This is a genomic window from Banduia mediterranea, from assembly GCF_031846245.1.
GTDB lineage: Bacteria > Pseudomonadota > Gammaproteobacteria > Nevskiales > Nevskiaceae > Banduia > Banduia mediterranea.
Window position 1 is genome coordinate 1 of sequence record NZ_JAVRIC010000022.1, and the last position, 56,414, is coordinate 56,414.

Genomic DNA, 56,414 nt, shown 5'->3' on the forward strand with positions numbered 1-56,414 from the left:
GGGGTCCAGGAGGTTCATGGGGGACACAGTAGAACCCGGCCTCGAACGGCGCCACTCGCAGCACTCAGCGCGGCGACAGAGTGGTCGCTGCACACTGCAAAGAATGAGGCGTTTCCTGCTGTTGTCGATACTGCTCATCGCGCTGTGCGCGCTCGCCTGGCAGCGTGGTGCGCTGCACGTGGACGATCGCAATCTGCCGTGGACGCCGCTGCAAGCGGAGCAGGCGCCGAACTGGCTGACTGGCTACAAGCTCGCGCGCTTCGAGGACGACACACCGGCCTGTCTGCGGTTTCTCGAAGACAGTCGCCTGAACTTCAGCCCGCTTGAGGACCGGACCACCGGCGCGGGCTGCGGATTTCAGGATGCCGTGCGCATCGAATCGGGCGCGCTGGACTATTCGGGCACCTTCAGCCTGAGCTGCCCGATGGCGGCATCGCTGGCCGTGTTTCAGCGCCATGATCTGCAGGACGCAGCACGATCCATGCTCGGCTCGACCGTGACGCGCATCGACCATTACGGCTCCTACGCCTGCCGCAATCTGTACGGCCGTGACCGCGGCCGCCGCAGCGAACACGCCACCGCCAATGCTTTCGACTTCGCCGGCGTGCGCCTGGCTGACGGGCGACACATCAGCGTGGCCGCGAATTGGAGTGCGGACACCGCGGAAGGACGTTTCCTGCACGAGATCCACGATCGCGCCTGCCGCTATTTCCCGACCGTGCTCGGCCCCGACTACAACGCGGCGCACTCCGGCCACTTTCATCTGGACCGGCGGGGCCGCTTTCCGGTTTGCCACTGAAGCTTGTGAATCACCGATCGCCATATAGTTCGTCAACACAAGGAGCGTCGATGCCCCGAATGAAATGCCCTACGCTACGCCGGTCGATAAAATCCCCGCTCAAATTGTTTATATAGGTCTGGTTCATGAAGTTCGTCCTGGCACACCACAAGCCGATTGCTCAGGGACTCAACCGATGCGTCTACGCGCATCCCCATGATCCGGGCCAACTCATCAAGGTGCTGCGCCCCGACCGGGCGCAGTGGTACGATGAAAAGCGCTTCCGCTGGTACCAGCGACGACGACGCTACCGTGGTTGCAGTGGCTTTCTACAAGAGATTCGCGAGCATCTGGCCGTCTATGCAGCCGAGCGCGGAATATCGCCGCATCTGGAAAATATCGTCGGCATGACGGACACCGACCTCGGATTCGGACTCATCGTCGAAGCGCTGCGCGGCCGTAACGGCGGCTATGCCCCCCCCTTGTCCAAGGTGGTACGGTCCGGTGATTTCGATGCAAGCGCCCAGGCGGCGCTGGATCAATTCCTTGCGTGGCTTTTGCAAAGCCCCATCGTGGTAACGGATCTGACCTGGGGTAACCTGCTCTACGCCGTAGGCGACAACCACACTCAAAGGTTCGTGCTCATCGATGGCTTCGGCGAATCCGTGGCGCTTCCCTTACGAACATTTTCCGACTCGATCAACCGTCGGAGCAAAATCAAACGCATCGAGCAATTACACTCGAAAATCGATCAGGCCTTCTGCGCTAATGGCGTATCGGGCCAGGGGGCATGAACACTGATTCCAGGCAAGCGCTTGAGCGTCTCTACTCCCCGCGTGGCGGGCCTGTGCGAACCGTTCCCTTGGGTCGCACGAGAAAAATGACTTCATGTGGCTTGGGTACGGCACCGCGAATATCACCAACCGCCCATCGCACCAGCCTGGATTTCAGGTCTCGCTTGCGCCGCATTTCGTCCTGATAGTCAATCATATAGACAAGATCGAAGCGCTCGGCGATCAGGCGGGCCCAGGCGGGTCCAGACATGACATTCACATGTGCATTGCGGCCGTCCGGCAGTATTTGGTTCGCCAAGCGTGTCGACACCAGAATGAAGCCATGGCTCCTCGTCAGCCGAACCAGTTCATCGAGCACAGAGCCGAGGAACTCCGGTTCAATGTGTTCAAGGACGTCACAGCAAAAAAGCAGGTCCGCCGGCTCCGGACGGTGCGCGAGTTCCGAAAATGCCGGGTCATAACCACGCACATCCAGCTCCGGCAGCGAGGCCTTGAGCGCCTGCTTTCCGCAACCATAGTCAAGAACATCGCGAAGACCGTGTTCACGCACCAGGTGACGCACAATACCGGCCCAGCGGTGTGCCCCCTTGCCATAACGGGCATTGGATTGATGAACCGCTTCGTATTGCTTGCGATAGTCCTCACTGATCAGTTTGTCGTCAGACACGTTTTCCTCCAGGCCCCATGAGCCGTGACTAGGCCGTCGATTGGAAACGGATACCAAGTGCTTCGAACGCATCAGCGTGATAAGGCCGATCGCCCGAATACAGGCCGATGACATCGCAATCGGGGTTGAACATCGATGCCGTCAATAGCGGCGTTGAACGGCCATCGCCGATCACGACCTCAGGTGTGCGCCCCCACAGCAGATACAACAGCTCCACAGCCAGGTAGCGCGGAATCTCGACCCCATGGTCCAATAATCCGACCGGGTCACGGCTCGGCTCTCGCGGATGATACTTCACCGCAGTGCGCACGGCGGGCATGACGCTTATGAACTGAAGAAGACTGCTTGCCCACCGGCCATCCACATCAAGCGGTGGCAGAATCAATAGATTCGGGCAGCTCGGTATCGACGATTCCTCTCCCCCCACGCGGCGCCGTACGACCTCATGCGAGAAATGCCTGAGAACCGGGCTTCTCAACAAATCGACATCCAGCGCTTCCACTCGTCCTTCCAGTTCTGGCCTAACGGATTCGGGACGCAGGGCCAGGACACGCTGCGTCAGCATATGCGTGCCGAGCACCTGTATCGGTTGCCAGCTGCGCGACATGAGCATTCGCTTGCGCCACGAAACCCAGCGACTTGCCGGTGGCCCAACCCAATCCGTATAGAAAGCCGATCCATCTTCGATGCAGGTTCGCTCGCCGCCGTATCTGGCTACAACAGCCAATGCGATCTGCGCCACCTCATTACGGTCATTAAAAACAAACAGCGCTTCCGGCCTCTCTTCATCCAGCATGCGTGCCACTTCCGCACGAACTGCGCGGCGAGTCGGCCCGCGATCTCCCCAACCAGCCCGGCCACACACTCGCAATCGGGGGAGCAAGGACTGCGCCTCAGTCAGCGCCTCCAAATATTCATTCGAATTCTCGAACCGCCCGAAGAGAAAAATGGTGGCGGCTTGCGATTCGGCCTCAATATGGGCGAGTGCCAGAAGAATATGATAAGGCGTCGTCACCAAGTAAAATGCATGCGCATTGCCCATAGACCAGAGAGATAGTCGAAAATTAGCTCTTTAAATATAACCTGAGATCTCGAAGAAAGTCACTCTGCGATAATGCGGACGAATCTGTCGACCAAACGCGCTGTGGGCTCCTCAAGTTCCCCTACGGGCCGACGCCCAAGGCCCCGGCATTGTTCGATCGTGACGACAATGATTTGACCATACGGCGGGTTGATTCGGCTGCCCGCAAGCTCGTGTCACTACGCATTGAGAATGCTTTACTTGGCACTTTGCTCGTACACCATCCGGCGCTGGCACAATACACGCGCAGCTCATGATCTGGGGCATTTCGAACGCGATCCTGGGAGGCTGAACTAAACCAATACAGAAAGAATGCAACATGTGTGGAATTGCTGGTTTCGCCTTGCAACACCGGCACGACGACGGTCTATCGGTACTCGATGCGATGGCCGACAGCCTTCGACATCGCGGCCCCGAAGATGTGGGCCATTATCGCCACGAAGGTGTTGGCATCGCTCATACGCGCCTCGCAATCGTTGGAATCGACTCAGGGCACCAGCCGATCATCACGGCCGATCAACGCTACGTCGTGGTCTGCAACGGTGAGATCTACAATTTTCTGGAATTGCGGAACGAACTCGAAAGCCAGGACTGCACATTCACGACCGAAAGTGACTCCGAAGTCATCGTGCATGCCTTTTCGTGTTGGGGAACCCAAGCATTCGCTCGGCTCCACGGCATGTTCGCGTTTGCCCTGTACGACCGCGAAAAGCGTGAACTCTGGCTCGTTCGCGATCGCGTCGGCATCAAACCCCTGTATTTCCTGAGGGAATCAGGCCGGATTCTGTTCGGTTCCGAAATGAAAGCCATCGTCACAGCACTGTCGCGAACCGCCAGCGTGGACGGTGCCGCCCTAGGACTCTTCTTTCAGAATCAGTACTCAAGCGGACGACAAACCTTGTTGAAAGACGTCGCCCGGGTGCCTCCTGGCGTAGCGCTATGTATTGACGTCAACCTCGATTGCCGCCCCGTTCGATACTGGGCACTTGCGCCAATGGATCTGGGGGTTCGCACCCAGGAAGATGCCGAGGCGGCTTGGGAGCCATTGTTCAACCAGGTCGTTCACGAACATTGTCATTCTGATGTCCCCTTCGGAACGTTTTTGTCCGGAGGTCTCGACTCGGCAATCATCACCGCGATGCTCATGCGCGAGCACAGACAGCCAATCAACTCTTATAGCATCGGCTTCAGTGATGCTGTGGAGCGCAACGAGGTCGACGCAGCGCAGCGCATGGCAACACGGTTCGGGACGATCCATCAAACGGTCATGTTGCGCACTGACCAACTACTTGGGAAGCTGGTCCGCGCGGTCTGGTGCTCCGATGACCTGATCGCAGACTACGCATGCCTGCCGACCATGGTCTTGGCCGAAACCGCCGGTCAGGCGCTGAAGGTCATATTTACGGGCGAAGGTGGCGACGAAGTGTTCGGGGGCTACGGGCGATTCCGGCCTCATGCCTTGAAGCAGGCACTCAAATCGATTGCCCATCCGCGAGGCGGCGGCTATCGAACCAGCGGACAGTTCAATTCGAAGCTGCTGCCGCATATCTTCAAACCAGAGCTTCAATCCCATATCAGGGCTTTTCGTGAACCGGTCATTTCTGCCTGGAATGACTGTGCAGACGAATGGAGCCCGCTGCAAAAGCGTCAACATGTCGACATCGCCACCAGCCTGACGGACAATCTTCTGGTCAAAGTGGACCGGTCGCTCATGGCCAGCAGCATTGAAGGCCGGGTGCCCTTTCTGGACCATCGCGTCATCGAATTCGGGCTTGGGCTTCCCGATGCGCTCAAGATAGAACAGCGAACAGGAAAGATCTTTCTAAGACGATGGGCCGATAAATTCGTGCCGCACGCTCACGCCTGGCAACCCAAGTTGGGGTTTCATGTTTCCTTGAAAAAGCTGATGAATGACAACTTCCTCCTAAATCTGGAAGAGCTTCTGCCGAAAAGTCAGGCGATTCGACAGTGGTGCAACCCCGATGCCGTACAAGCGCTGGTTCGGCAACACCGTCATGACCGTCGCTATGGCTTCGAAACCTTCACCCTGCTGCAGTTCGCAATTTGGCACCACTTGTTCATCGAGGCTCCCGGCAGAGTTCCCGGCAGCACCGAATCCCCTCTTGAATGGCTATGAACCCGAGGACGCCGACCGATCAGGCAAATCGCCGCTTCAGCAAGGCGTAAAATTCAAGGTATTGCTTTATCGACGCGTCCGGATGATGGCGCTTGAGGAACAATTCCCGCCCGCAACCCGCCAGATGTTCTCGGAGCAGTTTATTGCCGAGGATGCGGGAAATGCATTGGCGCAAGCCTTCCCGGTCGCCGATATCGCAGAGCAAGCCATTATTGCCGTCCTGGATAAGCTCCAGCCCGCCATCGGTGCGCGTTGAAACCACGGGCAACCCGCAGCTCCAAGCCTCCATCATGACGTTGCCAAACGCCTCCTCATGAGACGGACATACGAAAACATCCATCAGAGGCAGTGCCGCAACGGGCTGGTCCACCCAGCCTGTCAGATGCGCGCGATCACCAAACGGCTTCGTCTGTTTTCGTAGCGCTTCGAACATGGGGCCATCCCCCATCAGAAGCAGATGTGTCGGGCGCCCCCCGATGCTTTCCTCAAGCTGTCCGAATGCGTCAATGAGGTCGTCGAATCCCTTTTTGGGTATGCAGCGCCCCATCGCGCCTATCACAAAAGCATCTTCAGGAATGCCCAACTCCGCACGCTTGACAGGGGGGACTGCGCCCATCGTTGAAGCGGGTAGAAAATTACGTATGCATATCACGCGATCCGACGGAAAGCCGGCCTGAACCATCCAATCGCGAAGTGCGGAAGTATTAACTACCCAACCATGCGCATGACGGAAGTATCGTGGCCGATAGTAGCCTCCAATCCGAGCGACGTGGACCATCCCACGGGGCACACGCGTCAACCAAGTCGCACGCGACATCCAGCTCTGAACCACGTCGACATGGCATTCTCGGGCCAGGGCACGCATCTTCAACGCGGACCTTATGTCGAAATAGTTGGACAGATCCAAAGCGTGTGCGCCCACATTCGGGGGCAACCTTGAGGCGAGTTCCGAACCGGGGCGAATGATCGCTTCGGTACGGTGTCCGCTTGCGACGAAGGCCGCGCACAAACGCAAGAAAAATGTCTCAGCCCCCCCCATCTGTCTACTGCCAATAACTTGCAGTGTGGCGACCAAACTTGTTTTCCTTATTCCAGAGGACTCGGTTATGTCGGTCCCGTTCCTATGAGCGCGACTGCGCTTACTGAGCAATCATCATCTGTAATTGTTCGCGACGTCCAACCGCAGCCTGCAGCTTGTAAAGGTAACGGAAGCGCATGGTCCGAGAGGCCCCCCAGGCCGTCACACGACAACGTAACGAGTAGAACGCGATCTTGAGCGGCAGGTTCAACCGCAGCCGCCTGCGCATTTGCTTGACCGTCAGCCGCTTGCGCATCGTCCGCCGATATTCATCGCCGCGGCCGGCGTTGTACCCACGAAGCAACAACTTTTCCATCGTGAGGTTCTCGTGCAACAACACGTGCCTGAGTCTCGCCTTTGGCAAATAGATCACACGCAGACCACGTGTTTTCAGTCGGGACACCAACTCGGTCTCCCCCCCCATTGCGTAGGTGCCGGACGTGGGACCTAAGTCTTCGCGGAAACGATCGCGCTTGAGCACAGAGGTTCGCAGCGCAAAGTTCGGCCCGAACGGCGTTCCCGGGAACTCGCCCTCACCCGTGCGTGGCTCGAACGCCGCGAAGCACTGTCCACGGAATGGAAAGTCCGGGTGCGTAATCCAGCTTTCCGTAGCCGGAGGAAAACCCGGCACGATGCACCCGGCGAAGATCGAGTCCTCGGACCAGCGCTGCGTACCTTGATACCATTCCTGCAACCAGTCGGCTTGAACGACCACGTCATCATCGGATAATACCGTGATGCGTCCGCGCAAGCTGGGAATCACTGTATTGCGCGCGCGGTTCTGTCCAGGCTCCAATACCTGCGACCAGCGCAGCGGAAGACGGGACTCGTACTCGCGCAGCACATCGAGCGTAGCGTCCTCGCTTCCGTTATCGACGACCACGAGTTCCCAGGCAATTCCGTCCTGAATCACCGCGCACATCGAATCCAAGGTATTACGCAAGGAATCCGCACGGGACCGTGTGGCAATGAGTACCGAAATGTCGATGCTTGCGGGCACCGAATCAACCGTGTTCGATACTGCCGTTAACTCATCGATGATCCCGGTTTGAGCGGCCACGGCCTTGTCTAGCGGTTGCTTCACCATTTCGCCGTTATTCAGAGAATCTTCGAATCCTAGCAGCCTGTCGGACTTGGGGGGCGTCGCGAGGGTTTGGTCCTGTGAGATGAAAATTTCGGGAGACCGAGGCGAATATCGGGAATTACTCAACGAGGGCGCCCGGAATTTTCAGCCGCAGGGCCGAAGTCGCAGTCGCAGTCGCAGTCGCAGTCGATCATCCTGAGTCCGACAGGCCGCCAGTGACGGACACTTGTCCGCTCAATGAACCGTTGGCGCCTCGTCAAACAATCTACGCAATCCGGCGTCAAGCCTGCACTCCAAGAGTGTCTCACCGGCACTGTACTTGATTCATCAGCGGCCGCGTGATGAGCATGCCAAACCGTCAAAACGCCGAATCGTCGCTCCGTACGGCCCGCATCCGAATCGATGGATTAGCGCGGATCTTCTTCTGGGTCCCGGAATCGCTCTGGCTCAGCGCCCACAGCGCTACGTACTTGTGCAGCGCGTATTGCGCGAGCGCCAGCGAGATCAGCAGGCCACGACGCCCGTCGAGTATTGACAGCCGCAACAGGTACTGTTGCGCGAAATCGGTGAAGAAGCGGGCACCCGCATAGATCAAGCCGCCGCGCTTGCCACGCGCGTATTTCTGCCGCGCCAGCAGACAGGCGTAATGCAGGTGTTTTTCCTGCATGTGTGCGTAGGACCGCCAGCTGTCGTGCTCCAGCTCGCCGCGCAGCAAGCCGACGCGGCACTCCGGCAACATGATCGCCTCGTGCACCAGATCGTCGCGGAAACGTGCGCCACGCCGCAGAAACAGCCGCGATTGCGGCGAGGTGAACCGACCGTAGCGCAGGGGTTTTCCAAACAACAGGGTTCGCCATGGCATCTTCAACAAGGTACGGTCGAAGTTCGGCGCGCACAGGACACGATCCACCTCCGCCCGCAGTTCCGGCGTTACGCGTTCATCCGCATCGATATAAAGAACCCAGTCGCCAGTGGCCTTGTCGAGCGCGCGGTTGCGCTGCGGACCGAAACCCGGCCAGTCGGTTTGCCAGACCTTGTCGGTATAACGCCGGACGATGTCCAAGGTTCCATCCGTGCTGCCGCTGTCGAGCACGACGATTTCGTCGACCCAACCAGCAATCGATTCGAGGCAGGCCTCGATCCGGTCGGCTTCGTTACGGCAGATGATCGTTGCGGTTATGGAAGGCCGCTGGTGTCTGGGATTGTTCATGTTCGGATGTCTGGTTGACCGCTAAACTGCATCGCATTCCACGCCTTCACGGGTCCGTGCCCGAAGAGAGACGGCACGAAAAAAAGACCCTGGCTATCCAGGCCAAGCACGCCTGGATTGTCGTCTCGCCGACATACCGCCCGCGATGGCTCTGAGGGCCTATGTTCGTAAGCAGACTTGACTGCAGGATTAACCGTCACAGAATTGCAAGGAAGAATCAGTGCGCAATTGGCATCGTCATAATCGGGTCCATGTCTCTCCGCGGCTGGCCGAGATCACACATTACGATCCGAGGCTGGAATGCGATCCGGCGGATGTGGGCATGCGCCGCGACAACGTGGATGTCATCTGGTCCGCCACCGAAACCCTGTACCGAACCGGACTGCACCCCGGCATTTCCCTGGTGATCCGGTGCCGCGGCCGAGTCGTGCTGCGGCGCGCCATCGGCCATGCCCACGACAATGCACCGGACCGCCAGGGGAGCGTGCGCCGCTGGATGCCGACAATGCTCTGGCCTCCGGCCCCAGCTTCTCGCGTCTGGAGAACGCGATGACCCGCTAGGATATTGATCGTCTTGCGCAGGTTTTCATCGATGCCTTCGTCGCCAGCTACGCCACGCCGCCGGCCGCGATCGTGCTGGACATGGATCACTCGGAGGATCGCACTCACGGGCAACCGGGCGCTGACACCCAAGGCCACACCGCTACTGGAGCAGACCCGTGCCCTGCACGCGCAACGCTGCGCCGATGCGCGCCGCTTCGCTCAGGCCGAGCCAGCCGCGACGCGTCTGTACGCGGATGTCGACTACCAGGCCGGCTCCTGGTCGCGCGCGGGGTCAGGACGAGAACTTCATCAAGGCGATCAAAAACGACCTCGGCAGTGATCGCACGTCCGACCACGGGTTCCTCGCCGACGCGCAATCCGGGGAAACAGCACTCTGCGCGTGCTCGAAGCACCCAAGACCCGCGATCATGCCCGCCGGCAGCACTTCGCTGGATCGGACTGGCGCAGAAATCGGCTCGGTCGAGCGCCGGTCAGCTGGCGGAGGGTGCCGAGCGGGGCGTGGGGGGGGGGTTATGGAAGCAATTGGCACGGCAGGCCATGCTGTGCCACATTGAAGTTCAATTGGCACAGTGGTGGGCAACATGGCAACAAATCCCTCAAACAACGAAGTCCAGCTCGGCGCGCAAGGGCGCCTGGTGATTCCCGCTGCCCTGCGCAAGGCCCTGCACCTGAATCCGGGTGATCGGCTGGTGGCCCGGCAAGAGGGCGAAGCGCTGGTACTGGAGCGGCGCGAGGCGATCGAGAAACGGCTTCAGGATCGGTTTCGCCACATTCCCAAGGAGGTCAGTCTGGTGGACGAGCTGATCGCGGAGCGTCGCGCCGAGGCGGCCAAGGAGACGGCGGAGGGGTGAGCCTGATTCTCGATGCATCGAGTCTGCTGGCGTTCTTGCACGATGAGCCCGGGGCCGACCGGGTCTGGTCGGTTCTGTCGGGCGCCATGGTTTGCGCGGTGAACTGGTCGGAAGTCGTGCAGAAATCGCTGCGCCGTCGGGCCGACATCTCCGGCATGCGGCAGGAATTCGTGGAGGCGGGCGTCGTCTTCGTGCCCCTCACGGCGGAGCAGGCCGAAATCGCCGCCCTGTTATGGGACAAGACGCGCCACTACGGCCTGTCTTTTGCCGATCGCGCCTGTCTGGCGCTGGCCACGGAACGCCAACTGCCGATCCTGACCGCGGATCGGGCCTGGTCCGGGTTGAGTCTGAATCTGGATATCCAGCTCATCCGCTGAGCGGCACCCATGCCCAAAAACACCCCCGAAGCCGCCTTTGAAACCGCCATCGAGGCGGTCCTGCTGGGCGCTGGCTATGCGCGGGTCGAGGTACAGGGCTTCGACCGCGAGCGGGCGATCTCCCCGGCGAGGCGCTGGCCTTCATCCAGGCCACCCAGGCCAGGGTGTGGGAAAAACTGGAAGCGCTGCACGGCGAGCAGACCGGCGCGCGGGTACTGGAATCCCTGTGCAAGATGAACGACGGGGTGAAGGAAAAGGAATTGCCGTGACACACAGGGGTGGTGGCGTCCGCACTACCAGGCGTCCGCGTCAATCTTGGCGCTGGGTCGCCCCGCTGACGGCGTCGATGCCGATGCCGGTTTCGAGCGCCACGGCGCGCTCCACCGCAAGCTCCGAGATCGACAGCATCAGCTCGATTTCCCGGATCATCGCCGCGCGATACGCCGCCACACCGGAACGCGCCGGTGGAGTCGTCGCCAGCGCACCATTCTGGGTCCGTGCGATCTGATTCTGGCCTTCTGCAACCACGGCGCCGTGTTCCTTGCGCCAGTCCTCGAACAGCACGCCCCAGATCTTCAGTTCCTCGTTGATCGCTTCGTCGCGCTTGGCGAGCAGTGGCTGATTCGCCGCGATTTCGGAAGGGTCCCGACATGGCGCTTCGCAGGCTTGCATGGCCTTGCTGATGTTGGCCTGTTTCATGCCGTAGGCGGCCTGCACCCAGCGCGTCCGCTTGGCGAGTGCCGCCTTGGGTTCGTTCTTGCCGCTGATCGATTCCAGGTAGCTGTCGTAAGCCCGCAGCGCACGCTTCACCTCCGGCGCGCTGGCGCCGTCGGGGTCCACGGGCGTTGCGGCGACGGGTGCGGTTCCGCCGTTGAGCGCCGCGATCTCGGCCTTTTCGGCCGCCAGCTGTTGTTTGAACGCCAGATAGGCCGGATTGATGTAGTCACCGCCCCGTTTCCAGGCCAGGGCATCGCCCACACTGGTCGGCGGCGGCGGCACACTGTTCATCAGTTCGACCAGCGAAGCCGCTAGCGCCGGGAAGCTGGAAAGACCCAGAACGGTCGCAAAGACAACAGAAATAGAACGCATGGCTGGACTCGAATCAGATAGGAAACCAAGACCTGCCTCGACGTCATCGGTGCATTCGCAGACGAGAACGCACAAGCACGCCTGCCGGAACCCGGCCCGCGCCTTTACGGGGGATTGCTGTGGTTTGCGCGCTGCGCTTCGCGCCCGGAGTTGCACCACACCATCGTCGGCGGGCCACCAGGTCGATACTTCGGGATTTAGTTACGCAAGAAAGAGACCCGCGGATGCGCACGGTGCACCGCTGCGCAGCAGGCCGCCCATGACGCCGGCGATACGAAAACGCGGCTGTTCCTGGTCTTCGCCGGCCTGCGCCACATCGACGATGATCGGCGCGTAGGCCGGATTCTCGGCGTGCAGCGAGACCACGGAGCCTTCGCGGCGATAGCGCTTGAGTGTGATGTTCTCGAAACCGGTCATCGGATCGAGCAGGCAGGCGGCGACGATATCGCCGCTGTTCGCGCGATCCTGGCGATGGATGCCGACCAGATCACCGTCCTGAATTCCGGCATCGATCATCGAATCCCCGCTGACGCGATGCAGAAAGTCGGCGCGCGGCTGGAACAGTGTCGGCTCAATGTTGAGCCAGTTCTCGGCATGTTCCGGTGCCGCCAGCGGCGCGCCGGCGGCGATGCGCCCCAGCAAGGGCAGGCCGGCGGGTTTCGGCGCGAACTGGCGCAACAACCGGATGCCACGCGCATCGTTGACAGCGATCTCGATCTCGCCCTTGCGCACCAGCGCCTGAAGATGATCGCGTGCCGCCGTCTGCGAAAAACCGAAGCGTGCCGCGATGTCGCGCTGGGACGGCGGATAGCCCTCCTCGCTCAGCGATTTCTGAATATAGGCGAGAATTTCGGATTGACGTGCGGTGAGTCCAGCCATGTCGCTTGCATCCTGCCGAAAGGTGGAATACTGTTCAGTTGAACAGTGCTTATCAGGCGAACAGTATGCGCGACCTCAGCATCAGCAGCAAGGCTCCAGCCGGACAGAATCTGCCGACACGCCGCAAGGCCGGTGGCCGCTCCAGCGGCATGGCGGTGGACATGCGCTATCGCCATGCGATGAAACGCCGCCGCGACAACGTGGCTGCCGAAGCACTGTGGCTGGAATGGCTGGTCCCGGCGACGGTGACCAGCCTGATCATCAGCCTCACGGCGTATCACCACAGCGCCCTGCTCGGCTTCGTCGGCTCGTTTTTCTGAACGCTTGAGGCTTTGCAGCGGCAGCCGGAAGCGGCCGCCGCAACAAGCGACGGACTCAGGTACCGCCGAGAAAGTCCATCTTGCCGAGTTCCACTCCGTTGTGCCGCAGGATGTTGTAGCTGGTGACAACGTGAAAATACAGATTCGGGACCGCGAAGCCCTGCAGGTATTGCAGGCCGGTGAAGCGCAGCTCACGCATACGCGTTTTCACCACCACCTGACGTTCTTCGCTGCCGTCGACTTGGTCCGGCGAGAATCCGGCCAGATATTCGAGGGTCTTGTCGAGACGCTCGATCAGCTGCGCCATCGTGGTTTCCGTGTCATCCCAGCTCGGCACGTCGCGCCCGGCCAGCCGCGCCATGCTGCCCTTGGCCGCGTCTGAGGCGATCTGAACCTGGCGGCGCAACGGAAACATGTCCGGCGCCAATCGCGATTCAACCAAGACATCGACTTCGTAACCGCGGGCCTTCGCGTGCGCATCCGCCTTGACCAGCATGTTGCGCAGATTGCCGATCATGCGTGTGAACACCGGCGCGGACGCCTCGTACATCGATATCGCCATACTGGGTTCTCCTCCGAACGACGTGTTGTCGGCGGCGATTCTAGTAGTCCGCCTAGTTGATAGCTACGGGTATCGCCAAGAACAGTGTTCTCCCTCTCCCTCCGGGAGAAGGGGGCACTCATCGGTTCGGCTCACCCTTCATATCTATCTCCGCTGCCTTCTCATGGGAGGTCTACTAGGGCAATCGTGCCTGCAACAGGCGGAGCATGATCGCTGCCTGGAATCGGCCACTGCACTAGAATTGGCGGATGAACCTCACCACTATCGCTGGCGCCCTGATCGGCTTCGCCATCGGACGCTTCCCCGGACTAGTCCTGGGCGCTCTCATCGGATACTTCCTCAGCCGCATGACCCTGGGCACGGTGGTTCGTGCTGCGGTCGGGAAACTGCAGCAGCAGTTCCTCGAATCCACCTTCGCCGTGATGGGCGCCGTGTGCAAGGCGGACGGCCAGATCACCGAAGACGAAATTCGCGTTGCCGAAACCCTGTTCGAGCGGCTGCGCCTGGACAGCGTCGCACGCCAGACGGCACGCACCGCCTTCAATCGCGGCAAGACCGCGGGTTTCGATCTGGACGCGGAGGTTCAGACCTTCCGCAAAGCCTGCCGCGGCCAGCATGCACTGCTGCAGATGTTCCTGCAGGTACAGATTTCGGCCGTGGTCGCCGACGGCGAGATGCATCCCGCCGAGCACGAAATGGTGATGCGCATCGCGCGCGGCCTGGGTCTGTCGGAAGCCGAGGTGCGGCAAGTCGAAGCGATGCTGCTGGGTGGTGGGCGGGCCAGCGAGGCCTCGTCTCCGCAGCGCCTGGAGAACGCCTACCGTGTGCTCGGGGTGTCGCCGTCCGCGCCCGATGCCGAGATCAAAAAAGCGTATCGGCGCCTGATGAGTCAGAACCATCCGGACAAACTGGCCGCCAAGGGTTTGCCGGAAAGCATGCGTCAGATGGCCGAAGAGAAGACCCGGGAAATCACCGGCGCCTACGAAATCGTGGAACGGGCTCGAGCCAAGTCCTGATGTCCAGACGAATCCGGGCGCTCGCGCCCGGATTCGTCAACAAGCCAGCCGACTTACTCCACGACGATCGTGCCGCTCATGCTTTCTCCATGAATCGCGCACTGGTAGGGATAGGTTCCGGGCTGGCTGAAGCTGCGCTTATAGCTCGCATGGTGACCGAGTCTGGGGCTGGACTGATCACTGAACTTCACGAGGTGATTGGAACCGTCCTCATTGGTCCAGGTGACGGTGGTCCCGGATGGCACGCTCAGGGTTTCCGGCTCGAAGAACATCTTCAACTGCGAGCCGCTGATTTCTCCTTTGATCTTGACCTCCGCCTGTGCCAGCGCGCTGGCCGGGGACAGCGCCGCTGCGGCCAGTCCGAGACTGATCAGGGCCGGGATCCAGACGGGTTTTCTGGTGTGGGACTGCATGCACGAACTCCTTTTGGGAACGGATGGCCGAACCCGTTCGGGTTCGGATTTTCGTTGCCGCGCTGCGGTGTTCGGCTTTTGGACTGGCGAGCCGGAGTCGGACCCAAGCCGCTGCCTGCGGCACGCTCCGATCCCGACTCACGGGCGCCCCCGCCCCATCCGGATTTCTGTGACATCGCGACCTGGGAAAACACGCAAGGTTCCAGCCAGTTCTCAGGCGTGCTGAGGGGAGCCTGCGCCGCAGACTTACTCGAAGACGAAGCTGTCCACCGGCATGCGCGTCAGCACGCGGCTGGGCTTGGTCATCGCGGTGGCATGCGATTGCGCGCGTGGCAACAGGATGTCGAAGTAGAACCGCGCCATGCCGATCTTGGCCTTGTAGAACTCGGGCTGTTCGCGGCCGCTGCCGTCGGTCAGCTTGTCATAGGCCACCTGCGCCTGCAGGGCCCAGAAATAGCCCATCGTGACGTAGCCCGAATACATCAGGAAGTGGTGGCTGGCGCTGCTGACGATGTCGCGCTCCTTGCGGGCGATCAGCATGATGCGCATGGTCAGCACATTCCACTGCGCCGCCAGTCGCGCCAGCGTGGTGGAGTAGCCGCGCATCTTCGGGTTGCGCAGGCGCTCCAGCGCGAACCGCGCCATCGTCCCTGTGAACTCGCGCACCACCTTGCCGCGTGAACTCACCAGCACCTTGCGTCCGAGCAGGTCCAGCGCCTGGATGCCGGTGGTGCCTTCATACAGCGTGGCGATGCGCGCATCGCGCGCGATCTGCTCCATGCCATGCTCGGTGATGTAGCCGTGGCCGCCGAAGACCTGCAGGCCGTGATTGGCGGCCTCCAGACCCAGTTCGGTGAGAAAACCTTTGAGGATCGGCGTGAAGAAGCCGAGCTTGTCGTCCCAAAGCTCGAATTTCTTCTGATCCTCTTCGAGGATGCCGTTGACCATGTGGTCGGCGTACTGCGCGGCGAAGTAGATCATCGCGCGCCCGCCTTCGGCGATGGCCTTCTGGGTGAGCAGCATGCGGCGGACGTCGGCGTGATGAATGATCGCGTCCGCGACCGCCTCGGGTTCCTTCTTGCCCGACAGCGCGCGCATCGAGCGGCGCTCCCTGGCGTAGCGCAGCGCGCCCTGGAACGACAATTCGGCGTGCGCGACGCCCTGAATCGCGGTACCGATACGCGCGGTGTTCATGAACGTGAACATCGCCTCGAGACCCTTGTTCGGTTCACCGATCATGTGTCCGATCGAATCCTCGAAGTTGATGACGGCGGTGGCCGAGGCCTTGATCCCCATCTTGTGCTCGATCGCGCTGCAGACCACATGGTTCGGCTCGCCGAGCGCGCCGGCATCGTCGAACAGGATCTTGGGCACCACGAACAGCGAAATGCCGCGCGTTCCCGGCGGGGCGTCCGGCAGGCGCGCCAGCACCACATGAATGATGTTCTCGGCCAGATCGTGCTCGCCGGCGGAAATGAAGATCTTGGTGCCGGTGATGCGGTAGCTGCCATCGCCGACTGGTTCGGCGCGCGTCTTGACCTGGCCGAGGTCGGTGCCGCACTGCGCCTCGGTGAGACACATGGTGCCGGTCCAGCGGCCTTCGGTCAGCGGCGTCATCAACTGTGCACGCAGCGGCTCGGGCGCGAACTGCATGATGGTGTTCATCGCGCCCAGCGACAGGCCCGGATACATGCCGAACGACCAGTTGGCGGAACCGATCATTTCCGTCTTGATCAGGCTCAAGGACATCGGCAGGCCCTGGCCGCCGTACTCGACCGGGTACGACAGCCCCTGCCAGCCGCCTTCGACATACTGTTGATAGGCCTCCTTGAAGCCCTTGGGCGTCGTCACCATACCGTCCTTGATGTGACAACCCTCCTGGTCACCCGACAGATTCAGCGGGGACAGTTCCTCTTCACAGAAACGCGCACATTCGTCGAGGATTGCATCGACCGTGTCCGGGTCGGCATCGCCGCCGTTCGAAAGCTTGGCGTAATGGGCCGGGAAGTCAAAGACTTCGTTGACCAGAAAGCGGATGTCGCGCAGAGGGGCTTTGTAGGCAGGCATGACTCACCGGCTGAATTGACCGAATGTTCATTGTTACATGATCGCTGCCAGCGACGGATGACAGCATCGGCCAACATCGCAGCCCCCGGACCGGCGAGAATGCCTCGCACCTTGGCCCATGCCGAACCGAACCCCAGGAACCATGAACAGTCAGTCACTTGCCGACGAGACCCGCATCATCGCGCAGACCCGCCAGTGGCTGGAGCGTGCGGTGATCGGCTTGAATCTCTGCCCCTTCGCCAAAGCTCCGTATGCGTGCGGCCAGCTGCGCATTCAGGTCAGTGCGGCCCGAAATACCGATGATCTGCTGGATGCGCTGCAAGCCGAGCTGCTGCTGCTGCGCGACACGCCGAGCGATGAGGTCGAAACCACCCTGCTGGTGCATCCGGGCGTGTTGGCTGACTTTCTCGACTACAACGACTTTCTGGACGCCGCCGACGCCGAGCTTGTCGCCAACGGACTGGAGGGCGAAATCCAGATCGCGAGCTTTCATCCCGAGTATTGCTTCGCCGACAGCGAACCCGAGGACGTCAGCAATTTCACCAATCGATCGCCTTACCCGATGCTGCACCTGCTGCGCGAGCCCAGCGTCGAACGCGCGGTCGGCTCGCTGGACGATCCGGACGCGGTCTATCTACGCAACATCGAAGTCCTGCGCGGGCTTGGCGACACCGGCTGGCGGGCGCTGTGGGATGAGGGCTGAGCGCTCGACAGCCAAAGCGGGGGCTCGCGCAAAAGATGCAAAGCCGCTAAGAACGAAAAAAGCAATTGAATTAAAAAGGCTTTCTTTGCGCCTTGGCGTCTTTGTGCGAGCCCGTCTTTGCAGCAAGCACTACTCGCCGCCGAACCACGCGGAGATGCCGGCCACGCCCTGGGCGCCGGCCTGCCAGGCTACTGCGAGCTGCGATGGACCGACGCCACCAATCGCATAGACCGGCAGGCCCGCATCGGCCGCCAGTGCGCCGAAGGCAGACCAGTCCAGCGTCGGCGCCGATGGATGGCTGGGTGTCGGCCGAACCGGGCCCAGCACGGCGGCGTCGAACCCGAGCTCGCGGGCGCGCGCCAGCGATTTCGCGCCGTGGCAGGAGCCCAGCATCCGCCCCGAGGCCCCAGACGGTCTTTGAGCCAGCTCGAACAGAGCCGCCTCGCTGGCATGCCAGCCCGCACCAAGGGCGGCTGACAGCGCCGGATCGCGATCCAGCACCAGGCGCTCGACCGCCCAACACTCGGCCACCTGGCCGGCCAGCCGGCGGTAGCCGACGTCCGCCAGCCTGGGCAGGCGCAGACGCAGCAGCGCGTCGGTGGGTAGCGCAGGCAGCCGCCGGACCAGCTCATCGGCGCTGATGTCCGGCGGCGTGATCAGGTACTGCGAAGGCAGACGCAAAGCGTTCAGGATCGGGCCGTCGGCCGGCAGCAAGCGGTAGTCGCCCAGTCGCCCCAGGGAACTCCAGGCCAGCGCCTGATCTTCCAGCGACTGCGGATCGCCCTGCCATCGCTCGACCAGCCAGGTATCAAGCTCAACGGTCTTGTCGGGATAGGCATGCCGCAGCACGATGAGACGTCGTGCCGATTGCAGTTGAATGCCGAGTTCCTCCCGGAGTTCACGGTGCAGGGCCTGCTCCACGGATTCACCGGCCTCGATCTTGCCGCCCGGGAATTCCCACCAGCCGGCCGCCTCCTTGCCGTCGGGGCGCTGCGCGATCAGGACATCGCCGTTGGCGCGGCGCAGGACTCCGACGGCGATGCGGACAAGCTTGCGTACCGAATCAGGTCCGGTACTCGGCATTGATGCGCACATAGTCGTAACTGAAATCGCAGGTCCAGACGATAACGCCGGCATCGCCGCGCCCAAGGTCGATCTGAATGCTGAATTCCGGGCGCGCAAACACGGCCGCGCCCAGTTCCTCGCGATAGGACACAGCCGGCGCACCGTCCTCGATCAGCAGGACTTCATCGATCGCGATGCGGATACGCGACACATCGAGCGCCGGGACTCCGCTGCGCCCCACGGCCGCCAGAATCCGGCCCCAGTTGGCGTCGCCGGCGAAACAGGCGGTCTTGACCAGCGGCGAATGCGCCACGGCGTCGGCCGCCAGGCGTGCCTCGGCCTCGCTGCCGGCACCGGAGACGGCAATGGTGATGAAACGCGTGGCGCCTTCGCCGTCACGCACGATGGCCTGTGCCAGTTCGAGACAGACCTCGCGTACTGCCGCGGCGACCGTCTCGAAGGCCGCATCGCCGACTTCGATGGTATCGCCGGTCGCACCGGTGGCGAACAGCATCGCCGAGTCATTGGTCGAGGTATCGCCGTCCACGGTGATGCAGTTGAACGAGACCTCGACCGCATCGCGCAGGCAGCGCTCGGTCGCTGCGCGGCTGAGTTTGGCATCGGTGCCGACGAAGGCGAGCATGGTCGCCATGTCCGGGCGGATCATGCCGGCCCCCTTGGAGATACCGGTCACGGTGACGGTTTCGCCGTTGATCTGGACTTCGCGACTGGCGCCCTTGGCGACGGTGTCGGTGGTCATGATGGCATCGGCCGCGGCGCGCCAGCCATTGGCATCAAGGGCCGCGAACGCATGCGGAATCGCGGTTTCGATCTTCTGCACCGGCAGGGCCTGCCCGATCACGCCGGTCGAGAACGGCAGCACCGCGCCGCCGCCGAGCGCCTGCGAGGCGAAGCCGGCGGTCGCGCGCGCGGCGTCCATTCCGGCCTCGCCGGTGCCGGCGTTGGCGTTGCCGCTGTTGACCAGCAGTCCGCGCACGGCCTGGGTGCCGGCCAGAATCTCCCGACACAGCAGCACCGGTGCGGCGCAGAAGGCATTGCGCGTGAACACGCCGGCGACGGTACTGCCCTCGGCCAGTTCGATCAGCAGCAGATCCTGCCGGCCCGGCTTCTTGATCGCCGCCTCGGCGGTGCCGAGTCGCACGCCCGCCACCGGCAGCAGCGACTCGGGCGGTTTCAGATTGACTGCCATACAGCGCCTCCCGCGCCCCATACCGCGCTCTTGCGGACTTCGGGATCGTCCCGGGTCCCGGGTTCCGGGCCCCAAGTACCGGCGCCTAAGCCAGTTTGCCGTGACACTGCTTGAACTTCTTGCCGGAGCCGCAGGGACAGGGATCATTGCGGCCGACCTTGGGCATGTCGCGCACCACGGTTTCCGGCTTCGGCTGAATGCGTGGCGGCGCCACATTGAGCGGCCGCCCGCCGGCCGCGGCGGACGGCGGTGGTGGCGGTGGCGATGGCGGTGGCGATGGCGATGGCGGCGCCTCGGCTTCGCTCTGCGAGAACGACGGCGCCTCGGCATGCTGCATGACGATCTGCTTGGGTGCCTGACGCTGCGCTTCCACGGCCTCGACTTCGGCCTCGGTCTGAATCTGGACCTTGGCGAGTATCGTGATCACTTCGTGCTTGAAGCGCGACAGCATGTCGTTGAACAGGGTGAAGGCCTCGCGCTTGAACTCCTGCTTGGGGTCTCGCTGCGCATACGCGCGCAGATTGATGCCCTGACGCAGGAAGTCCATCGCCGCCAGATGCTCGCGCCACAGGCGGTCGAGCACGTTCAGCGAAATCGCCTTCTCGAAATGCTCCAGCACCGCCGCGCCGACGCGTTCCTTCTTGGCGACGTAGGCCTCATCGATCATCTTCGCGAGGCGTTCGCGCAGGCCCTGCTCGTTGAGGGATTTTTCCTCGTCGAGCCACTTCTGGATCGGAACCTCCAGCTGGAAGTCGCGCTGCATGGCTTCTTCGAGGCCCGCCTTGTCCCACAGGTCCTCGATGCTCTGCGGCGGGATATAGGCATCGATCACTGCATTGCTGACGTCCTTGCGAATCTCGTCGATCATCGGCGAGACACGATCCGCAGACATCAGCTCATCGCGCAGTTCATAGACTACCTTGCGCTGGTCGTTGGCGACGTTGTCATAGTCGAGCAGGTGCTTGCGGATGTCGAAGTTGTGCGCTTCGACCTTGCGCTGCGCGGTTTCGATGGCTCGCGTCACCCACTTGTGCTCGATTGCCTCGCCTTCCTGCATGCCGAGGCGTTGCAGCATCGCGCGCATGCGCGGCGGCGTGAAGATGCGCATCAGCGTATCTTCCAGTGACAGGTAGAAACTCGACGCGCCAGGATCGCCCTGACGACCCGAGCGACCGCGCAGCTGATTGTCGATGCGTCGTGACTCGTGCCGCTCGGAGCCGATCACGCACAGGCCGCCGGCCGCCAGCGCCTTGTCGTGACTGATCTTCCAGTCGGCCTTGATCCGCTCGCGCGCCGTCACATCGTCTTCCGGCACTTTGGCCAGTTCGGCGTCGAGGCTGCCGCCGAGCACGATGTCGGTGCCGCGGCCGGCCATGTTGGTGGCGATCGTCACCGAGCCCGGGCGACCGGCCTGGGCGATGATCTCGGCTTCGCGCTCGTGCTGCTTGGCGTTGAGCACTTCATGGCGAATGTTGTTCTGGTTCAGCAGTTGCGAAAGCAGTTCCGAGGTTTCGATCGAGGCGGTGCCGACCAGCACCGGCTGCTCCCGCTTGGATGCGTCGACGATCTGCTCGACCACGGCATTGAACTTCTCGCGCGCGGTCATGAACACCAGATCGCCATCATCCTTGCGCGCCATCGGCCGGTTCGGCGGAATCACCACGACTTCTAGGTTGTAGATCGTCTGGAACTCGTAGGCCTCGGTATCGGCCGTGCCAGTCATGCCGGACAGTTTTTCGTACAGACGGAAATAATTCTGGAACGTGATCGAGGCCAGTGTCTGGTTTTCCTGCTGGATCGGCACGCCTTCCTTGGCCTCGATCGCCTGATGCAGGCCGTCGGACCAGCGCCGGCCGGCCATCATGCGGCCGGTGAATTCGTCGATGATGATGACCTGACCATTACGCACGATGTATTCGACATCGCGCTTGTACAGCAGGTGCGCACGCAGCGCGGCATTGAGGTGATGCATCAGCACGATGTGCTGGGCGTCGTAGAGGCTTTCGCCCTCGCCGAGCAGACCGGCCTCCTGCATCAATTCCTCGACGTGCTCGAAGCCTTCCTCGGTGAGGTGGACCTGCTTGCCCTTCTCGTCCACGGAGTAGTCGCCGGGGCCTTCCTCCTCATCCTGCTTCGTCAGCCGCGGAACCAGCACGTTGATCTTGACGTAGAGGTCCGGCTTGTCATCGGTCGGCCCCGAAATGATCAATGGCGTGCGCGCTTCGTCGATCAGAATCGAATCGACCTCGTCGATGATGGCAAAGGCGTGGCCACGCTGCGCCTTGTCTTCCGTGCGAAACGCCATGTTGTCGCGCAGGTAATCGAAGCCCAGCTCGTTGTTGGTCGCGTAGGTGATGTCGGCCTGATAGGCCTCACGCTTTTCGGTGGCGGGCTGATTGGGCACCACCACCCCCACGCTCATGCCAAGGAAGCGGTAGATGCGCCCCATCCACTCGGAATCGCGCCGCGCCAGATAGTCGTTGACGGTGACGATATGCACGCCCTTGCCGGGCAGCGCATTGAGATAGGCTGCGAGCGTGGCGACCAGGGTCTTGCCTTCGCCGGTCTTCATTTCGGCGATCTTGCCGGCGTGCATGATCGCGCCGCCGATCAGCTGTACGTCGAAGTGACGCATGCCGAGCACGCGCTTGCCGGCCTCGCGGACCACGGCGAACGCCTCCGGCATGATCTGATCGAGGGTTTCGCCCTTGGCCAGCCGTTCGCGGAAGTAGGGCGTCTTGGCGGCGAGCGCCTCGTCGCCGAGTGCGCTCATTTCGGCATCGAGCGCATTGACCTGGGCGACCAGGCTGTCGAGCCCCTTGAGAATGCGTTGATTCCGGCTGCCGAACATGCGCGCCAGTAAATTATTCAACATGACCGATCGATGATGCGCGCACCCTCGGGCACGCGTAGGGCGCCTCGGGGCGCCAGGGGCCGCGTATTATGCCGTCGAACGCCCCAACAAGCAGTAACTGCTCACGCCCCCAGGCCCTGACGACGCCTAGCGCGACGCTCGAATGTACTGACTGGGGTTGACCACACGCCCGTTCAAGAGCACCTCGAAATGAACGTGCGGGCCGGTGGAACGCCCGGTGGAACCCAGCGCGGCCACGGACTGGCCCTTCTTCACGCGGTCTCCGACCTTCACGTACACCGATTTGTTATGGCCGTAACGGGTCACGTAGCCGTTGCCGTGATTGATCTCGACGAGGTTCCCGTAACCGAAGCGCGGACCCGCGTAGGAAATCACACCGGAGGCGGCGGCCAGCACGTCGCTGCCTTCCTTGCCGGCGAAGTCCACGCCCTGATGATAGGTGCGCCGACCGGTGAAGGGGTCGGTACGCGCGCCGAACACCGAGGAAATCCAGCCCTTGGCGATCGGCCAGCCGGACGGGCGGACTTCCTTCTGCAGGCGGCTGGCCAGCAGCAGGTCTTCGAGCACCCGCATCTGGCGCTCGCGATCGTCGAGCTGACGCTGGACCGCGTCGAGCTGGGTGATCATCGATGAGGCGTCGATGGCGTCACCGGCCGCTTCGGTTTCGGGTCCACCGATCGGCGGCGGGGTACTGAAGTCGAATTCGCCGCTGTCGAGGTCGGCGATCTCGGTGAGCCGCTGTCCGGCAGCGTCCAATCGCATCATCTGCGCCTGCAGCTGACCGAGGCGGCGTGCGATCGCGTGCGTATTGTCGAGCACGTATTCGCGGGTCTTTTCGAGCTGGGAGCGTTGATCGGCGATGTCATCGGCCCAGACACTGGCGATTTCGGTCGCCTGGTTCTTGCCGCCGCCGCCGAGCTGGGATCCGGCGACGAAGGAGCCGACCATCAGGACGACCAGCAATAGCGCCATCGGACCCCAAATGATCGCGCCGCGCGCGCCCAGATTGAATCGCCAGGTTCGCCCACGATTGTGATTGACTACAATAATATCCATGCCGTCCCGAATGCGGCCCCGAGCCCTGAATGTCTGACCTTTTCCGACCGTTGTCCCAACTGCTCGACGGTCACCCCACCACTGTTCGGTCGGTTCTTGCCCGCGCCCAATATCTGCGCGGCATACAAGACGCGATCCGCGAACACCTGGCGGCGCCCTGGTCGCATTCCGTCCGAGTCGCCAATCTGCGCGGCCGCAAACTGATCCTCTACACCGACAATGCCTCGGCGCTGAATCAGATGCGTTTCCGAACAGACGAGCTTTTGGCGTTTCTTCAAGAACGCTTCGGTACGACTTTCCGACAGATCGAAATCAAAGTACGGCCTGCCGCCCCAAGTTAGTCCGAGTCTACACGCGCCGAAATGGTGCACACAAGGACAAATTCAGCCGCCTACTGCGCAAAAATCACCGGTCGTCGTCTCAGGCGGCTGCCGGCAGTCCCTGCATGTACGTGATCGGTGCCCGCGCCGGGTCATCGAAGCTGACGATTTCCCAGGACGCCGGATCATTCAGCAACTTGCGCGCCAGTTTGTTGTTGAGTTCATGACCGGACTTGTGCGCGGAATAGGCGCCGATCAGGCTGTGCCCGAGCAGATACAGATCACCGATCGCATCGAGAATCTTGTGACGCACGAATTCGTCGTCATAGCGCAGCCCCTCGTTGTTGAGCACGCGGAACTCGTCGAGCACCACGGCATTGTCGAGGCTGCCGCCCAGCGCCAGATTGCGTGAACGCATGAATTCGACATCACGCATGAATCCGAAGGTGCGCGCACGCGAAACCTCTCGCACGAAACTGGTCGTGGAAAAGTCCATGACCGCACTCTGCCCACTGGAGCGCACCACCGGATGCTTGAAGTCGATACCGAAGGACAGACGAAAACCGTCGTACGGCTCCAGCCGCGCCATCTTGTCGCCTTCCTGCACCTGCACCGGCTGCTTCACTCGGATGAATTTCTTGGCGGCGTCCTGCTCGTGGATGCCGGCCGACTGGATCAGGAACACGAACGGACCGGCGCTGCCATCCATGATCGGCACTTCGGCGGCGGACAGCTCGACAATCGCGTTGTCGATGCCCAGGCCGGCCAGGGCCGACAGCAAGTGCTCGACCGTCTGGATCTTGACCGTATCCTGAATCAGACAGGTGCAAAGCTGGGTGTCACCGACCAGATCGGCGCGTGCCGGGACTTCCACGGAAGTATCCCGATCAAGGCGGCGAAACACGATGCCGGTATCGGGGCCGGCCGGCAGCAGGGACATATAGACCTTGCGGCCGCTGTGCAGACCCACGCCAGTGGCGCGGACGGGTTGGCGCAATGTGCGCTGCTTGAGCATCTTCTTGTTCGGATCCTTCTGATTCGTATGGCGTTGGCAGCCGGTCCTGGTCCGACGCAAACGTCCGGTGTCAGATTCCGCAGATTCCGCCGAGCGCTTGAAACGATCGTTCGATCATGATCGGCAGGTCGGGAGGCCGGGCACATGCCCAAACCTGCGGTGCATTGGATACGCTATCACACGCACCCGTCTGCAGGCTGAGCGATCGAGGTGCCGGAACCCCGATCGCGCCACCGCTCGACCTACATTGTGCACCGCCGCGCCCCCACGCGGCGAAGCCGATGCTAGTCCGCCTGATTGCGCAGAAACGCCGGAATGTTGAGGATTTCCTCATCCGGAATCGCCGCCGTGGCGAAGTCGTGCGCCGCGGCCGGCTGACGCCGGATCACGGTCGGCACGTCGACGGCCGCGGGACGCGGTGATCCGGTCACGTCCGGACGCTTGAGCGGCGTGACGACCGTGTTGTGCTGCACGCTGCCTTGTGGCATCTGCATCTGCGGTACCACGCCGCCGCCCAGACCCGTCGCCACCACCGTCACGCGCAGCTCGCCATCCAGCGCCTGATCGAGCGAAGTGCCGAACTTGACGTCGACATCGTCGGAGGCGATCTCCATAACACGCTTCATCACCCGGTTGATCTCGCCCATCTTCAGCGTGCCGTCGCAGGCCAGGTTGACGAGGATGCCGCGCGCATTGGACAGCTCGATGTCGTCGAGCAGCGGACTGGTCAGCGCTTCTTCGACCGCCTGCGAGGCGCGCGCTTCGCCGGTGGCGCGGCCCATGCCCATCATCGCCTTGCCGCGGTTGCGCATCACGGTGCAGACGTCCGCGAAGTCGACGTTGACCATGCCCGGCCGGGTGATCAGATCGGAGATCCCCTGGACCGCGTTCTGCAAGACGTCGTTGGCCTTGCGGAAGCACTCGTCCATGGTCGCATCGTCACCCAGCACGAGTTGCAGCTTCTCGTTGGGAATGAGGATCAGCGAGTCGACATGCTTGTGCAGTTCCTCGATGCCGCGCATCGCCGAGGCGCCGCGCTTCTTGCCCTCGAACATGAACGGCTTGGTGACCACGGCCACCGTGAGGATGTCGAGTTCGCGCGCGATCTCGGCGATCACCGGCGCCGCACCGGTGCCGGTGCCGCCCCCCATGCCGGCGGTGATGAACAGCATGTCGGTGCCGTCGAGCAGCTCACGGATGCGGTCCTTGTCCTCCAGCGCGGCGGCGCGACCCTTTTCGGGGTCCGAGCCGGCGCCCAGGCCCCGCGTGATCGTCGATCCGATCTGAAGGATGTTCTGGGTCTTGCAGCGATCCAGATGTTGACGGTCGGTGTTGGAGCAGACGAAGTCCACGCCTTCGATCTCCGCCTCCACCATTTGGTTGACGGTATTGCAGCCACCGCCGCCGACACCCACGACACGAATGATGGCGCGATCCGCAGTTTGCCCATCGAGTATTTCGAACATTTCCGGCATGACAGCCTCCTTGAATTACCTGAACAGCCCTTTCCAAGCCTTGAAAACGAAGTCGGGTTTGACCCCGCACATGTAAAAGAACGATTTATCGTTGTTAAAAGTTGCCCCGGAACCAGTGCATCACCCGGTCCAGAGCCTGTTTGATTCCCCCGTGTTCGAGTTCGCTGCGGTCGCCGGGCAAGTGATCCCGACCGAACAGCAGCAAACCCACCCCGGTTGCGTAAACCGGATTGCGTGCAACCTCGGTGAGCCCGCGCACGTTGTGCGGCAGACCCAGCCGAACCGGCACCTCGAAGATTTCCTCGGCCAGTTCCACCACGCCCGGAATCTTGGAGCTGCCGCCGGTGAGCACCACGCCGCCGGCGATCAGGTCGTAGAAGCCGCTGCGATGCAGCTCGCGCTTGATGAAGTCGCGGAACAGCTCCTCGTAGCGCGCGCGGATGACCTCACTCATCGCCTGCCGGGAAATGCGGCGCGGCGGATGGTCGCCGGTTGACGGCACCTCGATTTCCTCGTCGCGCTCCAGCATCTGCGGCAGCGCGCAGCCGTGCTTGATCTTGATCTCGCCGGCCGCCTGGGTCGGCGTGCGGAACATCGCGGCGATGTCGCGTGTGACGTATTCGCCGGCGATCGGCACCACCGCCGTATGGCGGATCGAACCGTCCTTGAAGATCGCGATGTCCGAAGTGCCGTGACCGATGTCGACCAGGCACACGCCGAGGTCGCGCTCGTCCGGCATCAGCACCGCATAGGAGGACGCCAGCGGCTCCAGGATCAGACGGTCGACCTGCAGACCGCAGCTCTCCACGCATTTGTGGATGTTCTGCGCGGCCGAGACCGAGACCGAGACCATGTGCACCTTGGCTTCGAGCCGCACGCCGAACATGCCGGCCGGTTCACGGATGCCCTCCTGTCCGTCGACCGACCATTCCTGCGGCACCACGTGCAGAACTTTCTGGTCGTTGGGGATCGGCACGGCACGCGCCGCGTCGATCACGCGTTCCTTGTCGGCCTCGCTGACCTCCTTGTTGCGCACCGCGACGATGCCCTGCGAATTGAAGGCCTTGACGTGGCTGCCGGAAATGCCGGCGTACACCGACTGCACGCGGCAGCCGGCCATCAGTTCGGCCTCTTCGATCGCACGCCGGATCGATTGCGTGGTCGCCTCGATATCCACCACCACGCCGCGCGACAATCCACGCGAGGGATGTGAGCCCAGGCCCACGATCTCCAGTGAACCGTCGGTGCCGATCTCGCCGACGATCGCCACGACCTTGGAGGTGCCGATATCCAGGCCGACAAGCAGATTCTTGGCGGTCCGTTTAGCCATTTTTTGCATCCTCTTCTTCCGTCGGCAGACGCCAGCCGACGGCGAATCCGTTGCTGTAGCGCAGGTCCACGTAGTTCACGCGTTCCAGTTCATTGACCAATGCGGGCAACACTTCGGTGGCGATGCGCTCGGCCTGCCGGGCCGGCGACTCACGCCCCAGGCGCAGCTCGACACCGTCAGCGGTGCCCATGTACCACTCGCCGCGCGCGTCCATGCGCACGCTGCGCGGGCTCAAGGGCGTGGCACCGAGCCGCTGCACCAGGGCCATGTAGGCGTCGAGCACCTCGAGCACTCGGCCGCCCGGCCCGTCGAGTCGCGGCAGGCTGTCGGACAGTTCTTCCGGCGCAGGCGGTGTGAACACCACGCCCTGTTCGGACAAGGCACCGGCCGCGCCCCAACGCGCAGCGGCCCGGTGCTCTGCCACTTTCACGCGCAGCACGCCGGGCCATGCGCGCGTCACGCGCGCACTGGCGATCCAGGGTTCGGACTCCAGCTTGTCCCGAATCGCGGCCAGATCCACGGCGAAGAAGCCGCCGCCGACCAAGGGTTCGATGCGCCCGCGCAGCTGCTGCGGCGAAACATGTGCGAAATCGCCATCCAGGCGCAGTTGTTCGATGCGCGGACCGCCGTTGTCCATCGCCTGCGTCACGGCCCAGGCCAGGGTGCACAGCCCGATCAGCGCCGCCACGAACGGCCAGGCGCGCAGCGAGGGTGGCAAGGGATTGACGGCGGCGTCGACCGGCGCGTCGAAAGTGATGGCCTCAGACGGCATCGGAGGTCTCCAGGCCGGCTTCGAGAATCCGCCAGCACAGTTCGTCGAAGTCGATGCCGGCGGTCTTGGCCGCCATCGGCACCAGCGAATGCGAGGTCATTCCGGGCAGCGTGTTGACCTCGATCAGATATTCACGGCCCTGTTCGTCGAGCAGAAAGTCGACGCGGCCCCAGCCGCTGCCGCCGATCAGCTCGAAGGCGCGCAGACACAGACTGCGCAGCTCCATCTCACGCGCCGGCGCCAGCCCGGCCGGGCAGTGATACTGGGTTTCGTCCGAGATGTATTTGGCGTGGTAGTCGTAGAACTCGGAGGCCGGCACGATGCGGATGATCGGCAGAGCCTCGCCGTCCAGAATCGAGCAGGTGTACTCCCCGCCGCCGATGTTGCGTTCCGCCAGTACCACACGCTGGCGTTCGTTGTACTCGCCGGCCGCCCGGCGGAATGCCGAAACCGCCGAGGAGGCGAAAGCAACCTTGCTGATGCCGACGCTGGAACCTTCGGCCGCCGGCTTCATGAAGTACGGATAGCCCAGCGTCTCGCCGGCCGCGAGGGCATCCTCGTTCGAGGCCAGCAGCATCCATTCCGGCGTAGGCAGACCTTCAGCCTTCCAGATGCGCTTGGTTCGCAGCTTGTCCATCGCCAGCGCCGAGGCAAGCACGCCGCAGCCGCCGTAGGCGATGCCCTGCAGATCCAGCAGCGCCTGCACGGTGCCGTCTTCGCCACCGGTGCCATGCATGATGTTGAAGGCGCGCTGATAACCCTGACGACCCAAGGCCAGCAGCGTGTCGCGATCGGCGTCGATCAGGGTGGCGTCGACGCCGCGACGCCGCAGCGCGGCATAGACGTTGGCACCGGACTGCAAGGAGACCTCGCGCTCGCTCGACCAACCGCCGCACAGCACGGCGACGCGGCCGAAGGCGCGCGGATCCTCGATCCGCGGTGAGGCGTGAGGCGTGAGGCGTGAGGCGTTCATGCTGCGTCTCCAACAAACCGGACCTCGGGCTGCAGCTTCACGCCGCGTTGGCGTTCCACTTCGGCTCGCACGAAATCGATCAGACGTTCGACGTCGGCCGCACGCGCACCGGCTTCGGTGACGATGAAGTTGGCGTGCATGGCCGACACCACGGCGCCACCGATGCGATGGCCCTTGAGTCCACAGGACTCGATCAAACGAGCGGCGTGATCGCCCTGCGGGTTGCGGAAGGTGCTGCCGGCGGTCGGCTTGCCCACCGGCTGCGTGGCGCGACGCTTGGTCAGCCAGGCCTTCATGTCGGCCGCGCCGGAGCCGTCCGCATCGGCGTCCAGGCGCAGACGCGCGGCGGTGAATCCGGCGAAGCCGGCCGGCGCAACCACATGACGGTAGCCGGTTTCGAAGGCCGCTTTCGGCAGCCATTCGAAATGCCCGTCGTCGAACAGCACTTCGACGGACTCCACGAAATCCCAGGTCTCGCCGCCGTGCGCGCCGGCGTTCATCGCCAGCGCGCCGCCGAGCGTGCCGGGCACGCCAATCAGGAAGCCGAGGCCGGCCAGTTTCGCGTCGGCGCAGGTCTTGGCGAGGCGTGCGCAGTGGGCGGCGGCACCGGCCTGCACCAGCCGGGACCCGGAAACAGCAAGCTCCGGGCGGATTTCGTCGAATCCGTCCTTCAGGCAGATCACCGTGCCGCGGATGCCGCCGTCGCGCACCAGCAGATTGCTGCCGAGACCGACCCAGCTCATCGGTTCGCTGTCCGGCAGTTGCCGCACGAAATCCGAAAGATCCTCGCGGTCCGCCGGCTCGAACCAACGGTCCGCCGGCCCACCGACGCGCCAGGAGGTATGCAGCGCCATCGACTCGCCGTACGCCAGGCGCCCGCGCACGCCGCTTTGCGGCTCCCGGATACGCTGCGCATTCATGCGCCACCCCCGAAGCGGTCGGCCAGCAGCCCCGGCAGGCTGCCGATATCGCCGGCACCCAGTGTCAACAACACGTCACCGTCACGCAGCACCGCCGCCAGCGCGTCGGGCAATTCGGCAAGCTTGTCCACGAATACGGGGGAAACCTTGCCGCGTGCCCGAATGCCGCGCGCCAGGCTGCGGCCATCGGCATTGGCGATCGGCGCTTCACCGGCGGCATAGACTTCGGTCAGCAGCAGTTCGTCGACGCTCGACAGCACCGCGCAGAAGTCGTCGAACAGATCGCGCGTGCGTGAGTAGCGGTGCGGCTGGAAGCTCACGACCAGCCGACGTCCCGGGTTGGCCGAACGCATCGCTTCGAAGGTGGCGGCGAGTTCGCGCGGGTGGTGACCGTAGTCGTCGACCAGGCGCACGCGCGCAGTACCGATCGTGATCTCGCCGTGCGATTCGCAGCGTCGTCCGATCCCCTGGAATTCGGCCAGCGCCTTGCGGATCGCCGTGAACGGCACATCGAGTTCATGCGCGATCGCCACGGCAACCAGCGCGTTCTCGACGTTGTGCCGTCCCGGCAGATTCAGGAACAGCGATTCGCGCTGACCATCCGGCGTCAGCACTTCGAAGCGGCTGCCCTCGCCATCGGACCGCACGTTCTCGGCGCGAATGTCGGCGTCCTCGGCGAAACCGTAGGTCAGCACCGGCCGACCCACTTCCGGCAGCATCTGGCGGACCACGGCGTCGTCGATGCACATCACCACCAGGCCATAGAACGGCAGCCGCGCCAGGAATTCGAGGAAGGTCGCACGCAGCCGCGCAAAGTCGCCGCCGTAGGTTTCCAGATGATCGGCGTCGATATTGGTGACCGCGGCGATCATCGGCGTCAGATGCAGGAACGAGGCATCGGATTCGTCGGCTTCGGCCACAAGGTAGTCGCCGGCGCCGAGCCGTGCATTGGTGCCGGCCGACTTGACGCGGCCGCCGACGACGAAGGTCGGGTCCAGTCCGCCTTCGGCGAGCGTGGCCGCGACCAGGCTCGTGGTCGTGGTCTTGCCGTGGGTGCCGGCGATGGCGATGCCGTAGCGGAAACGCATCAGCTCGGCCAGCATCTCGGCACGCCGCACCACCGGAATCAGCCGCCGGTGCGCCTCGACCACCTCGGCGTTGTCGGCCCTGACCGCGGTCGAGGCGACCACGACATCGGCCCCCTGAACATTGTCGGCAACGTGTTCGGAGAAAATGCGGGCACCCAGCGAGGCCAGCTGGCGCGTCACCGCCGAGTCCTTGAGATCGGAGCCGGAGACTTCGTAGCCCAGATTGATCAGCACCTCGGCGATTCCGGCCATGCCGGAACCCCCGATGCCGATCAGGTGTATGCGGCGCACGCGACGCATCGGCGCCGAGACCAGTCGTGCCATTCCGGCGGCATTCATCATTTGCGCGCCTCCTGCAACAACGTGCTGACGATCACGTCCAAGGCGCGCGGCCAGGCTGCCGCACGCGCCGCTTCGGACATGCGCAACAGCACCTCGCGGTCGGCCGTCAGCGCGCTCAGGCTGTCCGCCAGCCGTTCCGGCGTCAGCGCCGACTCGGCAATCATCTCGGCCGCGCCGGCGCCGACCAGATATTCGCCGTTGCGCGTCTGGTGATCGTCGGTGGCAAACGGAAACGGCACCAGCAGCGAAGCGCAGCCGGCTGCCGCCAGTTCCGCCACGGTCATCGCGCCGGACCGGCACAGCACCAGATCGGCCCAGGCATAGGCCGCCGGCATGTCTTCGATGAAGGCGTCGAGTCGCGCCTCCACGTTTGCTTCGCGATAGGACTGCTCGGCCACCTCGAGCGTGCGACCGGCCTGATGCCAGACCTGCGGGCGACGCTCGGCGGACATCTGCGCCAGGGCCTGTGGTACCCGTTCGTTCAGCGCCCGCGCGCCCTGGCTGCCGCCGAGTACGAGGACTCGAATCGCGCCGTCCCGACCCGCCAGCCGCTGCGCCGGTGCCGGCACCGCCGCGAAGCCGGCACGCACCGGATTGCCCACCGTCACGCCATTGCGGATCGAACCCGGGAAGGCTTGCAGAACCCGCCGCGCGAAGCGCGCGAGGATGCGGTTGGTGGTGCCCGGCGCGGCGTTCTGTTCGTGTATCACCAGCGGCTGGCGCATCAGCCAGGACGCGAGCCCGCCCGGACCGGCGACGTAGCCACCCATGCCCAGCACCACGTTCGGCTTGCGACGCCGCACCACGGCCAGCGCCTGAATCAGCGCCCGGCCCACGGCCAGCGGCGCAGTCAGCAGACTGAGCATGCCCTTGCCGCGCAGGCCGGCCACACGGATCCATTCGACCTCGATGCCGTGGGCCGGCACCACGCGCGCTTCCAGCCCGGCCTGGGTGCCCATCCAGAACACCTCATGCCCCAGCTCGCGCAGGCGCTGCGCGACGGCGAGTGCCGGAAACACGTGCCCGCCGGTGCCGCCGGCCAGGATCATCGCCTTCATGTGCGCACCCCGGTGGGACGCCCGGCGACGGCGCGGCGGTTCTCGTGATCCACGCGCAGAATCAGTGCCAGCATCGCGCAGAAGGTGATCAGGCTGGAGCCGCCGTAGGACAGCAGCGGCAGGGTCAGACCCTTGGTCGGCAGCAGGCCGGTGTTGACGGCGAGATTGAGCATCGCCTGACCGCCGATCCAGCCGGTAAGCCCATAACAAAGGTAGGCGCGGAAGCGCTCGCCCTGCTGCTCGGCGACACGGCCGATTTCGAAGCCGCGCCAGCTCAGTACACCGTACAAGGCCAGCAGCACCACGGTGCCGGCGAGTCCGAATTCCTCGGCATAGATCGCGTAGATGAAGTCGGTGTACTGCTCCGGCAGGTACAGCAGCTTCTGTACGCTGTTGCCGAGCCCGACGCCAAACCATTCGCCGCGCCCGATCGCGATCAGTGACTGCGACAGCTGCCAGCCGGTATTCTCGATATCCGCAAACGGATCGCGGAAGCTGAGAATGCGCCGCAGGCGATAGGCCTGCGAGGTCGCCAGATAGGCGAAGGCGCCGCCGGCCGCCAGCACTGGCAAAAACAGGTACAGCAGGCGCGCGCCGGCCAGGAACAGCATCAGGAACACCACGCCCGCGAGCACCGCGGCGGCGCCGAAATCCGGCTCCAGCAACAGCAGGCCGCAGGCCAGCCCGATCGGGAACAGCGGCCGCATCAGGCCGCTCAGGGAATTCTGGAACGCCGCCTGACGCCGCACCAGATAGCCGGCCAGATAGACTACCAGCGCCAACCGCGCCGGCTCCGATGCCTGCAGGCTGAACAGCGGCAGATGAATCCAGCGGCGCGCGCCGTTGACCTCGCGCCCGACGCCGGGAATCAGCACCAGCATCAGCAGGAACAGCGCCAGCGCCAGCAGCCAGAAACCATTGCGTGCCCACACTGACATCGGCACGCAGAACAGCCCGGCACCGACCGCCAATCCCATCGCGGTATAGATCAGCTGACGGAAGAAGTAGTACATCGGGTTGCCGGTCATCGACTCGGCGACGGCCACCGACGCGGAAGCCACCATCACCAGACCCAGGGCCATCAGCGTGGCCACGGCCAGACAGAACGGCCGATCGAGCTGGCGCGGCGACACCACGAAGTGCAGACGCAGGGCATCGAAGGTGGCGGCGGCGTTCATTCCGCACCCTGCCTGGCAAGCTGCGCGAAACGCAGTCCACGTTCGATGTAGTTGCTGAACTGGTCGAGACTGGCACAGGCCGGGCTCAGCAATACCTGGTCCCCCGGTTGGGCGCAGTCGCGCGCTTCGCGCACGGCTTCGTCGAGCGTATGCACGCGCGACACCGGCAAGGCGCCGACAAGTCCGCGCTGCAGCTTGTCGGCGTCCTCGCCGTAGACGATCGCGGCACGGCCCTTTTCGGCGAGCGGCGGCCGCAGCGGCGAGAAGTCCTGACCCTTGCCCCGACCGCCTCCGAGCCACACGATCGGACCCGAAAGGCCACGCAAGGCTGCCAGCGTGGAGCCCACGTTGGTGCCCTTGGAATCGTCGATCCAGGTCACGCCACCGGCGTCCGACACCCACTGGCAGCGATGCGGCAGGCCTGGGAATGCACGCAGCGCCTGCAGCGCCGGCGCCAGCGCGATACCGGCGGCTTCGCCCAGGGCCAGCGCGGCCAGGGCGTTGGCGGCATTGTGCAGTCCGATCATGCGAAGTTCGGACATGGCGAGGAGGCGCTGCGCGCCGCGCATCAGCCAGTTCTGGCCGTCGGCGTGCAGCAGACCATAGTGACCGTCCTGCGGCAGATCGAGGCCGAAGCTCAGCACGGCCGACGCCTGTTCCGCATTGCGCGAGGTGGCGACATCGTCACGATTGACCACCGCGACATCGGCACCGCGATAGATACCGGACTTGATGCGCCCGTAGTTCTCCATCGTGTGGTGCCGGTCGAGATGATCCTCGGACAGGTTGAGCACGGTCGCAGCGGTGCTGCGCAGACTATGCGTCGTTTCGAGCTGGAAGCTCGAAAGCTCCAGCACGTAGAGGTCGGCACTCGCGTCGAGCAGATCGAGCACCGGCTTGCCGAGATTGCCGCCGAGCTTCACGTTCAGACCGGCGGCGCGCGCCATGTCACCGAGCAGTGTCGTGACGGTGGACTTGCCGTTGGACCCAGTGATGGCGATGACGGCCGGGTCCCGGGGAAGCGCGCGTGCGAACAATTCAACGTCGCCGAGAATCGGCACGCCGGCGGCGGCGAGCCTTTGCACGAACTCGTTGTCCAGCGAAACACCCGGCGACACGATGGCGCCGGCGAATCGGTTCAGCGGCTCCGGCGCAGAAAAGGCTCCAACGTGAAACGCCACTTGCGGGAAATCGGCACGCAGCGCTGCAAGGTCCGGCGGCGAGTCACGGCTGTCAGTCGCCAGACATACGGCGCCTTCACGCAGCAGATAGCGCAGCGCGGAAGTCCCGGACGCCCCGAGCCCGACAACGAGCCAGTGTTGTGCGCGAAAGCTCATCGCCGCACCTCCCCGGCATTTTCACCGGTCCCGAACAATGTCGGCCAGGTCGTCATCGGATCTTCAAGGTCGACAGACCGATCAGCACCAGAATCAGCGTCACGATCCAGAATCGGACGATGATCTTGGGTTCCGGCCAGCCCTTGAGTTCGAAGTGGTGGTGCAGCGGCGCCATGCGGAAGATGCGCTTCTTGCGCAGCTTGTAGCTGCCCACCTGCAGGGCCACCGACAGGGTTTCGGCGACGAATACGCCGCCCATGATCGCCAGCACCAGTTCCTGGCGAACCAGCACCGCGACCACACCCAGAGCCGCCCCCAGCGCCAGCGCGCCGACATCGCCCATGAACACCTGCGCGGGATAGGCGTTGAACCACAGGAAGCCGAGACCGGCGCCTGCGATGGCGGTGCAGAACGGCACCAGTTCGCCGACCCCGGCGATGTACGGAATGCTGAGGTAGTCGGCGAACTTGACGTTGCCGGTGCAGTAGGCGAAGGCGGCCAGCGCGCCGGCCACCAGCACCGTCGGCATGATCGCGAGACCGTCCAGGCCATCGGTGAGGTTCACGGCATTGCTGGAGCCCACGATCACCAGATAGGCCCAGAGCACGTAGAAACCGCCCAGCGGCACCATCACGTCCTTGACGAACGGGAAGATCAGCCCGGTTTCGGCCGGCGTCTGTGCGGTGAAGTACAAGGTGCCGGTGGCGGCGAACCCGGCCAGCGACAACCACAGATACTTGTGCTTGGCCGACAGGCCCATGGATTTGCCGTAGCGCACCTTCTTGTAATCGTCGACAAAACCGACCGCGCCGAAGGACATTGTCACCAGCCAGGCAATCCACACGAAACGGTTGGACAGATCGCTCCACAACAGCGTGCCGACGCTGACGGCAGCCAGGATCAGGGCACCGCCCATGGTCGGCGTGCCGGACTTCTTGAGGTGGGTCTGCGGACCGTCGTCGCGCACCACCTGACCGATCTGGTGGAACTGCAGCCTGCGGATCATCCACGGGCCGAAGGCGAACGAGAACGCCAGCGCCGTGAGCACGCCGAGCACGGCACGCAGGCTCAGGTACTGGAATACCCGGAATCCGCTCTGGTATTGCTGCAGCCAGTCGCTCAAGTGGTACAGCATTCAGTGCCCTCCCCCGACGACGCTGCCCGTCAACGCCGCCACCACGCGTTCCATTCGCGCCGAGCGCGACCCCTTGACCAGCACCGAGACGCCGGGTTCGATCTCGTCCTGCAGCGTCCTTGCAAGCGTGTCCACATCCGCGAAGTCGCGGCCACCGCGACCAAAGCCCACACTGGCCGATCGGGCGTAGCGCCCGACCGAATAGAGCCGCTCTACGCCCAGGGACCGGGCCGCGAACCCGGCCTCCACATGCAGTTCGTCTGCGCCTTGTCCAAGCTCGGCCATATCGCCGAGCACCAGCCAGCGTGGCGGCGGGCATTGCGCCAGCACCTGCAAGGCGGCCTGCAGCGAGCTCGGATTGGCGTTGTAGGAATCGTCGAGCACGCGGGTGCCGTGTCGGCCCGCCTTCCAGGACAGGCGACCGTCGGCCGGCTGCACCTGCGCCAGCCCCTGCGCAATCTGATCCAGCTCCAGCCCGGCGGCCAGCGCCGCGGCCGTGGCGGCGAGTGCGTTGAGCACGTTGTGGCGGCCCGGCAGCGGCAGACGCAGGTCCGCGCGGGCGCCGAAGGCGTGGATCGTGAAGTGCATTTCGGCCGGCGCCTCGGCCGGCAGGCCCTGAATGTCTTCGGCGCGCACATCGGCGTCCGCCGACAGGCCGAAGCGAATCACCCGCGAACCGCCGGCCAGTTCGGTCCACAGCGGTGCCTGCACGTCATCGGCGTTGATGATCGCGACCGCCTCGTCGGCCAGGGCGGCGAACAGCTCGCCCTTGCCACGGGCCACGCCTTCGCGACTGCCGAAGCCTTCGAGGTGCGCATCCCCGGCCTGCGTGACCACCCCGATATTCGGCCGTGCGATGTCCGCCAGCTGTGCGATCTCGCCCCGATGATTGGCGCCCATTTCGATCACGGCAGCACGATGTTCGGCGCGCAGGCGGCACAGCGTCAGCGGAACGCCGATGTGATTGTTGTAGTTACCGGCCGTGGCCAGCACCGGTCCCAGCGGCGCCAGCACCGCGGCCAGCATCTGCTTGACCGTGGTCTTGCCATTGCTGCCGGTGACGCCGATCAGAGGAAGCGAAAACCCGGCGCGCCAGCTCGCGGCATAGGCCTGCAGCGCCGCCAAGGTGTCCGGCACCAGCAATTGCGGCAGCGGCAGATCCTGGGCACGGCTCACCAGAGCGGCAGCGGCGCCGCGTTCGACGGCCTTGGGCACGAAGGCATGTCCGTCGAAATTCGGGCCGGACAGGGCCACGAACAGTTCGCCCGGCGCGACGCTGCGGCTGTCGGTGGATACGCCGCTGAAGCTGCGCTCGAACAGCGCCTGGTCCCCGCTCAGCGCGGCACCGATCCGCACGGCAGCGGCGCGAGCGGTTTCCATCGTCGAGGGCTTGTTCGCATTCATGCCCGCAGCTCCAGGCCCAGCTGTTCCGCGACAAAACGACGGTCAGAGAAGTCGCGCCGCTGGTTCCCGACAATTTGGTAGTCCTCGTGACCCTTGCCGGCGACAACGATCACGTCCGCCGCGCCAGCCGAGGCGATCGCCTGAGCAATGGCGTCGGCGCGCTCGTGCACGACCGGTACCGACAGGCCAAGCGGCACGCCCTGGAGAATCTGTGCGGTGATGGCGGTCGGATCCTCGCTGCGTGGGTTGTCATCGGTGACCACAAGATGGTCCGCCAGTTCCGCCGCCACAGCGCCCATGAGCGGGCGCTTGCCACGATCACGATCGCCGCCGCATCCGAACACGCAGCTCAGCTCGCCCGTGCAATGCGCACGCGCCGCGCTCAGCACAGAGCGCAGCGCCTGCGGCGTGTGCGCGTAGTCGACAATCAGCAGGGGCCCACCGCCGACCGCACGAAAGCCCTCCATCCGACCCGGCACCGTGCAGCACGCGGCCAGCGCTTCGGCGGCCGATTCCAGGCGTGTCCCGCGCGACAGCAAGACCGCGAGCACCGCCAGCAGGTTGTCCACGTTGAAGCGCCCGAGCAGATGCGAGGCAATGCGAATCTCGCCGAAACTGCCGTACGCGGTGAAGGCCAGGCCTTCGAGATCGAAGTGCAGATCGCGCGCCAGCACATGGCGCCCCTGCGGTGCGGCCGATACGCCGTAGCCGATCACGTCGTCGAGCTCCCCGGCCCAGGCACGGCCGCGCGCATCGTCCAGATTCAGGATGGCGCTGCCGGGGCCGTCGAACAGGCGGCGCTTGGCCGCCGCATAGGCGGCCTCGCTGCCGTGGTAGTCGAGATGGTCGCGCCCGACATTGCTGAGCACGCGTGTGGCAAAGCGCACGCCGTCGGTGCGCCGCTGATCCAGGGCGTGCGAGGACACTTCGATCGCGACAGCCGCACAACCGGCGTCCGCCGCTTCGGCCAGCCAGCGCTGCAGCGTCACCGGATCGGGCGTGGTCTGGTCGCCGGCGTCGAGGCAGCTGATGCGCCCGTGGCCGAGCGTGCCGACATAGCCGCAGGCGACACCCAGCGTGTCGAGCGCCTGCGCCAACAGATAGGCGATCGAGGTCTTGCCGTCCGTGCCGGTGACGCCGATCACGTCCAGCGCCAGCGAGGGCTGGCCGTAAAATCGTGAGGCGATCGCGCTCGCCTGCGCGCCCAAACCGGGCACCGCGACCGTCGGCACGTTTGCAGTCGGTGCAGCCACGCCGGGAGCCGGTTCCCAGGCCACCGCGGCCGCGCCATTTGCCAATGCCCGGTCGAGATATTCCAGACCGTGAGCGCGCGTGCCGCGACAGGCCAGGAACAGCGTGCCCGGCGTGATGCTGCGGCTGTCCAGCGACAGGCCGGTGAGTGCGCAATCCGGTGCGGCCACAGCCAGCAATGCGGCCAGTTCGCGCACCGGCGCAGACAGGCGGCGCGCCATCACGAACGGGCTCCCGCGGCTTGGGCGCTGGCGGTCTGCTGCTCCGGCGTCTGGTCCGGCGCGATCTGCAACAGGCGCGCGGCGGCCTGCATCACACGCGCGAACACCGGCGCCGCGGTGAGACCGCCGTAATACCCCTTTTCGCTGGGCTCGTCGATCATCACCAAGCCGACCAGACGCGGCTGCTCGGCCGGCAGCATGCCGATGAACACGCCCTGATACTTGTTCTCGGCGTAGCCGCCGACGATCGGCTTGTGCACCGTGCCGGTCTTGCCGGCCACGCGGTAGCCGTTGACGGCGGCGCGTGTGCCGGTACCGCCCTGGTTGGTGACGCCTTCCATCAGGTAACGCACCGCACTGGCGGTTTCGGCCGAGACCGCACGCTGCGGCGGAATCTTCGGGCTGTCCTTGATGAACGTGATCTGGGGCATCAGGCCGTCGTTGGCGAGCCCGGAGTAGGCGCGCACCAGGTGCAGCGCGGTCACCGAGATGCCATAGCCGAAGGCGGCCGTGGCGGTCTCGATCGAACCCCAGCCGCGCCAATCCCGGAACACGCCCATGGATTCGCCAGGGAAACCCGAGTACAGCGGCTGGCCGAAACCGAAGGCCTCGAAACCGCGATAGACCTCCTCGGCGCCCATGCGCAGGCCGATCTTGGCGGCGGCGACATTGCTGGACTTGACCAGCATCCTCGACAGATTGACCACGCCATAGTCGTGGGTATCGCGCACCGTGTGTCCGGCCACCATCCAGTAGCCGGGGCGCGTGTCGATCGCCTCATCGGGATCGACCAGACCGGTTTCGATGCCTTCGGCCAGCAGCAACGGCTTGACCGTGGAGCCCGGTTCGAACACATCGGTCACGGCGCGGTTGCGCATGCCGTTGGAAGTGCGGTCTTCGAGGCGGTTGGGGTTGAAGCTCGGCTGGTTGGCGATCGCCAGCACCTCGCCGCTGACGGTGTCGACGACCACCATCAGGCCGCCCTTGGCCTTGTGCGCCTGCACCGCTGCCTTGAGTTCACGATAGGCCAGGTACTGCAGACGCAGGTCGATCGTCAGGCTCAGGTCCTCACCGGATTCGGCCGGCTTGAAGTCCGGTCCGTCCTCGACGATGCGACCGTCGCGCGCGCGAATCACGCGACGCGAACCCGGCGTGCCGGACAGCAGATTCTGCTGTGCGGCTTCCATGCCTTCCTGACCGATGCCGTCGATATTGGTGAAACCGACGAGGTTTCCGGCGACTTCTCCGGCCGGATAGAAGCGGCTGTACTCCCGCTGTGAGGACACGCCGGGCGCCTTGAGCGCCAGCACCCGTTCGGCGTCGGACGGCGCCATGTGGCGCTTCAGGTAGACGAACTGCCGCGTCTTGCGTGCTTCGAGAAACGCGCGCAACCCGGTTTCGCGCATCCCCACCAGCTTGGCCAGCGGCGCGATGTATTCGGCCTGTTCCAGCAGTTCACGCGGCACCACCCAGATCGATTCCACCGGCGCCGACAAGGCCAGCGGCTCGCCATTGCGATCCCGGATCGCACCGCGATGCGCCGGCACTTCCAGCGTACGCACCGCGCGCTTGTTGCCTTCGCGCTGCAGAAACTCGTTGTCCAGCACCTGCAGCTCGAAGGCGCGCGCCAGCACCGTGCCGCTGCCGGCGAGCAGCACGCACATCACGGCCCAGCGCCGCCAGGCACCGACCGCGCGCACTTCGGGGTTGAGCTTGACGCCGCGGCGGGGACTTCTCACGAGCCGTCTCCGGTGCGCGGCGCGGCCGCGCCGCGCTCGACGATGACGTAGCGCTGCGGTTCGGCCATGCCGAGCTTGCCGCGCGCCGCTTCCTCGATGCGACCGTGCGAAGCCTGCGTGGCTTCCTCAAGCTGCAACTGGCTCCATTCGACGCGCAGCTGTTCGTGCTCGGAGCGCAGCGCTTCCAGTTCGCTGACCAGACCGCGGTTCTCGTGCTTGACCTCGACCACCGCCAGCGCGGAGCCGATCACCAGCAACAACAGCAGAATCTGCACGGGGCGCGAGCTCATGGCAGGCGCTCCGCGATGCGCAGCACCGCGCTGCGCGAACGTGGGTTCGACGCCGTTTCCTGGTCGTCAGGGAACACTCGTCCGATGCTCTTGAGCGCAACCGCCGGGCCACTGCCCGGCACCGCCGCGCCCGTCACCGGATCGCGCTCGGACAATCCCGCGTCGCGGATGTAACGTTTGACAATGCGGTCTTCCAGCGAGTGGAAACTGATCACGCACAGGCGCCCACCCGGCACCAGCACCGAGGCGGCCGCGGCCAGCGCGCCCGGCAGCATCTCCAGCTCGCGATTGATATGAATGCGGATCGCCTGAAAACTGCGTGTGGCCGGGTGGATACGGCCACGCGGCCCCGGCACCGCCGCGGCGATGATGTCCGCGAGACGACCGGTGGTCTCGATGCGGCCCGCGCTCATGCGTTCCCGCACCACGGCACGTGCGATGCGCCGGCTGTGACGCTCTTCGCCGAGCCTCCACAGCACGTCCGCGATGTCGCGCTCACGCGCCTTGTCCAGCCACTCGGCGGCGGACTCCCCGGCACGAGGATCCATGCGCATATCCAGCGGACCGTCGCGCAGGAACGAGAATCCCCGTCCGGCATCGTCGAGTTGCGGCGAGGACACGCCCAGATCGAACAACACGCCGTCGATCTGCCCGGAAAAACCTTCGACTTGGGCGATTTCCGCGATGTGCTCGAAGCTGCAGGCATGAATCCGGAAATTGTCACGCGTACCGAAGCGCATCTGCGCGTACTGCGCGGCCTGAGGGTCCTGGTCGAAGGCATGAAGCTGACCGCTTTCACCAATGGCGGCGAGAATTTCGGCGCTATGCCCGCCGCGACCAAAGGTGGCGTCGACATAGCGGCCGCCCGCACGCAGCGCCAGACCGGCGAGCGCTTGCGCGAGCATCACCGGGCGGTGTGCGCTCATGGCCTCAACAGCGCTCGGCGCCGCGGGGAGCGTTGCGCAAATCCGGGCAGGAATCCGGGCAGACGTCTGGATATACCGGCGCGCGTCCCCGCGTAGATTGGCGAGGCTGGAGGGGCGGCTGTGCATGGATAATCACCGCCGAATGCGCTTGAGTGCCGAGCTGAGCCGCTGACGATCCGCCTGCTTCTCGCTTTCGCGCCGCTGCAGCGTCGCCTCGTCCCAGATGTCGAAGCGGCGGCGCTGGCCTTCGATGACGACGCGCCCCTTGAGTCCGACGCGTTCACGCAATACGGCCGGCAACACGATGCGCCCCTGGGCGTCGAAGTCCACCATGATCGAACCACCGAGGACTTCCTCCATCAGCAGTTCGCGCTCGTCGGCGTCGTCAATCGCTTCGATTTCTTCGGCGAGTTCCTCGAATCGAGGAGACGGATAGACCGCCACGTAGCTGCGGCCCTCGTCGGAATCGTAGGGTGTCAGGTAGAGCGGAACGCCTTCCATCTTCGTGAGCTGCGCGCGATACAAGGCCGGGACCGCGACGCGACCCTTATCGTCCATTGCAAGCGCGTACCGCCCTGTAAACACGAATCGGCTCCGAAAGTACCGCGACCGGACCTCCCTCGCTGACCGGATCGTCACTAGGGAGGACTCCCCACTGTCCCCCACTTCACCCCACTGAGGCAGGACTGTACTCCACCGCCCTGGGTGATGCAAGCAAAATCTCGTGACGAAACAAGAGCTTGGGAGAAATGCCTGGATGGAAATCATGAAACCACTGGAAACAGGCACTTAGAGAACTTTGTTCACGTAAGCGGCGAATTTCGGGCCGTGTTGGGGGCGCGCCGGGTATTGGCGCCTAAACCGCACGGGCACGCGCGCATCGCCCGGGCAAAGGCGGCGATCACCGCGCTGGGGCGAAGTGGGGCTTTGGGGAGAAAAATCCCGCCACGACGGGCTTAGCGCCGCCTTTTTGCGGACTCTTCGGCCTTTGCGAGCGAACGGCGGAAATCGAGTTGAAGCTGCTTCGCCATCCCGCCGAGGTCGAGTGCATGCCGCTGCGCAAGCTCGGGCAGGCGGGCGCGGACCCGAGCCCAGTCCGGCGGCCATGATGGATTGCAGAATGCGAGCACGACGCGGTTTTCGCTCACAGCATCGCGCAGAACCAGGATCTGTCCATCGAACACCCGGGCGATGCTGTCGATCATCGAGCCGATACGAGCGATCGTTCCCACCAGATTGCTGACCAGCACGCCGCCCGGCCGCAGCCGTGACCGGACCGAGGCGTAGAAGCTTTCGCTGCACAGACTTGGCGACAAGCCCACCGCATCGCAGCCGTCGACCAGCACGACATCGGCCGACTGGCGCGTGCTGGCGAAATAGGTTGCGGCATCGGCATGCACCAGACGCAGCCGCGCGCCCGGATTCGGTACGTGGAACAGGCTGGCCAGCTCGATCACCGTCCTCTCGATTTCGATCGTGATGATCCGCGCCTTCGGCAGTCCGCGATAGCAGGCCTTGGTCAGCGAGCCGCCGCCCAGGCCCACCAGCATGACGTGTCTGGGCTGGGGCTGGAACAGCAGAAAAGCCATCATCGAGCGGGTATACGCCAGATCCAGCGCGTCCGGCTCGTGCAGGCTCATGCGGCTCTGCGTGAAACGCTGGCCGATGTACAACTCACGATGTTCACCATTGTCGAGCACGTAGGGCTTGGGGTATTCGCCACGACGCAACTGCTGCAGCACCTCCATGATGCTGCTGTCCGCGGGTTCGCTCAGATAGGCCATGAATTCGCCCTCCGGCAGCGTCACCGGAACCTCCCAGATCTGGGATTCGGCGGCGGCCTGCCTGTCCTCGTCCTCCGAAGATGTCTGCTTGCGTCGCACGGCTGGGCTGCGAATCCTGTTGGCGTCAGTCGGCACAGGCGGCATGCCGAGGCACGCCGCCTGCATCGGGAATCAGGTGGGAGCCGGCCTGTAAGCCGGGTTCTGTCTAGATCTTGCGATCCGAAACAATCATTCCTCTGGGATCTGCGTCACCGCAGACCTCAAGCAGCCTACCCGGAAGGCGCGCGGGCCACGCGTCGGCGGCCGAAGCCGCCGTCCTTCCCTATTTGGCCTTGCTCCAGGCGGGGTTTACCGTGCCGCGAACCGTTGCCGGCCGCGCGGTGCGCTCTTACCGCACCTTTTCACCCTTACCGGCGCCGAAGCGCTTAGGCGGTCTGATCTCTGTGGCACTTTCCGTAGGCTCGCGCCCCCCAGGGGTTACCTGGCACCCTGCCCTGCGGAGCCCGGACTTTCCTCCATCACCTTGCGGCAACAGCGATTGTTCGGCCGACTCCCGGCGGGGATTCTACGCGATCCCGCTACTGGACCGGCGGCGCCGACATTTCCAGCGCGCGCTTGTACAGTGCGTTCTTGCGCTGACCCGTGAGTTCGGCGGCGACACGCGCCGCACGCGAGGGCTCCAGCTCGCTCAACAGCACGCGCAGGATGTGCTCGGCGTCGTCGGGCCGTTCGGCCTCCGCCGCGCCCTCGATCACCAGCACGAATTCGCCGCGTGTCCGGTTGCTGTCCTGCGTCAGCCACTGGCAAAGCCGCGCCGCCGTATCGGTGACCGATTGCTCGAAACGCTTGCTGAGCTCGCGCGCCAGGCAGATTCGCCGATCGGCCCCCAGCACCTCGGCGCAGTCCGTCAGACATTCAGCGATGCGGTGACTCGATTCGTAGACGATCAGGGTGTCGCGACAATCCGCCAGCGCTTCCAGGCGACTACGCCGCGCGCCGCGACGCGACGGCAGGAAGCCTTCGAACACGAAACGGTCGCTGGGCAGGCCGGACACCGACAGCGCGGCCACCACCGCGCAGGGCCCCGGCACGGTCATGACCGGAACCCCGGCGGCACGCGAGGCGCGCACCAGCGCGAAACCGGGATCGCTGACCAGCGGTGTGCCGGCGTCGGATACCAGCGCGAGGCTTTCGCCCGCCAGAAGACGCGCGACCAGCTTGCCGGCGATGTCCGTCTCATTGTGCTCGTGCAAAGCGATCAACCGAGCCCGCACACCGAAATGCGACAGCAGAGCGCCGGTTACGCGCGTGTCTTCGGCGCAGATCGCGTTCACCGCCGACAACACGCGCAGGGCGCGCGGCGAAAGATCGCCGAGATTTCCGATCGGCGTGGCCACGACATAAAGGTGTCCGTCCGACACCTCGGCAGAGGCCTGAGACGGATCGATGGCTGCGGAGTCTGTCTCAGTGCTGGCGGGCATCGGAGGATTCATGCGGATCGCGAAATATTGCAAGGCGGCGGCCGGTGCAGCTGCCGTCAACGTCAAGGTTCAGCCACGCGAGCGTGTCATACTTTACATCTATGCCCAACGCACACCGACTCCCGGCTCTGTTGCTGGCCGCCACGCTTTGCGCCTGCGGCAGTCTGCCTGCGCGCGCGCCGGTCGCGCCCCCGGCGCGGCCCAGTCCGGCGACGCCCGATTGGCTGGCCGAAGCGGAGGCTGCGCTCGATGCCGGCGATCCCTTGGCCGCCGATCGCGCGCTGTCGCGCGTCGACCCTTCGCGCCTGCCGAGCGAACAGGCGATTCGCTTCCAGATCGCCCAGGCGCGCTCGCTGTTGCTGGAAGATCAGCCACAGCTGGCCGAGCAGGCGCTGCCGGAACCCTGGGCGATCGGCAATCGCAGCCTCGCGGCCAATGTGGAATCAGTGCGTGCCGACACCCAGGCGCGCCTGGGCCTGACGGTCACCGCCGTCAGCACGCTGGTGCGGCGCGAGGCCCTGCTGGACACGCGCGTACAACTCGACCAGAACCGCGATCACATCTGGAGCGTGCTGATGCAGGCACCGCTCGATCCGTCGATCGAACCGCAACTCGCCAAGGCCGATCGCATCACACGCGGCTGGATCGATCTGGCGCGCATCATCCGGCGCTCGGCCGGTGCGCCACGTCCCAATGTACTGGCCGATTGGCGCGTGCAGTACCCGAACCATCCGGCCGAACTGGCGCGCGCGCAACAGGGACCGACCCAGGCCTGGCAATCCACGCAGTGGCAGAGCAGCGGCGGTCCGCTCAATCGAGTGGCCGTACTGCTGCCCTTGAGTGGACGCTACGCGGCGCCCGCCAGCGCGGTTCGCGAGGGCTTGTTCACGGCCTGGCTGCAGTCCGGTTTGCCGCGACCGTCCATCGACGTTTTTGACACCGGCGACAGCGACAGCAGTTTCGAGCAGGCCTATCGCGAAGCGATGTACAGCGGTGCGGACTTCATCATCGGCCCCCTGCAGAAGGAATACGTCGCGCGGCTCGCCGGCTCAGGCAGTTCAGTACCGGTGCTGGCGCTGAACTACCTCGATGCCAATCAATATGCGACCGGCCCGCTCTACCAGTTCGGCCTGGCGCCCGAGGACGAGGCCCGCCAGGCCGCAGAACAGGCGGTGTCCCAGAACCAGTCGCGCGCGATCGCGCTGGTACCGGAAGGAGACTGGGGCGACCGCGTCTATGCAGCATTCGCGGAACGTCTGTCCCAGCTTGGTGGCCATGTCGCGCATGTTCGCCGCTACAGCACCGGTCAAAGTGATTTCTCCGAGCAGATTCAGGACCTGCTGGCGCTGCGCGAAAGCCAGGATCGGCACAATGCACTGCGCGGCATCATCGGCTACTCCGCCGAATTCGAAACCCGTCCGCGCAGCGATGTCGATTTCGCGTTCGTGGCCGCCACGCCGACCCAGGCCCGCTCGATCCGCTCGCAGTTCCGTTACTTCCACGCCTCCGAACTGCCGATCTACGCCACCTCCATCGCCTATGACGGCAAGCGCGATCCCTCCAATGATCTCAGCGGACTGCGCTTTTGCGACATGCCCTGGATGCTGGACCGCAGCGGCCCGTGGCACGCGCTGCGCGCACAGATACAGCCCAGTCTGAGCCCGGCACTGCGTTCGCAGACGCGCCTGCTGGCACTGGGCTACGACGCCTACAAGCTGGCCGAGGCGCTCCAGGCCGGCCAGCTGTTTGCCGGCAGTTCGATCGACGGCGCCAGCGGATCATTGTCTCTGGACAACGGCAACAAGGTATCGCGCCATCTGCAGTGCGCCATCATCCACAATGGCGGTCTGCGCATGCTGCCGGCGCCGCCGGCAGCGCAGCCCAGTTCCACGACGTGGCCCTGAAAGCCGGTCAGGCAGCGGAAACCCTGGCCCAGCGCTGGCTTGAGGCGCAAGGCTTGAAACTCATCAGTCGCAACCAGCACGCGCGCAGCGGCGAGCTCGACCTGGTGATGCGGGACGGCGATACCGTGGCCGTGATCGAAGTCCGCCAGCGCCGCAGCAGCCATTTCGGCAGCGCCGCCGAGTCCGTGGATGCGCGCAAACGTGTGCGCATCGTCCAGGCCACGCGCAGCCTGATCGCGCGTCAACCGGAGCTGGCGCGTCATCCGATCCGCTTCGACGTGGTTGCGATCGACGGTGACGACCGGATCGAGTGGTTGCGAAACGCGTTCGACGCCGGGAACTGGGCCTGAGCCTGAGCGGCCAGGCTGTCCCGATGTAGCCCTCGCCGCGAATCGGTCACGAATTGGTTCGATTTTCATCGCGATTGAAAACGCGATCAGGCCTAGAACTGAAGTCTGATTTCTCGGACGAACTGGCCATGCCGACGCAAACGCTGACACGCCCTCGCTGGAGCGCATCCGCGGAAACGGACATCCCTGCCGCGCTGTTCCAGCGCCTGCTGGAAGTCGGACTGATGCGCAGCTCGGCACTGATCGTATTCGATGCCAATGCACGCGCCGTATACACCAGCCCGGCCGCCCGCAAGCTGCTGAGCTGTCCCTGCGGCGGCGCCGCAGATGACACGCCGGCCGAGTCCTCGCGAATCGCCTGCAATGCCTTCGAGTGGCTTGATGGCGCCCTGCGGCGCGCCGCCCGCGCAGGCGAGGAAGGGCCGGTGATCCGCTGCACGCACGAGGGTCGCGAACTCCAGCTGCGCGTTCGTGCCGTACCGGGCGGAATTCCGGGCCTGGGCGGCCACGCGGTACTACTGATTCGCAACCGGAACGAACGCCCACGCGTGTCGCACAGCGTGCTGCGTCGAACCTACGGCCTCACCGAAACCGAAGCGGCGCTGGCCGCGGAACTGGCAAGCGGCGCATCGACCCGTGACTTTGCCGCGATGCGCGGCATGTCCGTATTCACCGCGCGCACGCACCTCAAACGGGTGTTCTGCAAATGCGGCGTCAACAGCCAGAGCGAGCTGCTGCGGGAAATTCTGCTGGGTTTCGCGGTCGAGTGAACCCGAGCGACCGATCGCGCTACTTGACCACCCGCAGGTGGGAGCGGCCGGCCGGTTTGCCGGGTTCCGGCGATGGGCCCTGCGGCGGTGGCTCACCGTCCGGGTCCGCGGCTTCGACCTCGCCGAATACGATGCCTTCGCCGGATTCCTTGGCGAAAATCGCAAGCACGGCACCCGATGGCACCCAGATATCGAACGCGCGCCCCGAAAAACGGGCGCTGAAATAGATCGGATCGCTGTGAAGGTCCAAACCCTGCACCGCATTCATGCTGACATTGAGCGTAATCCGCCCGTCCTGGACAAATTCGCGCGGCACCACCACGCCATCGGCGTCGGCTGCGGCGACCAGGTGCGGGGTGTAACCATTGTCAGCGGCCCATTCGTAGATGGCGCGGATCAGATACGGACGTCGGGATTTGGCCATTGTTCCTTGGCGCGCCGGGCGCGCACTCAACTCAATTCAGGTTTGGCAAAGCCGGTTCTGCCACCGGCGATCACGCGGCGAGTGAACGTTCAACCGAAGACAGGCTGCGCTGAAAGGCTCCGCGCGAGAACAACTTTTCGGCGTAGGGGCCCATGCTCTCCACCGAATCCAGCGGAATCCCCAGCGACGGCAGGCGCCACAACAGCGGCGCCCAGGCGCAGTCGACACAGCTCAGGTCGCTGCCCATGAAAAAGCCACGCGTGGGGAAAACGCGCGCCAGACCGAGCAACTGTTCACGCAACAGCTTGCGTGAACGCTGCGCGCTCCGCGCGTTATCCGTGGAAAGCCCCTGCTCGGCCAGCGGATACAGTACCGATTCCAGCTGATGCAGGGCCATGCGCACACGTGCACGCCCGGCGGGCTCCACCGGCAACAACGGCGGATGCGGATAGCGCTCGTCCAGATATTCAGCGACCAGGCGGGCCGGATACAGCACGACTTCGCGGTCCGCCAGCGTAGGCAATACCTGAGACGGCGACAGCAGCAGCCAGTCCTCATTGGTCACGCCGGGACGTATCCATTCGATCGCCGCGCCGTCGATGTCCTTTTCGGCCGCGACCAGGCGCGCCCAGTGGCTGCCCAGATCGCTTTCGCCCGAAAACAGCAGTATCCCGGCGCGGCGCGCGGACAGCACCGCGCCGGGACTATCGCTTCCTGTCTGTCTGCTTCGGGCCGACATCCTCACTCAGTGTACGTCGCGCCAGAACTCACGCTTGAGCATGTAGGTCAGTCCGACCAGCAGCAGCATGTAGAAAAGAACCTTCATGCCCAGCGAGATGCGGTCGGCACGACCCGGCTCGGCGGCATAGATCAGGAAATTGGTGAGGTTGGCAATCATCTCCTCATATTCGTCCTGAGTCAGCTTGCCTTCGATCACGGTTTCCAGCTCGGGCGCGTGATGCCCGCCGTGCTCCGCCCCGGCGTGCTCGCCCTCCGGTGCCTCGACCTGCGCACGGAACCCCTGCTGCTCCCACAGCACATGCGGCATCGAGGCGCCGGGAAGCTGCAGGTTGTTGACGCCGGTGGCGGCCTTGCTCGGATCCACGTAGAAACCGTTGAGAAAGCTGTAGACCCAGGCCGGGCCGCGCTTGCGCGACACCAGAGACAGATCGGGCGGCTGCCGCCCGAACCAGCTTTCGGCCTGCGCCGGCATCGCCGACACGATCGGCTGCTGCACCTTCTCGGTGGTGAACATCAGGCTCTTCTCGACCAGTTCTTCGGGCAGGCCAAGATCGGCCGCAGCCCGGCTGTAGCGCAGGTACTTGAGACTGTGGCAGCCCGAGCAGTAGTTCATGAAGTCGCGAGCACCACGCTGTACCGAAGCGATGTTGTCCGGGTGCGGGGTAAACGCAAAGACGGGCTCACCGCCGGCCGCGTTGGCGTGGGTGCTCAGCAGGCCTCCGAACAGGAGGCTGGACAGCAGAATCAGGCGCTTCATTCTGTGACCCTCTCCGGCACGGGCTTGACGTTTTCCAACTTGGTGTAGATCGGCATCAGCAGGAAGAACAGGAAGTAGTAAACCGTACCGAGCCGCGAGATCAGGGTGCCGGTCGGGCTCGGCGGCTGCAGGCCGAGATAGCCCAGTACGCAGAACACGACGGCGAAGATCATCGCCAGAACCTTGAAGATCGGCCCCTTGTAGCGGATCGACTTGGCCGGTGAACGGTCCAGCCAGGGCAGGAAGAACAGGATCAGCACCGCCGCCCCCATCGTTGCCACACCCAGCAGCTTGTCCGGCACCGCGCGCAACATCGCGTAGAACGGGCCGAAGTACCACACCGGCGTGATGTGCTCAGGCGTGGACAGGGCATTGGCTTCCTCGAAGTTGGGCTTTTCGAGGAACCAGCCGCCGCCGTCCGGCGCGAAGAATACGACTGACAGGAAGATCAGCAGGAACACCGCGGCGCCGAACATATCCTTGACCGTGTAGTACGGATGAAACGGAATGCCGTCCAGCGGGATACCGGTCTCGGGATCCTTGTGCTTCTTGATCTCGATGCCATCCGGGTTGTTGGACCCGACTTCGTGCAGCGCCATCAGGTGCGCCACGACCAAGCCGACCAGCACGAACGGAATCGCGATCACGTGCAGCGAGAACAGGCGATTGAGCGTGGCGTCCGAAGGGATGTAGTCGCCCTGGATCCAGACCACGAGATCAGGACCGATGCCCGGAATCGCGCCGAACAGCGAGATGATCACCTGCGCCCCCCAGTACGACATCTGACCCCAGGGCAACACGTAACCGCAGAAGGCCTCGGCCATCAGACACAGATAGATCAGGCAGCCGAAGATCCAGATCAGTTCGCGCGGTTTGCGATGCGAGCCGTACATCAGCGCGCGGAACATGTGCAGATACACGACGATGAAGAACGCCGAGGCCCCTGTCGAATGCAGGTAGCGGATGATGTTGCCCCAGGGCACATCGCGCATGATGTATTCGACGGAATCGAAGGCTTCCGCCGCCGACGGCTTGTAGTGCATGACCAGGAAGATGCCGGTCAGCAGCTGGTTGACCAGCACCAGCATCGCCAGCGAGCCGAAGTAGTACCAGAGGTTGAAGTTCTTCGGCGCGTAGTACTCGGCGACGTGATCCTTCCACATCTTGGTGAGCGGGAAGCGATCGTCGATCCAGCCGAGAAAGCCGGTCGTCTTGTGCGGATTGGGCACGATGGCCATCAGGCGGCTCCTCCCTGGGTGTCTTCACCGACCACGACTTCGGTTTCGGTGTCGTAGCGGTGCGGCGGCACCACCATGTTCAGCGGCGCGGGCACACCCTGGAACACGCGGCCGGCCAGATCGAACTTGGAGCCGTGACAGGGGCAGAAGAAGCCGCCCGGCCAGTTCGCGTCAATGGTCGGTGCCGGGCTCTCCGGGTGGAATTTCGGTGAGCAACCAAGGTGCGTGCACACGCCCAGCATCACCAGATACTCAGGCTTGATCGAGCGATGCTGATTGGTGGCGTAGTCCGGCTGCTGCGGCTGCGCGGACTCCGGATCGCGCAGGCGCTTCTCGTCGCCGGACAGCGAGGCCAGCATTTCCTCGGTGCGGTTGACGACCCAGACTGGCTTGCCGCGCCAGGCTGTGGTGACCATCTGGCCCGCTTCGACGCCGGCGATGTTGATCGTCACCGGTGCGCCGAGCGCCTTGGCTCTTTCACTTGGCGAAAACGACGCCAGAAACGGCACCACCGCCGCCACCGCCCCTGCGCCGCCGACGACCCCGGTCGCGACAGTCAGGAAGCGGCGTCGGCCAAGGTCCACGCCCTCATTACTCATTCGGCCTTACCTTTGATTCGAAAACGATTTGGGTGAGCGCGGCAGAGCAACCGGGTGGTAACCGGCTCCGCCTATCCGGTCAATTATAACGAGCGCTTAACGGCACCGTAAGCCACCATGAGCACACAAGTGCACTTGCGTGCTCAGATTCCGACGGCGCGGCGCAGCAAAGGGCCCTTGATCGCGGCCACACGGTCGACCAGGGCGAGTCCCAAACCGCGCACATTGTCGAGTCCCGGCGCCTGCAGACCGAACAGGCGATAGAGCGCATCCACCGTCGCCAGCATTTCCAGATTGGCGAGCTTGCGCGCCCGGCCATAGCGGGCCAGTACCCGCGCCGAGCCGAGCTTGCGGCCGGTGCGGCGTGCTTCCAGCGCACACCCCAGCAGCGCCTCGACGTCAGCCAGACCGAGGTTGAGGCCCTGCCCGGCCAGGGGATGCACCACATGAGCCGCATCACCGACCAGTGCCAATCCGGGCGCGTGGTAATCGCGTGCATGCAGCAAGCGCAGCGGCACCGCCTTGCGCGGTGTCATCTCGCCGATCAGCCCCAGGCAATCTTGCGAAGCCTGATGCAGCGCCTTGGCGAACCCGGCATCCGGCAGGGCCATGCGTTCCCCGGCACGCGCCGTTGACCAGACGATCGAACTGCGGCCATCGGCCAGTGGCAGGAAGGCCAGCGGACCTTCCGGCAGGAAGCGCTGGTAGGCCGTGGCGCGATGCGGCCGTTCGGTCTGAACGTGGCTGACGATCGCCTGATGGGCATACGGCCAGCCGAGCGTCTCGATGCCGGCAAGCCGGCGCAGACTGGAAGCGGCACCGTCCGCAGCGATCACCAGATCGGCCCGGATGTGTCCGCCGCCACTCAGGCCCAAACGCGCGCCACCGGCTTCCACGGCGAAGCTGTCTACCGTTTCACCCTGCACCAGCCGTGCCGCGCCAAGGCGATTCCACAGCGCATCGAGCAGCACATCGTGGGCGACGATGTGACCGAGTTCCGGCAACGCCGCCGCGGCCGCGTCAAAGCGAAGCGATAGCGCTGGATCGGCATTCCACACCTGCATGCCTTGATAGGCGCATCCCGGGTCGCCGGGCCAGGCACCGAGCGTGTCGAGAAACCGACGCGAACCCGGTGCGATGGCGTAGACCCGCGCGTCGACCTCGGCGCCCGGCGCGGGCGGACGTGTCGCGGCGCGGTCCACCAGCGCGACGTCGAAGCCATTGCGCAGCAGCGCCAGGGCCGCGGCGACGCCGACGATGCCGCCGCCGACGATCACGATGTCGTGGCTTCGCGCGCTCATGCGCGGTCTCGCGCGGCGGCCGGCGTGTGCGCGCCGAAGCCTAGGCTGCGCTGCAGCATGCGTCGTTTCAGGGGCCCCGACAGGTTCAGCGCACTTAGTCCGAAATGGCGAAGTTCGCCCAGGCCCGGCACGCGATTGGAGAACAGGCGCACCAGGCCATCGGTGAAATCGGCCGCCTGACGGCGATCGTCGCGACGCCGATCGACATACGCGTGCAGCAGGGCCGCGCAGCCGGGGTCCGAATAGTCCGGCAGCAGGTCCGCCAGCGTCGCCACGTCACGCAAGCCAAGATTGAAGCCCTGCGCCACGACCGGATGCAGCGTCTGCGCGGCATTGCCGACGAACACCGTGCGCTCGGCCACCAGGCGCGTGCTGAGTACGCGCGTCAGCGGATAGGCGCCGCGCCGCCCCAGTGCGCTGAACTGTCCCAGTCGGTGGCCGAAAGCGGCCTGCAAGGCTTGCAGGAACGCGGCCTCGCTCAGCGCCAGCAGCCGTTCGGCAACATCCGTCGGCACGGTCCAGACCACGGTGCAGACCCGGCCCGGCCGTGGCAGGACGGCGATCGGTCCATCCGGCGTGAAGCGCTCGTGGGCGATGCCCGCATGCTCGCGTTGCGTGCGCACGCTGCTGACGATCGCAGTCTGCGCATAGTCGTGCGCCTCGGTGGCGATACCGAAGCTCTGACGAATGGGCGAACGGGCGCCGTCGGCCGCCACCAGCAGTCGCGCCCGGAGGCCGCCATCCAGCGCGGTGCCGTGCAGATGCACGTGCTCGCCATCGACCTGCACCTCGTCGACGCGGGCCGGACACAGCAGGATGGCCGCACCGCTGTCGCGCACCCGCTGCAGCAGACTGCCATGTATGGATCGCAGCGGTGTGTTGTAGCCCAGGGCGTCGAGCCCCGCTTCCGAGGCATGGAAACGCGCAACACCGAAGCGGCCCTGCTCGCTGACATGGGTGGCGGCGATGGCTTCGGCGTCGCCGCGCATCGCGCCCCAAACACCCAGGCTGTCGAAGATGCGTCGCGTCGCTTCGTTGAGCCCGATGCAGCGCTCATCCCAGGCCGCGTCGGCGACCGGTGGCGCCGCCGCCTCGATCAGCGCGACGCGCAGACCGCTGCCGTGCAAGGCCACCGCGAGCGAAGCGCCGACCAGACCGCCACCAACGATCGCGAGGTCGTAGTCGTTCATGGAGGCGGCGCGCGGTGCTGCGGGCTCAGGCGGCGACCCTCATCAGCGCTTCCACCTCATCAACGGCTTTCGGCACGCCGGCCGTCAGCACCTCGGGATCAGCGGCGGTGACGGCCACATCGTCCTCGATGCGAATGCCGATGCCCCAGAAACGCTCGTCGATGCCCTCGCTGCCGGGCTGAATGTAGAGACCAGGCTCGACCGTCATCACCATGCCCGGCTCGAAATCGCGATAGGCACCGTCGATCTTGTAGCGGCCCACGTCATGCACGTCGAGGCCCAGCCAGTGACCGGTGCCGTGCATGTAGAAGCGGCGCTGCGCGCCTTCGGCGATCAGCGTGTCGACGTCGCCCTGCAGCAGGCCCAGGGCCACCAGGCCTTCGGTAAGCTTGCGCGTCGCCACCTCGTGCGGCGCACCGACCGACTGCCCGGCACGCAAGGTATCGATCGCGGCCAGCTGTGCGGCCAGGATCACTTCGTAGACTTCGCGCTGCGGACCACTGTAGCGACCGCCGACCGGGAAGGTCCGCGTGATGTCCGCGGTGTAGCCGCGATACTCGCCGCCGGCATCGATCAGCAGCAGCTCACCGTCCATGAGCGTGGCGTTGTTCTCCACGTAATGAAGAATGCAGGCATTGTCGCCGCCGCCGACGATGGACCCGTAACCTGGCTGCATGTCGTTGCGTTCGAATTCATGATGAATTTCGGCGGCCACCTGCCATTCATGAATTCCGGGCTTGGCGAAGCGCATCGCGCGAACATGCGCGTCGGCGGACACCCGCCCGGCGAACCGCAGCAACTCCAGTTCGGCTGGCGTCTTGCGCAAACGCATTTCGTGCAGCGTGGTTTCCATCGCCACGAATTCGAACGGCGCGGCGGCACCGCGGCGCGAGACTTCCCGAATCTGGCGCACGCAGGCCGCCACCCGTGCGTCCATCGGCGGGTATTCGCCGAAAGTGTAGTACACGCGGACACGACCGCTCAGCAAGTCCCGCACGGCGTCGTCGAACTGCTCGACCGTGAATGCCTGGTCGGCGCCATAGACCGAACAGGCCCCTTCCGGCCCGGCACGCCGGCCGTCCCAGATTTCGCGGGTCTCGTCGCGCGGACGCACGAACAGGATGTATTCGCCCTCTGGGCGGCCAGGCGCCAGCACCGCGATCGAATCCGGCTCTGAAAATCCCGTCAGATAATGGAAATCGCTGTCCTGCCGGAAACGGAAATG

Annotated in this window: 52 protein-coding genes, 1 other RNA gene and 3 pseudogenes (1 of these 56 running past the window's edge); 13 read left to right on the plus strand and 43 right to left on the minus strand. The window is 64.5% G+C overall.

The window, feature by feature from the left end; translation table 11 throughout:
- Positions 1-103 precede the first annotated feature (103 nt).
- Both RM530_RS14000 and RM530_RS14005 read left to right on the plus strand, forming a co-directional pair.
- Positions 104-799, plus strand: coding sequence for an extensin-like domain-containing protein (locus tag RM530_RS14000; protein ID WP_311365874.1), 696 nt, complete (start codon positions 104-106; stop codon positions 797-799).
- Positions 800-924: 125 nt separating this feature from the next.
- Positions 925-1,572: a YrbL family protein gene (locus tag RM530_RS14005; protein ID WP_311365875.1), complete on the plus strand. Its 648-nt coding sequence runs from the start codon at positions 925-927 to the stop codon at positions 1,570-1,572.
- A gap of 31 nt (positions 1,573-1,603) precedes the next feature.
- Here RM530_RS14005 and RM530_RS14010 read toward each other — a convergent pair whose 3' ends face one another.
- Positions 1,604-2,239, minus strand: a complete 636-nt coding sequence (locus RM530_RS14010; RefSeq protein WP_311365876.1) for a class I SAM-dependent methyltransferase — start codon at positions 2,237-2,239, stop codon at positions 1,604-1,606.
- A 28-nt stretch (positions 2,240-2,267) separates the two neighbouring features.
- On the minus strand, positions 2,268-3,281 hold the full coding sequence (locus RM530_RS14015) for a hypothetical protein (RefSeq protein ID WP_311365877.1): 1,014 nt from the start codon (positions 3,279-3,281) through the stop codon (positions 2,268-2,270).
- A gap of 358 nt (positions 3,282-3,639) precedes the next feature.
- On the opposite strand from RM530_RS14015, the gene asnB reads away from it, so the two are divergent.
- Entirely contained in the window at positions 3,640-5,457 is a 1,818-nt protein-coding gene (gene asnB / locus RM530_RS14020) for an asparagine synthase (glutamine-hydrolyzing) (RefSeq protein ID WP_311365878.1), read from the plus strand.
- Between the two features lie 19 nt (positions 5,458-5,476).
- Here asnB and RM530_RS14025 read toward each other — a convergent pair whose 3' ends face one another.
- From RM530_RS14025 to RM530_RS14035, 4 genes and pseudogenes are all read right to left on the minus strand, one after another.
- The gene (locus RM530_RS14025; protein WP_311365879.1) at positions 5,477-6,073 is read right to left on the minus strand and encodes a glycosyltransferase family 4 protein; all 597 of its coding nucleotides are present in this window, start codon (positions 6,071-6,073) and stop codon (positions 5,477-5,479) included.
- Between the two features lie 27 nt (positions 6,074-6,100).
- Positions 6,101-6,496 (minus strand): annotated as a pseudogene (locus RM530_RS19040) (glycosyltransferase); the annotation flags it as partial.
- A gap of 100 nt (positions 6,497-6,596) precedes the next feature.
- Positions 6,597-7,622, minus strand: coding sequence for a glycosyltransferase family 2 protein (locus RM530_RS14030; protein WP_311365880.1), 1,026 nt, complete (start codon positions 7,620-7,622; stop codon positions 6,597-6,599).
- Positions 7,623-7,977: 355 nt separating this feature from the next.
- Positions 7,978-8,829, minus strand: a complete 852-nt coding sequence (locus RM530_RS14035) for a glycosyltransferase family 2 protein (RefSeq protein WP_311365881.1) — start codon at positions 8,827-8,829, stop codon at positions 7,978-7,980.
- A 486-nt stretch (positions 8,830-9,315) separates the two neighbouring features.
- Here RM530_RS14035 and RM530_RS14040 point away from each other — a divergent pair.
- The 3 genes and pseudogenes from RM530_RS14040 to RM530_RS14050 form a co-directional block, all read left to right on the plus strand.
- Positions 9,316-9,743 (plus strand): annotated as a pseudogene (locus RM530_RS14040) (transposase); the annotation flags it as partial.
- Between the two features lie 231 nt (positions 9,744-9,974).
- Positions 9,975-10,244, plus strand: coding sequence for an AbrB/MazE/SpoVT family DNA-binding domain-containing protein (locus RM530_RS14045; RefSeq protein WP_311365882.1), 270 nt, complete (start codon positions 9,975-9,977; stop codon positions 10,242-10,244).
- Positions 10,241-10,621, plus strand: a complete 381-nt coding sequence (locus RM530_RS14050; RefSeq protein ID WP_311365883.1) for a type II toxin-antitoxin system VapC family toxin — start codon at positions 10,241-10,243, stop codon at positions 10,619-10,621. Before RM530_RS14045 ends, RM530_RS14050 begins: the two co-directional genes overlap by 4 nt.
- Positions 10,622-10,930: 309 nt before the next feature.
- Here RM530_RS14050 and RM530_RS14055 read toward each other — a convergent pair whose 3' ends face one another.
- A complete protein-coding gene (locus RM530_RS14055; protein WP_311365884.1) occupies positions 10,931-11,710 on the minus strand; it encodes a hypothetical protein in 780 nt (259 codons plus the stop codon).
- Positions 11,711-11,911: 201 nt separating this feature from the next.
- The gene (gene lexA / locus RM530_RS14060) at positions 11,912-12,589 is read right to left on the minus strand and encodes a transcriptional repressor LexA (protein WP_311365885.1); all 678 of its coding nucleotides are present in this window, start codon (positions 12,587-12,589) and stop codon (positions 11,912-11,914) included.
- Between the two features lie 65 nt (positions 12,590-12,654).
- Here lexA and RM530_RS14065 point away from each other — a divergent pair, with 65 nt between their 5' ends.
- Positions 12,655-12,909: a hypothetical protein gene (locus RM530_RS14065; RefSeq protein ID WP_311365886.1), complete on the plus strand. Its 255-nt coding sequence runs from the start codon at positions 12,655-12,657 to the stop codon at positions 12,907-12,909.
- Positions 12,910-12,964: 55 nt separating this feature from the next.
- Here the strand turns inward: RM530_RS14065 and RM530_RS14070 are convergent, their stop codons facing one another.
- Complete coding sequence (locus RM530_RS14070; RefSeq protein ID WP_311365887.1) at positions 12,965-13,471, minus strand: DUF1993 domain-containing protein; 507 nt, start codon at positions 13,469-13,471, stop codon at positions 12,965-12,967.
- 248 nt (positions 13,472-13,719) lie between these two features.
- On the opposite strand from RM530_RS14070, the gene djlA reads away from it, so the two are divergent.
- Positions 13,720-14,487, plus strand: a complete 768-nt coding sequence (gene djlA, locus RM530_RS14075; RefSeq protein WP_311365888.1) for a co-chaperone DjlA — start codon at positions 13,720-13,722, stop codon at positions 14,485-14,487.
- A gap of 53 nt (positions 14,488-14,540) precedes the next feature.
- On the opposite strand, the gene RM530_RS14080 is transcribed toward djlA, so the two are convergent.
- Both RM530_RS14080 and RM530_RS14085 read right to left on the minus strand, forming a co-directional pair.
- Entirely contained in the window at positions 14,541-14,900 is a 360-nt protein-coding gene (locus RM530_RS14080; protein ID WP_311365889.1) for a cupredoxin domain-containing protein, read from the minus strand.
- A 246-nt stretch (positions 14,901-15,146) separates the two neighbouring features.
- Entirely contained in the window at positions 15,147-16,967 is a 1,821-nt protein-coding gene (locus RM530_RS14085) for an acyl-CoA dehydrogenase C-terminal domain-containing protein (RefSeq protein WP_311365890.1), read from the minus strand.
- 142 nt (positions 16,968-17,109) lie between these two features.
- Between RM530_RS14085 and RM530_RS14090 the strand changes: the two genes are divergently transcribed.
- Positions 17,110-17,670, plus strand: a complete 561-nt coding sequence (locus tag RM530_RS14090; RefSeq protein ID WP_311365891.1) for a DUF1415 domain-containing protein — start codon at positions 17,110-17,112, stop codon at positions 17,668-17,670.
- A gap of 129 nt (positions 17,671-17,799) precedes the next feature.
- Here the strand turns inward: RM530_RS14090 and RM530_RS14095 are convergent, their stop codons facing one another.
- The 4 genes from RM530_RS14095 to RM530_RS14110 all read right to left on the minus strand — a co-directional run bounded on the left by RM530_RS14095 (position 17,800) and on the right by RM530_RS14110 (position 23,876).
- Complete coding sequence (locus tag RM530_RS14095) at positions 17,800-18,753, minus strand: Nudix family hydrolase (RefSeq protein ID WP_311365892.1); 954 nt, start codon at positions 18,751-18,753, stop codon at positions 17,800-17,802.
- The gene (argJ, locus tag RM530_RS14100) at positions 18,734-19,945 is read right to left on the minus strand and encodes a bifunctional glutamate N-acetyltransferase/amino-acid acetyltransferase ArgJ (RefSeq protein WP_311365893.1); all 1,212 of its coding nucleotides are present in this window, start codon (positions 19,943-19,945) and stop codon (positions 18,734-18,736) included. Before argJ ends, RM530_RS14095 begins: the two co-directional genes overlap by 20 nt.
- Before the next feature lie 85 nt (positions 19,946-20,030).
- A complete protein-coding gene (gene secA, locus RM530_RS14105; protein WP_311365894.1) occupies positions 20,031-22,820 on the minus strand; it encodes a preprotein translocase subunit SecA in 2,790 nt (929 codons plus the stop codon).
- Positions 22,821-22,946: 126 nt separating this feature from the next.
- On the minus strand, positions 22,947-23,876 hold the full coding sequence (locus RM530_RS14110) for a M23 family metallopeptidase (protein ID WP_311365895.1): 930 nt from the start codon (positions 23,874-23,876) through the stop codon (positions 22,947-22,949).
- A 50-nt stretch (positions 23,877-23,926) separates the two neighbouring features.
- Here RM530_RS14110 and RM530_RS14115 point away from each other — a divergent pair, with 50 nt between their 5' ends.
- The gene (locus RM530_RS14115; RefSeq protein WP_311365896.1) at positions 23,927-24,217 is read left to right on the plus strand and encodes a DciA family protein; all 291 of its coding nucleotides are present in this window, start codon (positions 23,927-23,929) and stop codon (positions 24,215-24,217) included.
- A 79-nt stretch (positions 24,218-24,296) separates the two neighbouring features.
- Here RM530_RS14115 and lpxC read toward each other — a convergent pair whose 3' ends face one another.
- The 20 genes and pseudogenes from lpxC to rsmI all read right to left on the minus strand — a co-directional run bounded on the left by lpxC (position 24,297) and on the right by rsmI (position 45,915).
- Complete coding sequence (gene lpxC, locus RM530_RS14120; protein WP_311365897.1) at positions 24,297-25,211, minus strand: UDP-3-O-acyl-N-acetylglucosamine deacetylase; 915 nt, start codon at positions 25,209-25,211, stop codon at positions 24,297-24,299.
- A gap of 284 nt (positions 25,212-25,495) precedes the next feature.
- Positions 25,496-26,686 (minus strand): cell division protein FtsZ, encoded by a 1,191-nt coding sequence (gene ftsZ / locus RM530_RS14125; protein WP_349256249.1) that lies wholly within the window; start codon positions 26,684-26,686, stop codon positions 25,496-25,498.
- Positions 26,687-26,780: 94 nt separating this feature from the next.
- Positions 26,781-28,016 (minus strand): cell division protein FtsA, encoded by a 1,236-nt coding sequence (ftsA, locus tag RM530_RS14130; protein WP_311365898.1) that lies wholly within the window; start codon positions 28,014-28,016, stop codon positions 26,781-26,783.
- Complete coding sequence (locus RM530_RS14135) at positions 28,009-28,788, minus strand: cell division protein FtsQ/DivIB (protein ID WP_311365899.1); 780 nt, start codon at positions 28,786-28,788, stop codon at positions 28,009-28,011. Before RM530_RS14135 ends, ftsA begins: the two co-directional genes overlap by 8 nt.
- On the minus strand, positions 28,778-29,761 hold the full coding sequence (locus RM530_RS14140; protein WP_311365900.1) for a D-alanine--D-alanine ligase: 984 nt from the start codon (positions 29,759-29,761) through the stop codon (positions 28,778-28,780). The genes RM530_RS14135 and RM530_RS14140 overlap by 11 nt, the downstream gene beginning before the upstream one ends.
- Complete coding sequence (gene murB / locus RM530_RS14145) at positions 29,758-30,681, minus strand: UDP-N-acetylmuramate dehydrogenase (RefSeq protein WP_311365901.1); 924 nt, start codon at positions 30,679-30,681, stop codon at positions 29,758-29,760. The genes RM530_RS14140 and murB overlap by 4 nt, the downstream gene beginning before the upstream one ends.
- The gene (murC, locus tag RM530_RS14150; RefSeq protein WP_432276103.1) at positions 30,678-32,108 is read right to left on the minus strand and encodes a UDP-N-acetylmuramate--L-alanine ligase; all 1,431 of its coding nucleotides are present in this window, start codon (positions 32,106-32,108) and stop codon (positions 30,678-30,680) included. Before murC ends, murB begins: the two co-directional genes overlap by 4 nt.
- Positions 32,108-33,169 carry an undecaprenyldiphospho-muramoylpentapeptide beta-N-acetylglucosaminyltransferase gene (gene murG, locus RM530_RS14155; protein WP_311365903.1) on the minus strand — a complete coding sequence of 354 codons (1,062 nt, stop codon included), beginning with the start codon at positions 33,167-33,169 and terminating at the stop codon, positions 32,108-32,110. Before murG ends, murC begins: the two co-directional genes overlap by 1 nt.
- Entirely contained in the window at positions 33,166-34,347 is a 1,182-nt protein-coding gene (ftsW, locus tag RM530_RS14160) for a putative lipid II flippase FtsW (protein ID WP_311365904.1), read from the minus strand. Before ftsW ends, murG begins: the two co-directional genes overlap by 4 nt.
- The gene (gene murD, locus RM530_RS14165) at positions 34,344-35,684 is read right to left on the minus strand and encodes a UDP-N-acetylmuramoyl-L-alanine--D-glutamate ligase (RefSeq protein ID WP_311365905.1); all 1,341 of its coding nucleotides are present in this window, start codon (positions 35,682-35,684) and stop codon (positions 34,344-34,346) included. Before murD ends, ftsW begins: the two co-directional genes overlap by 4 nt.
- 52 nt (positions 35,685-35,736) lie before the next feature.
- A complete protein-coding gene (mraY, locus tag RM530_RS14170; RefSeq protein ID WP_311365906.1) occupies positions 35,737-36,819 on the minus strand; it encodes a phospho-N-acetylmuramoyl-pentapeptide-transferase in 1,083 nt (360 codons plus the stop codon).
- Positions 36,820-38,223: a UDP-N-acetylmuramoyl-tripeptide--D-alanyl-D-alanine ligase gene (locus tag RM530_RS14175; protein WP_311365907.1), complete on the minus strand. Its 1,404-nt coding sequence runs from the start codon at positions 38,221-38,223 to the stop codon at positions 36,820-36,822.
- Positions 38,219-39,695, minus strand: a pseudogene (locus RM530_RS14180) (UDP-N-acetylmuramoyl-L-alanyl-D-glutamate--2,6-diaminopimelate ligase); the annotation flags it as partial. The pseudogene RM530_RS14180 and the gene RM530_RS14175, both read right to left, overlap by 5 nt.
- On the minus strand, positions 39,695-41,434 hold the full coding sequence (locus RM530_RS14185; protein WP_311365909.1) for a peptidoglycan D,D-transpeptidase FtsI family protein: 1,740 nt from the start codon (positions 41,432-41,434) through the stop codon (positions 39,695-39,697). The gene RM530_RS14185 and the pseudogene RM530_RS14180, both read right to left, overlap by 1 nt.
- On the minus strand, positions 41,431-41,724 hold the full coding sequence (gene ftsL, locus RM530_RS14190; protein ID WP_311365910.1) for a cell division protein FtsL: 294 nt from the start codon (positions 41,722-41,724) through the stop codon (positions 41,431-41,433). The genes RM530_RS14185 and ftsL overlap by 4 nt, the downstream gene beginning before the upstream one ends.
- A complete protein-coding gene (gene rsmH, locus RM530_RS14195) occupies positions 41,721-42,650 on the minus strand; it encodes a 16S rRNA (cytosine(1402)-N(4))-methyltransferase RsmH (protein ID WP_311365911.1) in 930 nt (309 codons plus the stop codon). Before rsmH ends, ftsL begins: the two co-directional genes overlap by 4 nt.
- Positions 42,651-42,782: 132 nt before the next feature.
- Positions 42,783-43,208 (minus strand): division/cell wall cluster transcriptional repressor MraZ, encoded by a 426-nt coding sequence (locus RM530_RS14200; RefSeq protein WP_311365912.1) that lies wholly within the window; start codon positions 43,206-43,208, stop codon positions 42,783-42,785.
- Positions 43,209-43,606: 398 nt separating this feature from the next.
- Positions 43,607-44,533: a fused MFS/spermidine synthase gene (locus tag RM530_RS14205; protein ID WP_311365913.1), complete on the minus strand. Its 927-nt coding sequence runs from the start codon at positions 44,531-44,533 to the stop codon at positions 43,607-43,609.
- A gap of 75 nt (positions 44,534-44,608) precedes the next feature.
- An RNA gene (gene rnpB / locus RM530_RS14210) (RNase P RNA component class A) lies at positions 44,609-44,988 on the minus strand.
- Positions 44,989-45,012: 24 nt separating this feature from the next.
- Positions 45,013-45,915, minus strand: coding sequence for a 16S rRNA (cytidine(1402)-2'-O)-methyltransferase (rsmI, locus tag RM530_RS14215; protein WP_311365914.1), 903 nt, complete (start codon positions 45,913-45,915; stop codon positions 45,013-45,015).
- 101 nt (positions 45,916-46,016) lie between these two features.
- On the opposite strand from rsmI, the gene RM530_RS14220 reads away from it, so the two are divergent.
- The 3 genes from RM530_RS14220 (at position 46,017) to RM530_RS14230 (ending at position 48,939) form a co-directional block, all read left to right on the plus strand.
- A complete protein-coding gene (locus RM530_RS14220) occupies positions 46,017-47,819 on the plus strand; it encodes a penicillin-binding protein activator (protein WP_311365915.1) in 1,803 nt (600 codons plus the stop codon).
- Complete coding sequence (locus RM530_RS14225; RefSeq protein WP_311365916.1) at positions 47,810-48,169, plus strand: YraN family protein; 360 nt, start codon at positions 47,810-47,812, stop codon at positions 48,167-48,169. The genes RM530_RS14220 and RM530_RS14225 overlap by 10 nt, the downstream gene beginning before the upstream one ends.
- 128 nt (positions 48,170-48,297) lie before the next feature.
- Positions 48,298-48,939: a helix-turn-helix transcriptional regulator gene (locus RM530_RS14230; protein ID WP_311365917.1), complete on the plus strand. Its 642-nt coding sequence runs from the start codon at positions 48,298-48,300 to the stop codon at positions 48,937-48,939.
- Positions 48,940-48,958: 19 nt separating this feature from the next.
- On the opposite strand, the gene RM530_RS14235 is transcribed toward RM530_RS14230, so the two are convergent.
- The 8 genes from RM530_RS14235 to pepP form a co-directional block, all read right to left on the minus strand.
- Complete coding sequence (locus tag RM530_RS14235; protein ID WP_311365918.1) at positions 48,959-49,363, minus strand: ClpXP protease specificity-enhancing factor; 405 nt, start codon at positions 49,361-49,363, stop codon at positions 48,959-48,961.
- 70 nt (positions 49,364-49,433) lie between these two features.
- Positions 49,434-50,102 carry a glutathione S-transferase N-terminal domain-containing protein gene (locus RM530_RS14240; RefSeq protein ID WP_311365919.1) on the minus strand — a complete coding sequence of 223 codons (669 nt, stop codon included), beginning with the start codon at positions 50,100-50,102 and terminating at the stop codon, positions 49,434-49,436.
- A gap of 6 nt (positions 50,103-50,108) precedes the next feature.
- On the minus strand, positions 50,109-50,861 hold the full coding sequence (locus tag RM530_RS14245; protein ID WP_311365920.1) for a cytochrome c1: 753 nt from the start codon (positions 50,859-50,861) through the stop codon (positions 50,109-50,111).
- Entirely contained in the window at positions 50,858-52,099 is a 1,242-nt protein-coding gene (locus RM530_RS14250; RefSeq protein ID WP_311365921.1) for a cytochrome b, read from the minus strand. Before RM530_RS14250 ends, RM530_RS14245 begins: the two co-directional genes overlap by 4 nt.
- The gene (gene petA / locus RM530_RS14255) at positions 52,099-52,698 is read right to left on the minus strand and encodes a ubiquinol-cytochrome c reductase iron-sulfur subunit (RefSeq protein ID WP_311365922.1); all 600 of its coding nucleotides are present in this window, start codon (positions 52,696-52,698) and stop codon (positions 52,099-52,101) included. Before petA ends, RM530_RS14250 begins: the two co-directional genes overlap by 1 nt.
- Positions 52,699-52,841: 143 nt before the next feature.
- On the minus strand, positions 52,842-53,999 hold the full coding sequence (locus tag RM530_RS14260) for an FAD-dependent oxidoreductase (protein ID WP_311365923.1): 1,158 nt from the start codon (positions 53,997-53,999) through the stop codon (positions 52,842-52,844).
- Positions 53,996-55,189, minus strand: a complete 1,194-nt coding sequence (gene ubiH / locus RM530_RS14265) for a 2-octaprenyl-6-methoxyphenyl hydroxylase (protein ID WP_311365924.1) — start codon at positions 55,187-55,189, stop codon at positions 53,996-53,998. The genes RM530_RS14260 and ubiH overlap by 4 nt, the downstream gene beginning before the upstream one ends.
- A 25-nt stretch (positions 55,190-55,214) precedes the next feature.
- Positions 55,215-56,414 carry the 3' portion of a Xaa-Pro aminopeptidase gene (gene pepP / locus RM530_RS14270; protein WP_311365925.1) on the minus strand. It continues 129 nt past the right edge of the window, so the window shows 1,200 of its 1,329 coding nt (coding positions 130-1,329); the start codon falls outside the window, past its right edge — the gene reads right to left on this strand; the stop codon is at positions 55,215-55,217.

Bases quoted from the DNA above. Each gene is read 5' to 3' on its own strand.
- RM530_RS14000 (WP_311365874.1), top strand. From the start codon at position 104: ATGAGGCGTTTCCTGCTGTTGTCGATACTGCTCATCGCGCTGTGCGCG.
- RM530_RS14005 (WP_311365875.1), top strand. From the start codon at position 925: ATGAAGTTCGTCCTGGCACACCACAAGCCGATTGCTCAGGGACTCAAC.
- RM530_RS14015 (WP_311365877.1), bottom strand. From the start codon at position 3,281: ATGGGCAATGCGCATGCATTTTACTTGGTGACGACGCCTTATCATATT.
- asnB (WP_311365878.1), top strand. From the start codon at position 3,640: ATGTGTGGAATTGCTGGTTTCGCCTTGCAACACCGGCACGACGACGGT.
- RM530_RS14025 (WP_311365879.1), bottom strand. From the start codon at position 6,073: ATGGGCGCAGTCCCCCCTGTCAAGCGTGCGGAGTTGGGCATTCCTGAA.
- RM530_RS14030 (WP_311365880.1), bottom strand. From the start codon at position 7,622: ATGGTGAAGCAACCGCTAGACAAGGCCGTGGCCGCTCAAACCGGGATC.
- RM530_RS14035 (WP_311365881.1), bottom strand. From the start codon at position 8,829: ATGAACAATCCCAGACACCAGCGGCCTTCCATAACCGCAACGATCATC.
- RM530_RS14045 (WP_311365882.1), top strand. From the start codon at position 9,975: ATGGCAACAAATCCCTCAAACAACGAAGTCCAGCTCGGCGCGCAAGGG.
- RM530_RS14055 (WP_311365884.1), bottom strand. From the start codon at position 11,710: ATGCGTTCTATTTCTGTTGTCTTTGCGACCGTTCTGGGTCTTTCCAGC.
- lexA (WP_311365885.1), bottom strand. From the start codon at position 12,589: ATGGCTGGACTCACCGCACGTCAATCCGAAATTCTCGCCTATATTCAG.
- RM530_RS14065 (WP_311365886.1), top strand. From the start codon at position 12,655: ATGCGCGACCTCAGCATCAGCAGCAAGGCTCCAGCCGGACAGAATCTG.
- RM530_RS14070 (WP_311365887.1), bottom strand. From the start codon at position 13,471: ATGGCGATATCGATGTACGAGGCGTCCGCGCCGGTGTTCACACGCATG.
- djlA (WP_311365888.1), top strand. From the start codon at position 13,720: ATGAACCTCACCACTATCGCTGGCGCCCTGATCGGCTTCGCCATCGGA.
- RM530_RS14080 (WP_311365889.1), bottom strand. From the start codon at position 14,900: ATGCAGTCCCACACCAGAAAACCCGTCTGGATCCCGGCCCTGATCAGT.
- RM530_RS14085 (WP_311365890.1), bottom strand. From the start codon at position 16,967: ATGCCTGCCTACAAAGCCCCTCTGCGCGACATCCGCTTTCTGGTCAAC.
- RM530_RS14090 (WP_311365891.1), top strand. From the start codon at position 17,110: ATGAACAGTCAGTCACTTGCCGACGAGACCCGCATCATCGCGCAGACC.
- RM530_RS14095 (WP_311365892.1), bottom strand. From the start codon at position 18,753: ATGCCGAGTACCGGACCTGATTCGGTACGCAAGCTTGTCCGCATCGCC.
- argJ (WP_311365893.1), bottom strand. From the start codon at position 19,945: ATGGCAGTCAATCTGAAACCGCCCGAGTCGCTGCTGCCGGTGGCGGGC.
- secA (WP_311365894.1), bottom strand. From the start codon at position 22,820: ATGTTGAATAATTTACTGGCGCGCATGTTCGGCAGCCGGAATCAACGC.
- RM530_RS14110 (WP_311365895.1), bottom strand. From the start codon at position 23,876: ATGGATATTATTGTAGTCAATCACAATCGTGGGCGAACCTGGCGATTC.
- lpxC (WP_311365897.1), bottom strand. From the start codon at position 25,211: ATGCTCAAGCAGCGCACATTGCGCCAACCCGTCCGCGCCACTGGCGTG.
- ftsZ (WP_349256249.1), bottom strand. From the start codon at position 26,686: ATGCCGGAAATGTTCGAAATACTCGATGGGCAAACTGCGGATCGCGCC.
- ftsA (WP_311365898.1), bottom strand. From the start codon at position 28,016: ATGGCTAAACGGACCGCCAAGAATCTGCTTGTCGGCCTGGATATCGGC.
- RM530_RS14135 (WP_311365899.1), bottom strand. From the start codon at position 28,788: ATGCCGTCTGAGGCCATCACTTTCGACGCGCCGGTCGACGCCGCCGTC.
- RM530_RS14140 (WP_311365900.1), bottom strand. From the start codon at position 29,761: ATGAACGCCTCACGCCTCACGCCTCACGCCTCACCGCGGATCGAGGAT.
- murB (WP_311365901.1), bottom strand. From the start codon at position 30,681: ATGAATGCGCAGCGTATCCGGGAGCCGCAAAGCGGCGTGCGCGGGCGC.
- murC (WP_432276103.1), bottom strand. From the start codon at position 32,108: ATGAATGCCGCCGGAATGGCACGACTGGTCTCGGCGCCGATGCGTCGC.
- murG (WP_311365903.1), bottom strand. From the start codon at position 33,169: ATGAAGGCGATGATCCTGGCCGGCGGCACCGGCGGGCACGTGTTTCCG.
- ftsW (WP_311365904.1), bottom strand. From the start codon at position 34,347: ATGAACGCCGCCGCCACCTTCGATGCCCTGCGTCTGCACTTCGTGGTG.
- murD (WP_311365905.1), bottom strand. From the start codon at position 35,684: ATGAGCTTTCGCGCACAACACTGGCTCGTTGTCGGGCTCGGGGCGTCC.
- mraY (WP_311365906.1), bottom strand. From the start codon at position 36,819: ATGCTGTACCACTTGAGCGACTGGCTGCAGCAATACCAGAGCGGATTC.
- RM530_RS14175 (WP_311365907.1), bottom strand. From the start codon at position 38,223: ATGAATGCGAACAAGCCCTCGACGATGGAAACCGCTCGCGCCGCTGCC.
- ftsL (WP_311365910.1), bottom strand. From the start codon at position 41,724: ATGAGCTCGCGCCCCGTGCAGATTCTGCTGTTGTTGCTGGTGATCGGC.
- rsmH (WP_311365911.1), bottom strand. From the start codon at position 42,650: ATGAGCGCACACCGCCCGGTGATGCTCGCGCAAGCGCTCGCCGGTCTG.
- RM530_RS14200 (WP_311365912.1), bottom strand. From the start codon at position 43,208: ATGGACGATAAGGGTCGCGTCGCGGTCCCGGCCTTGTATCGCGCGCAG.
- rsmI (WP_311365914.1), bottom strand. From the start codon at position 45,915: ATGCCCGCCAGCACTGAGACAGACTCCGCAGCCATCGATCCGTCTCAG.
- RM530_RS14220 (WP_311365915.1), top strand. From the start codon at position 46,017: ATGCCCAACGCACACCGACTCCCGGCTCTGTTGCTGGCCGCCACGCTT.
- RM530_RS14230 (WP_311365917.1), top strand. From the start codon at position 48,298: ATGCCGACGCAAACGCTGACACGCCCTCGCTGGAGCGCATCCGCGGAA.
- RM530_RS14235 (WP_311365918.1), bottom strand. From the start codon at position 49,363: ATGGCCAAATCCCGACGTCCGTATCTGATCCGCGCCATCTACGAATGG.
- RM530_RS14240 (WP_311365919.1), bottom strand. From the start codon at position 50,102: ATGTCGGCCCGAAGCAGACAGACAGGAAGCGATAGTCCCGGCGCGGTG.
- RM530_RS14245 (WP_311365920.1), bottom strand. From the start codon at position 50,861: ATGAAGCGCCTGATTCTGCTGTCCAGCCTCCTGTTCGGAGGCCTGCTG.
- RM530_RS14250 (WP_311365921.1), bottom strand. From the start codon at position 52,099: ATGGCCATCGTGCCCAATCCGCACAAGACGACCGGCTTTCTCGGCTGG.
- petA (WP_311365922.1), bottom strand. From the start codon at position 52,698: ATGAGTAATGAGGGCGTGGACCTTGGCCGACGCCGCTTCCTGACTGTC.
- RM530_RS14260 (WP_311365923.1), bottom strand. From the start codon at position 53,999: ATGAGCGCGCGAAGCCACGACATCGTGATCGTCGGCGGCGGCATCGTC.
- ubiH (WP_311365924.1), bottom strand. From the start codon at position 55,189: ATGAACGACTACGACCTCGCGATCGTTGGTGGCGGTCTGGTCGGCGCT.